Below are 57,671 nucleotides of genomic sequence, written 5' to 3' on the forward strand. Positions count from 1 at the left end.
TGATTGAGTGATAGCGGCAGTTTGATGATTTTGTTGTTTGACCGGCCGCCATCGCTGGCAAGCCAGCTCCCACAGGATGTGTGGTGTACACAAAATATGTGAACGACCGAGTCACTGTGGGAGCTGGCTTGCCAGCGATTGGCGCGCAGCGCCGGCCATGCTCAGGTATTGGCTGGCGGCTTGCGCAACAGGCTGAACGCCATCGCCCCGAGAAACACCACACTGAGCAGCAACACCGCCCACAGCCCGAACTTCTTCCAATTGGTCCCGGCCACCGCAGCCGTCGTCGCCGTTGAGGTTTGCGTGGCCACTGCTTCGTCCTGCACCGTCGCCTTGCCCAGGCTCGCCAGCTTTTCTGGCTTGAAGTCCGGAATCAACGTTGCCAGTGGCAGGTTCGCCGTTTTCACCGTGGCATTGCCCAAGGCCAGGCTGTACGGCCCTTCGCCCCGGGCGAGGAAGATCACTTGCGTGGCGCGCACCGCATATTTCAGGTCCGGCGCCTGCTCCCCCAGGCCGCCGCCGCGCTCATCCACGGTCAGCTTGAGTTGCTGCACGGTCTGCCCGGACAGCGGGATTTCGTTCTGCACCACGTCCTGATTGCTCTGGCTCAGGCGATAGAGCAAACCGCTGCTCAGTGTCTGCCACGGCAAGTTGCTCTCACGCCGACCGGCCAACGTCACCGGCGCCAGACTGTTCGGCTGTTTCAGCTCAACCTGCACCCGCTCGACATTCAGCCCCATCGGCAATTGCCAGGTGTACTCCCCGGACTTGGTGCTGCTGCCGGCCACGCTGGGCGACCACACCAAAGGCAGCGGCAGGTTGCGCGGGTCGCTGCTTTTCAGTTGCGCCGAGGTCAGGATCGGCGCCGAACCCGGCGACTCCCACAGCAGGCGCACGTAACGCGCGGTCTGCCCCGGCAGGCTCACTTGGTGCTGTTCGATGCGCTCATCGGAAAAGGTCAGCCGTGCCACTTGGCCCTCGCCCCATGACTGCCAGTGCTGCAGATCGTCGCTGGCCTCGATGCTGAAACGCTGGAAACCGTCGCGCTCGCTGGTCCAGTCGAGGATCAACTGCTGCAACGGTGCCTTGATTGCACTGGCATCGAGCAGCCAGCCGCGCAGCACTTCTTCGCCCGCCTCCAGTTGCGAGGACGGTTGCACTTCGACCAGCGTGCCGTTGATGGTCGACTGCACGCGCACGTTCGGCGCACGTTCGCTGGCGTCAGCGGCGTTGTACAGCGGGAACCACTTGACCTCGTGCAGCTTGCCGTCGTCACGGGTCTGCGCCGATTCGCGAGCCAAGGCGTAGGCCTGCGCTTCGCCGGCGGCGTTGAACACACGCAGATCGCTGAGATCGGTCTGGCGCGCCTGCAATTGCGCGCTCAGCGGCAGGTCGAGGCGATACCACGGGCCATTGCCACTCACCGACAACGGCACCTGCGTGGCGAAGTCCGCCGGTTTTTCCTGAGCACCGGCCACCATCACCACGCCCAGCGCCAACCACCCCAGATTCAGCATGCGACTCAAGATGCAACTCCTTCGGTTTCCGGCGCGGGTTTGTCCGCCGCCGGTTCAGCCTCGACGCGTTTGGGTGGCAGCGGCGCGAAGTAGCCGACCACCAGCAGCAACACGCCAACGCCGATAAACGAGACGATCCGGGCGAGGCCGCCACGGTTGCTCAGTTCGACAAAAATCAGTTTGGCCACCACCAGCGCAATCAGCGCCGCGCCGATCAGCCACACTTCGCGGCGGTGGCGCAGATGACCGCCGATCATCAGTCCCAGCGCCATCAACGTCCAGACGATCGACAGGCCGGCCTGCACCAGCATCGACGCGAGCAGTTGATCGAGCTCGAACGGGATGCCGGCCCAGTGATGCGCAGCGCGGGTGACCAGCGCGGTGCAGAACGCGAACAGTGAAACCCCGGCGATCAGTTGCGTGGCCTGGTCGGCGTAGTCCTGGCGGATCGACAACTGCGCAACGGCGCTGCGCGACCAGATGTAAACGCCGAACAGCGCAAACAGCAGACCCAACTCCAGCGGATTAAGCAGCGGCACGTAAGGCAAGGGTTCGGCATTGCCATTGCTGACGCCATTGGCCAGCCAGAACCACGCCAGCATCAGCACCGCCAGCGGTGCCGCTGCGTACAAGCGGTACTCGCGAGCAAAAGCGGCGACCGGCCACGGCCAGTTGCGAGGTGCCGCCATCAGCAGCAGATACAGGCTCGGCAGAATCGCCCAGCCCAGCCAGCGCCAGGCGTTGTATTGCTCGGACAACAACAGCAGGCCGTAACGCAACTCCAGCGCCAGCACGCCAATCAGCAGCCAGCAACCGAGCACATGGGCGGCGCTCAACGCGCGCGCCGGCAACATCGACGCCAAGCGGCGCAAGCTGAAGAAATGCACCGCGAACAGCGCCGGCCACGCCAGCCAGCCGAAGTCGGCGGCCGGGTGGTAGCGCGAATGCCAAGCGCCGAGCAAAACCAGCGCCGCCGCCGGAATCAGCAAGGTGCAGAGCAACCCCAGCGCCGGCCACTTCAGACGCAGCGACAAAATCGTCCACAGCGCCACACTGATTGCAGCGACGAACAGCAACAACGCGCCCTGCAGATCCGGCGGAGCAAACCGCAGCACTTCGCTGACCCACGCCAGCATCCACCAGGCAGCACCCCAGACCAGCAGCACCTGCGATAAGCGCTGCAAACTCCAGGCATCAAAAGCCGTGGCATGGTTGCCCAATTGCAAGCGCCACGCACCGATCAGCGCGGCCAGCCCCAGCACCAGCGGTGTCCAGAAGCCGCCATGGGCCAATGGTTGCAATCCTTCGCTAGACAATGGCCCGAGCCATTCGGGGCCGGCGAGCAGAAACGCCGCGCCGCCGACCACCTGCAACAGCAGCCCGAAAACGAAACTCAGACGCTGTTGCAGATACAGGCTCAGCCAGATGATCAGCAAACCGCTGGCCGCCCACACTGCACTCGCGGTTTGCCACGGCAGCACGAACAGCACCGCCAGATTGATCAGCACCAAGCCGGCCAGCAGCACCACCGACAAGCCGCGCAGCAGGCGCACATCGCCGCGCACCATCTCGGCCCGCGCCGCCAGCAGCATGCCGCCAATCAAGGCCAGACCGATCAAGGACGCACTGAGCAAACCGCTCCAGCCAGCGCTGAACACCGCCGTCGAATCTTCGCCGGCCGTTTGCAGGCGCAGCAGGAACAACGCGCCGCCCAGCAACTGCACGGCGAACGCGGTGAACAGGAATGTGCGTGATTGAATCCGCAAGCCGACAAACAACGTTGCCAAACCGGCCAAGGCCCAACTGATCGCCGTGCCCTGGATGAACAGGAACAACGGCGCCAGCAGATACAGGAACGTCAGGCCCAGACACGCCAGCACTGGCAGGCCTTGCCTTTCCCACGGCAATGTTTGCTCGGGCGTAGCCTTGCGCAGTTGGAAGAAACTGAACAGCAGCGCGGCGCCAAGCATCAGCGCGCCCAGCGGTGCGCCGTCGAGCAGGCTGCTCTCGCCGGGCTGCAACTGGCTGAGAAACGCCAGTGCCGAACCCAGTTGCAGCAGTAAGGCAAAGGCCCGGGCAAACGGTCGATGCTGACGCAACCCGAGCCAGAAAATTCCCGCGCCTTCCACGGCCCACGCCGCAGAAGTCCAGCGCGCATCGAGCCCCAGCGGAATCGCCAGGCTGGCGAAAATCACTCCCAGCGCCAGGCAGGTTTCGCCCAGCAGCATCGCGCGCCCGCCCATCAAAACTTTGGCCAGCGCCATATAGATCATGCCCAGCGCCAATGCACTGAACGCCGCCGCAAATTCGAGGTGCTGGACCAACGCAAACTGCAAACCGAAGCCAATGATCGGCGGGCCGAACAGCATGGTGCCGTCGACATAATCACCCTTGCGTGCAGACCATTGCAGCAGCGCCTCGCGATCAGCCTCCGCCGGAGCATCCTGCAGGTCGCGCAATTTGCGCCGGGCGAACAGCAGGCCGATGGCGAGGTACATGAGGAAAAACAAAATCAGGAACGGCTCGGTGCTCCACAGCAATTCCGGCGTGTAGGAACGCAGGCCCCAGGCGAATCCGATACCGAAGGTGCCGACGAAACCGATCAGGTTGAGCAGGCGCCAGGCCTTGAACCAGGCGATAGCAAGAATGCCCGCGTTGAGCAGAGCGAAATAGCTGAACAGTGCGACGTGATTGCCTTCGCCTGTAGAGGTGAGAATCGGCGCGGCGAAACCGCCCAAAGCTGCCGCTGCGGCCAACCCCAGCGCGTCCTGGGTAATTGCCAGAATGGCCGAGAACACCGTCACCGCGACCAGCAAACCGAGTGCAGCGGACGGATCAAGCAACGGATGCAGACGCATCGCCGCAAACACCGTCAGGTACAACACCGCGATCCCGGTGCCTTGCAGCATCAATGCATAGTTGCTGTTGCGTCGGCGCAGCCACCAGCCCAGCGCAAGCAGAGCCAAAGCCGCTGCCGCGACGCCGGCGTACCGCAACTCGATCGGCACCACCATGCCTTCGGTGGCGTAACGCAGTAAAAATGCCAGACCGAAAAACAGCAGCACCACACCGACGCGCAGCACTGTATTGCCGCCAAACAGCCAGTTGCGCGCAGCGCTGATGCCGCGTTCGATCAGGTTCGGGCCACGGGGTTCGGCGGTTTTTTGCTGTGGTGCAACGGGAGCCGGTTCGGCGCGCCAGACATCGGCCGGCAACGGCTGGCTGGTTTCGCGGGCGACGGCGGAAATCGGTTCAAGTTCGGGGGGCAGTTCCCAGATCAGCTCAGTGGTCGGGGCAGCCTGCTCAGCCACGTCGACGGGTGCGGCGACTGGCTCGGCTTCAGGTGACGGCACGGGCGCATGCGAGGGCGAACCCTCCAGCACAAACAGCCGCTGAGCCACGCCTTGCAAGGCTTCGCGCACCTGCTCGAGTTGACGCTGTTGTTCCGCCGCCTGCGAGCCAAGGCGCGCAATGCGCAGCGCCTGGCCGATGACCAGCCCCAGCAGCGCACCCAATAGCGCGCCACTGAACGACTCGTCGAGCAGTCCACCGAGCACCAGCCCGATCAACATGAACATCCATTGCATGGTCGATATCCCTAAGCAGCCCCGGGGCGGGGCGAGTCCGGCGATGGCTTCAGTCTAGGCACAAACCGTGTGGGAGCGAGCCTGCTCGCGAAGGCGGATTGTCAGCCAACATTTCTGTTTAAGTCGACGATCGCTTCGCGAGCAGGCTCGCTCCCACAGGGTACGGCGGTGATTGATGCCTTTTAACCGGCGCTCAGTATATCGATCCGGCCCAACAAACGTTGGGCCTTGCGCAGATTTGTCGGGGAAAGTTACTCCAGCGCTTTCCAGATATCCGTGGCGTACTCGCGAATCGTCCGGTCGGAAGAGAACCAGCCCATCCGCGAGGTGTTGAGCACCGCCGAACGCCACCAGTTCTGCGAGTCATGCCAGTGCGCATCGACACGCTTCTGCGCCTCCCAATAGGAGTCGAAGTCGGCGCAGACCAGAAAGCGGTCATAGTCGATCAACGAATCGATCAGGCCGGTATAACGCGAAGTGTCGTCCGGCGAGAACACACCGCTGCGAATCGCTTGCAGCACATCGTTCAAACGATGGGAGGCGGCGATGTCGGGTACGGCGCTGAACTCGTGGTTCTGCTTGCGCGCTTCAACCTGTTGCGCACTGAGACCGAAGATGAACATGTGCTCGGCACCGATGCGCTCGCACATTTCCACGTTGGCACCGTCGAGGGTGCCGATGGTCAGCGCGCCGTTGAGGCCGAACTTCATGTTACTGGTGCCCGACGCCTCGAAACCGGCGGTGGAAATCTGCTCGGACAAGTCCGCCGCCGGGATGATGCTCTCGGCCAGGCTGACGTTGTAGTTGGGCAGGAACACCACTTTCAGCAGGCCACGCACGGTCGGGTCGTTGTTCACTACGCGTGCGATGTCATTGGTCAGCTTGATGATCAGCTTGGCCTGGTGATAACTCGCCGCCGCTTTACCGGCGAAGATCTTCACCCGTGGCACCCAGTCGACTTCCGGTTCGGCACGAATCGCCTGGTACAACGCTACGGTGTGCATCAGGTTGAGCAACTGACGCTTGTATTCGTGAATACGTTTGACCTGCACGTCGAACATCGCCGCCGGGTTGACCGCGATCCCGAGGCGCTCGTGAATCAGATAGGCCAGCGCCTTCTTGCTGTGCAAACGCTGCTCGGCGAAGGCTTTGCGGAACGCGGTTTTCTCGGCGAACGGTTCGAGTTCGAGCAGGCGCTCTTCGGGATGATCAAGCACGTCCGGGCCGAGAGCGTCGGTCAGCATTGAGGTCAGTTCCGGGTTGGCCTGATACAACCAGCGGCGGAAGGTGATGCCGTTGGTTTTGTTGTTGATCCGCTCCGGATAGAGCTTGTGCAGTTCGGCGAATACGGTTTTGCGCATCAGCTGCGTATGCAGACCGGACACGCCGTTGACGCTGTGCGAACCGAGGAACGCGAGGTTGCCCATGCGCACCCGGCGGCCGTTGTCTTCTTCGATCAGCGACACCGCGCGCAACACGTCGAAGTCATGAATGCCCTTGGCCCGCAACGAATCGATGTGCTGTGCGTTGATCAGGTAAATGATCTGCATGTGCCGTGGCAGCATGCGTTCCATCAGCCCGACCGGCCAGGTTTCCAGCGCTTCCGGCAGCAGCGTGTGATTGGTGTACGACAGCGTGTCGACGGTGACTTGCCATGCTGCGTCCCACGCGACGTCGTAGACGTCGACCAGTTGGCGCATCAGCTCGGCCACTGCAATCGAGGGGTGAGTGTCGTTGAGCTGGATCGCCGCGTGGTCACCGAGGGTCAGAACCGAGGTGTGCATGTTGCGGTGACGGCGCAGCAGATCCTGCAGCGAAGCGGCGACGAAGAAGTATTCCTGACGAAGGCGCAGTTCTTGCCCGGCTTCGGTGCTGTCGGCCGGATAAAGGACGCGGGAGATACTTTCGGCGCGGGCCACTTCCGCCACCGCGCCCAGGTGGTCACCGGCGTTGAAGCGCTCCAGGTGCAGGTCTTCCATGGCGCGGGCACGCCACAGGCGCAGGGTGTTGACGCTCGCTCCGCGCCAGCCGACCACCGGCGTGTCATAAGCAATGGCGCGCACGGTTTCCGCCGGCGACCAGACCTGACGAGTCTTGCCGGAGGCATCGGTGACGGTTTCGACGCTGCCGCCGAAGCCGATCGGGTACGCCACTTCCGGCCGTTCGAATTCCCAAGGGTTGCCGAAATCCAGCCAGTGTTCGGTCTGCTCCTGTTGCCAGCCATCGACAATCGCCTGACGGAACAAGCCATGCTCATAACGAATGCCATAGCCATGGCCGGCGATGCCAAGGGTCGACATGCTTTCCATGAAGCACGCCGCGAGACGACCGAGGCCGCCATTGCCCAGCGCTGCATCGGGCTCCAGCAGGCGGATGCGCTCCAGATCGACGCCCAGTTCGGTCAGCGCTTCACGGGCGACGTCGAGCAGGCCGAGGTTGCTCAGGCTGTCGTAGAGCAAACGGCCGATGAGAAATTCCAGCGAGAGGTAATAAACCCGCTTCTGGCCTTTGCGATAGATCTGTCGGGTGTGGTCCATCCAGTGTTCGACCATGTGATCACGCGCAGCCAGGGCGATGGCTTCGAACCAGTCATGGTCGAAGGCGTGATCGGGGTCTTTGCCCACGGCGTAGGTGAGTTTGGTCAGGACGGCGTCGCGGAATGCGGCCACCTCTGCTTCGCGAACTAGTGGTTCTTGAGTCATCAACAGGACCTCGAGCGAGCGGGAATTTTCTGAGCCTAGACGGTCTGACCGGCGGTAACGGCTCTGGTTCGGCAGTATTTGCGCGGACTGTGCGCCAGTGCGACATAACCCTGGCGGATGAGCCAATGAATGCAGGGGCCGTGCCGTCCTGTCGGGCAAAATGCGGCCGCTGTGAAAATATCCGGCGAAAGGTTGTTCAAAATTCCACCGCTCCCGGTATGATCGCGCGCCCTGATGCATACACGCCTGGTAACTCCCGATGATGAAGCCCAACCTGATCGCCGCCGCCGAGATTGATCGTCTCGATACGTGGGCCAAATATTCGGCGCCGATGTGCGGCTCGTGCATGTCCAGCTGCTGCACGTTGCCGGTCGAAGTGAAGATCAAGGATCTGGTGCGCATCGGTGTGGTCGACGAGTTCGAACTGGGCGATCCGCCAAAGAACATCGCCAAGCGTCTGCAAAAGGAAGGTCTGGTTGAGCGCTTCAATCAGAAGTCGGGAATCTTCACCCTCCAGCGCATGAGCAATAACGACTGCTATTACCTGGATCGTAAAACCCGCCTGTGCACCATTTATGACAAGCGCCCGGACACCTGCCGCAACCACCCGAAGATCGGCCCGCGGCCGGGGTATTGCGCTTATAAGCCGAAAGAAGTCGAGCGGGTGCAGAATTTCCGATCAATTGAGCGCTTCTGAGCGACGCTGAGCTCTTGGGTAGCCGTTAAACCCCAGCCCCTCACCCCAGCCCTCTCCCGAGGGAGAGGGAGCCGATCTCTGTCGGCTTCCAAACCTGAGTTCGACTCGATTACTCAGGTCGATGCAAAATCAAAGAACAACTCGGTCAGTCCCCTCTCCCTCCGGGAGAGGGCTAGGGTGAGGGACTTTTGAGCCCGGACAAACAAAAACGCCCCCGGTCTCGCGACCGGGGGCGTTTTCTATTCCAGGGCTGGATTACGCCTTGGCTTTCTTGGCAGCGCGGGTACGCTCGCTTTCGTCGAGGATCTTCTTGCGAAGACGGATCGACTTAGGCGTAACTTCGCACAGCTCGTCTTCCTGGATGTATTCCAGAGCCTGTTCCAGGGTGAAGCGAACAGGTGGGACCAGAGCGATGGTTTCGTCTTTACCCGAAGCACGCATGTTGTCGAGCTTCTTGCCTTTGGTTGGGTTGACACCCAGGTCGTTGTCGCGGCTGTTCTGACCAACGATCTGACCGTTGTAGATCTCCTGGCCGTGTTCTACGAACAGCTTGCCACGAGCCTGCAGGGTTTCCAGCGAGTAGGTCAGAGCCTTGCCGGTTTCAACCGAAACCAGAACGCCGTTCTGACGGCCGGACATGTGGCCCGACTTCACTGGAGCGTAACGGTCGAAGATCGAGGTCAGGATGCCAGCACCGTTGGTCAGGGTCAGGAACTGGTTACGGAAACCGATCAGACCGCGAGCAGGGATGTTGTATTCCAGACGAACACGGCCCTTGCCATCCGGCACCATGTTGCTCAGATCGCCCTTACGCAGACCCATCTCTTCCATGACCTTGCCCTGGGATTCTTCAGGGATATCGATGGTGACGTTTTCGAACGGTTCCTGCTTCACGCCGTCCACTTCACGGATGATCACTTCAGGACGGCCCAGGGCCAGCTCGAAGCCTTCGCGACGCATGGTTTCGATCAGTACCGAGAGGTGCAGCTCACCACGGCCGGAAACCTTGAACTTGTCAGCCGAGTCGCCTTCTTCAACGCGCAGTGCAACGTTGTACAGCAGCTCTTTGTCCAGACGATCCTTGATGTTACGGGAGGTCACGAACTTGCCTTCTTTACCGCAGAATGGCGAGTCGTTTACCTGGAAGGTCATGGAAACGGTTGGCTCGTCAACGGTCAGCGGCTTCATCGCCTCGACGGTGTTGATATCGCACAGAGTGTCGGAGATGAACAGCTCGTCGAAGCCGCTGATGCAGACGATGTCGCCGGCAGCTGCTTCGTCAACGTCGATGCGGTGCAGACCGTGGTGACCCATCAGCTTCAGGATACGACCGTTGCGGCGCTTGCCGTCGGCGCTGATAGCGACAACCGGGGTGTTCGGCTTGACGCGACCGCGAGCGATACGGCCAACACCGATAACACCCAGGAAGCTGTTGTAGTCCAGCGCGGAGATCTGCATCTGGAACGGACCGTCACGGTCAACGGCCGGAGGCGGAACGTGGTCGACTACTGCCTGGTACAGCGGAGTCATGTCTTCCGCCATGGCGGTGTGGTCCAGACCGGCAATACCGTTCAGGGCCGAAGCGTAAACAACCTGGAAGTCCAGTTGTTCTTCGGTAGCACCGAGGTTGTCGAACAGGTCGAAGATCTGGTCCAGAACCCAGTCCGGACGTGCGCCTGGACGGTCAACCTTGTTGATCACCACGATTGGACGCAGGCCGGCTTCGAAAGCCTTCTTGGTCACGAAACGGGTTTGCGGCATAGGGCCGTCTTGAGCGTCAACCAGCAGCAGAACGGAGTCGACCATCGACATTACGCGTTCAACTTCGCCGCCGAAGTCGGCGTGGCCCGGGGTGTCCACGATGTTGATGTGGTAGCCGTTCCAGTTGATGGCGGTGTTCTTCGCCAGAATGGTAATACCGCGTTCTTTTTCCTGGTCGTTGGAGTCCATCACGCGCTCATCGTTGAGCTCGTTGCGCTCCAGGGTGCCGGATTGACGCAGGAGTTTGTCTACCAGGGTGGTTTTACCGTGGTCAACGTGGGCAATGATGGCGATGTTGCGTAGATTTTCGATCACTTGTGTATCTCGATCAGAGGATTCGGTTTGCTGACAAGTCATGGCAGCGATTAGCAGTAGTGTCCGGCATGGCCGTTACAGCTTGACGGCGGTGTCGGGGGGCCGGTGACGCAGGCCACAGGCAAACAGCCCCGGGCACTTAGCTCGGTCGATAAACGCGCACATTGGCATGCCCCTCACTGAGCAAATGGTGGGCATGCAGGCGACTCATCACGCCTTTGTCGCAATACAGCAGGTACTGGCGAGTAGGGTCCAGTTCCTTGAAACGTGCGTTCACTGCATAGAACGGCATCGTCTGTACCTCTATGCCGGCGAGCTCCAGCGGGTCATCCTCGGCGGCATCCGGGTGGCGGATGTCGATGACGATCTGACCGGCCAGCGCTTCGCTGACTTCTTCAATTTGCAAATCCTGGCCCAACTCGTCGATTACCCGATCGATCGGCACCAGTTTGGCGTTGGCGAGCGCACGCTCGAGTACCGCCATGTCGAATTCTTTCTCTTCGTGCTCAACCCGGCCCCGCTTGGCGGCAGTCTTGGGGTTGACCGAAATCACGCCGCAATATTCCGGCATGTGCCGGGCGAAATCGGCGGTGCCGATCTCGTTGGCCGTGTCGATGATGTCCTGCTTGTGCGCGACGATCAGCGGCCGCAGCACCAGCTTGTCGGTCACGCAGTCGATCACCGACAGGTTCGGCAGCGTCTGGCTCGACACCTGGGAGATCGCTTCACCGGTCACCAGTGCATCGATGTGCAGGCGTTCGGCGATCTCGGACGAGGCGCGCAACATCATACGCTTCAAAACCACGCCCATATGACTGTTATCGACTTTGCCGAGAATTTCGCCCAGCACTTCCTCGAATGGCACACTGACAAATAGCACGCGTTGCGAGCTGCCGTACTTCTTCCAGATGAAGTGCGCGACTTCCATCACGCCCAATTCGTGGGCACGCCCGCCGAGATTGAAGAAGCAGAAGTGCGCCATCAGGCCGCGACGCATGATCTGGTAAGCCGCCACGGTCGAATCGAAGCCGCCGGACATCAACACCAGCGTCTGCTCCAGCGCACCCAGCGGGTAGCCGCCGATGCCGTTGTGCTGGCTGTGAATCACGAACAACCGTTTGTCGCGAACTTCGATACGGACTTCGATTTGCGGCGCTTTAAGGTCGATTCCGGCTGCACCGCACTCGCGACGCAGCTTGCTGCCGACGTATTTTTCCACGTCCATCGAGCTGAACGCATGCTTGCCTGCGCGCTTGCAGCGTACCGAGAAAATCTTCCCGGCCAGCGCATCGCCGTAGTGCTGTTTGCACTTTTCGGTAATGTCGTCGAAGTCGCCCAGCGGGTACTCGTCGATCTGCAGAAAGTGCGCGATACCCGGCATGCAGGTCAGGCGCTCGCCCATCTCCTTCAAGGCTTTGGGGTCGGTAACGCGGGTTTCCAGCTCGAGATTGTCCCACACGCCGTTCACCACCACGGCCGGGTCCAGGTCACGGAGCACGGTGCGGATGTTCTTGGCCAACTGGCGGATGAATTTCGTCCGGACAGGTCGGCTTTTGATGGTGATCTCGGGGAAGACTTTTACGATAAGTTTCATGAAAACAGCGCGCGAACGGCCAGCCGAAAAAGGGGGGCGCGGATTATAGCGGAAATTGCTCAAGGTTTAACCAGTTAATGTGCAGAAGGTTTTGCTTGCACCAAAACAGGTCATTTCTGAATTTAAACGCAACATTAAGGGGCGGGATTTGTCGATTCAGTACCTCGCACGCCTTAATAAGCGTGAATTTGGGGCAAAAAACCCATGCTGGGGCACTGGCATGCAATTTGCTCCCTTGTGAGGCAGGTTGCCTTGGCAGAGTATTCGCGCCGGCATCACCATTATTAAGGGCATCCACTACCCGCCCTAATTCACCCGGAGGACACTATGTCGAAGTCGGTTCAACTCATCAAAGATCATGACGTCAAGTGGATTGATCTGCGCTTCACGGACACCAAAGGCACTCAGCACCACGTGACCATGCCGGCTCGCGATGCGCTGGATGACGACTTCTTCGAAGTCGGCAAGATGTTCGACGGCTCCTCCATCTCCGGCTGGAAAGGCATCGAAGCCTCCGACATGATCCTGATGCCGGTCGATGAAACTGCCGTACTCGATCCGTTCACCGAAGACCCAACCCTGATTCTGGTGTGCGACATCATCGAGCCTTCGAGCATGCAGGGCTACGATCGCGACCCACGTGCGATCGCCAAGCGCGCCGAAGAGCACCTGAAAGCCACCGGTATCGGTGACACCGTATTCGCCGGTCCGGAGCCTGAGTTCTTCATTTTTGACTCGGTGAAATTCAAGTCGGACATCTCCGGCTCGATGTTCAAGATCTACTCCGAGCAAGGGTCGTGGATGTCCGACCAGGACATCGAAGGCGGCAACAAGGGTCACCGTCCAGGCGTGAAAGGCGGCTACTTCCCGGTTCCACCGTTCGACCACGACCACGAAATCCGTACCGCCATGTGCAACGCACTGGAAGAAATGGGTCAGTCGGTTGAAGTTCACCACCACGAAGTGGCGACTGCCGGCCAGAACGAAATCGGCGTCAAGTTCAACACCCTGGTGAAGAAAGCTGACGAAGTTCAGACCCTGAAATACGTTGTGCACAACGTTGCCGACGCTTACGGCCGCACCGCGACCTTCATGCCGAAGCCACTGTACGGCGACAACGGTTCGGGCATGCACGTACACATGTCGATCTGGAAAGACGGCAAGAACACCTTCGCAGGTGAAGGCTATGCCGGCCTGTCCGATACCGCTCTGTACTTCATCGGCGGCATCATCAAGCACGGTAAGGCCCTGAACGGCTTCACCAACCCGGCGACCAACTCCTACAAGCGTCTGGTGCCAGGCTTCGAAGCGCCAGTAATGCTGGCCTACTCGGCGCGCAACCGTTCCGCTTCGATCCGTATTCCTTACGTGTCGAGCCCGAAAGCCCGCCGTATCGAAGCACGCTTCCCGGATCCGGCTGCCAACCCGTACCTGGCCTTCGCAGCACTGCTGATGGCCGGTCTGGACGGTATCCAGAACAAGATCCACCCAGGCGATGCTGCCGACAAAAACCTGTACGACCTGCCGCCTGAAGAGGCGAAAGAGATTCCACAGGTTTGCGGCAGCCTGAAAGAAGCCCTGGAAGAGCTGGACAAGGGCCGCGCCTTCCTGACCAAGGGCGGCGTGTTCTCCGACGACTTCATCGACGCTTACATCGCGCTGAAATCGGAAGAAGAAATCAAGGTTCGCACCTTCGTACACCCACTGGAATATGAGCTGTACTACAGCTGCTGATCCGGTAGCGCTGCGTAAAGCGGCGTGACAAAAGAGGCCTCCTTCGGGAGGCCTTTTTTATTGCCCGGCGCAGCGCATTTTCAGTGTGGGAGCGAGCCTGCTCGCGAAAGCGGTGTGTCATTGATCGTTCCCACGCTTCGCGTGGGAACGATCCGTGTTTTGGCTACCAGTCTTTTCAATTCCAGTTATTAACGGTTTTGGCCAACCGCCCCACCTGTCCTATGCTGCTACCCATCGCTCCCAACCCCGGTCGATTTCATGGGTCGCACGTTTCTCTACATCCTGCTGCTGATCGCCCTGCCCGCCGCCGCGCAGATCTACAAGTACACCGACGCCAACGGCAACACGGCGTACAGCAATCAGCCGCCGGACGGCGTACAGGCGCAACCGGTCGAGTTGCCACCCCTCAACCGGGTCGAGCCGCAAGCACCGAGTGCGCCGCAGGCACCCACCGCAGAACAACCGCAACCAGCGCGCAACGCCTATGAAATCCTCGAACTCGCCGGTCTGCCCACTGACGAGGCCCTGCGCGCCAATAACGGCACCTTTACGGTCAATGTCCTGATCAAACCGCGCCTGCAACCGCCGCATCAATTAAGGCTGCTACTCGACGACCAGCCCTATGGCCAGCCGAGCAACGTGCCGGTCCTGCAATTGATCAACATCGATCGCGGCGAGCATCGCCTGGCCGTGCAAGTGATCGACGGCCAGACTGTCATCCAGCAGAGCCCACCCGCGGTCTTCACCGTGCAACGGGTGCATACGCCGTGATTCGCGCGGGGCTGGCACTCATCCTGGTGTTGATGTCGACGTCCGCCTCGGCGGAGGTCTTTACCTACATCGACGCACAGGGCAACCGCGTCTACACCGACCAGCCGCGCGCCAACGCCAAGCGAGTGCCGATCGCGACGAGCAATCGCATGGGTGTCCCTGCCAACACCGCAGCGCCGATCACCACAGCGAAAAAATCCGCCGAACCAGCGCCCTTTCACTACGACATGCTGCGCATTCTGATCCCGGAGCCCGATGCTACTTTGCGCAGCAGCGCCGGCGAGCTGATCGTCAGCGTCACCAGCGAGCCCGGCCTGCAAAGCGGCCATCGTTATCGCTTGCTGCTGGATGGCAAGGCCACTGGCGAGCCCGGCGTCAGCCCGGTATTTGCGCTGAGCAATATCGATCGCGGCAGCCACAGCCTTTCGATCGAAATCCTCGACGCCGCCGGGCGTACCGTGGAACGCACCGCCAATCAGCCGTTCCACATGCTGCGCATTTCCCTGGCGCAGAAACGTCAGGTCAAACCCTGTGTCGCCGACGACTATGGTGTGCGCCCGGAATGCCCGCTCAAGGACAAACCTGACGAACCGAAAAACCCATTCCTGCGCTTCTTTTAACGTCTGCCGGGCATGCGCACCCTATTGGTGCACTAAACTGCATCTCGCCCACAACCCAACCCATTTTGGTTCGAAACTTCCCGTTTGCGCTGGCTTCGTGCCATACAAACGCGCGTCAAACGCCTGTTTCAGGGGATAAACGCTTCTTTTCGGAGCCTTGGTTTGGTTTTTGCATTTTCCCGATATCAGCGCTTTGTTCTCGCGCACGCCTTGCTCCAAAAGGGGTCCAGATGACCATAAGCGACGCTATTCACCGTTTGCTGCTCGACAACCTGACCACGGCGACCATCCTGCTCGACGCCGAGCTGCGCCTGGAGTACATGAACCCGGCGGCGGAAATGCTGTTGGCCGTCAGCGGTCAGCGCAGCCACGGCCAGTTCATCAGCGAGCTGTTCACCGAATCCCCCGAGGCGCTCAATTCCCTGCGTCAGGCGGTGGAGCAGGCGCACCCGTTCACCAAGCGTGAAGCGATGCTCACCGCCCTCACCGGCCAGACGCTTACCGTGGATTACGCTGTCACGCCGATTCTCAGTAACGGCGAGACTTTGCTTTTGCTCGAAGTGCACCCGCGTGACCGCCTGCTGCGGATCACCAAGGAAGAGGCGCAGTTGTCCAAGCAGGAAACCAGCAAGATGCTGGTGCGCGGCCTCGCCCACGAGATCAAGAACCCCCTCGGCGGCATCCGTGGTGCGGCGCAATTGCTCGCCCGCGAGCTTCCGGAAGAGAGCCTGCGCGATTACACCAATGTGATCATCGAAGAGGCCGACCGCCTGCGCAATCTGGTCGATCGCATGCTCGGCTCGAATAAGTTGCCGTCGCTGGCCATGTGCAACGTCCACGAAGTGCTCGAACGCGTCTGCCATCTGGTCGAGGCCGAAAGCCAGGGCTGCATCACCCTGGTGCGTGATTACGACCCGAGCATTCCCGACGTATTGATCGACCGCGAGCAAATGATTCAGGCGGTGTTGAACATCGTGCGCAACGCGATGCAGGCGATCAGCAGCCAGAACGAGCTGCGTCTGGGCCGCATCAGCCTGCGCACCCGCGCCATGCGCCAATTCACCATCGGCCACATCCGCCATCGTCTGGTGACCAAGATCGAGATCATCGACAACGGTCCCGGCATTCCGGCGGAACTGCAGGAAACCATTTTCTTTCCCATGGTCAGCGGCCGCCCGGACGGTACCGGGCTGGGCTTGGCCATTACCCAGAACATCATCAGTCAGCACCAGGGCCTGATCGAGTGTGAGAGCCATCCAGGCCACACCACCTTCTCGATCTTCCTGCCACTGGAACAAGGAGCCACATCGACATGAGCCGTAGTGAAACCGTGTGGATCGTCGATGACGACCGTTCTATCCGTTGGGTCCTGGAAAAGGCCTTGCAGCAGGAAGGCATGACCACCCAGAGCTTCGACAGCGCCGATGGCGTGATGAGTCGTCTGGCCCGGCAGCAGCCGGACGTGATCATTTCCGATATCCGCATGCCGGGCGCCAGTGGCCTGGATCTGCTGGCGCGGATTCGCGAACAGCACCCACGGCTGCCGGTCATCATCATGACCGCTCACTCCGACCTGGACAGCGCTGTCGCCTCCTATCAGGGCGGTGCTTTCGAGTACCTGCCCAAGCCTTTCGACGTCGATGAGGCGGTATCGCTGGTCAAACGCGCCAACCAGCATGCCCAGGAACAGCAAGGCCTGGAAGTGGTGCCTGCGCTGACGCGCACCCCGGAAATCATCGGCGAAGCGCCGGCGATGCAGGAAGTGTTTCGTGCCATCGGGCGCCTGAGCCACTCCAACATCACCGTGCTGATCAACGGCGAATCCGGTACCGGTAAAGAACTGGTCGCCCACGCCCTGCACCGCCACAGCCCACGCGCGGCTTCGCCGTTCATTGCCCTGAACATGGCGGCGATTCCCAAGGATCTGATGGAATCGGAACTGTTCGGCCACGAGAAAGGCGCGTTCACCGGCGCGGCAAACCTGCGTCGCGGTCGCTTTGAACAAGCGGACGGCGGCACGCTGTTCCTTGATGAAATCGGCGACATGCCGGCGGACACCCAGACTCGCCTGCTGCGCGTGCTGGCCGATGGCGAGTTCTACCGCGTCGGCGGCCATGTGCCGGTGAAGGTCGATGTACGCATCATCGCCGCGACCCACCAGAATCTGGAAACGCTCGTCCACGCCGGCAAATTCCGTGAGGACTTGTTCCACCGCCTCAACGTGATCCGCATCCACATCCCGCGCCTGTCGGATCGTCGCGAAGACATCCCGACCCTGGCCCGGCACTTCCTCAGCCGCGCCGCGCAGGAACTGGCGGTCGAGCCGAAGCTGCTGAAAAGCGAAACCGAGGAATACCTGAAAAACCTGCCGTGGCCGGGCAACGTGCGCCAGCTGGAGAACACCTGCCGCTGGATCACCGTCATGGCTTCCGGCCGTGAAGTGCACATCAGTGACTTGCCACCGGAACTGCTCAACCTGCCGCAGGATTCGGCGCCAGTGACCAACTGGGAACAGGCCCTGCGCCAGTGGGCCGATCAGGCCCTGGCCCGTGGCCAGTCGAGCCTGCTCGACAGCGCAGTGCCGGCGTTCGAGCGGATCATGATCGAGACTGCTTTGAAGCACACCGCAGGACGTCGGCGTGATGCGGCGGTGCTGCTGGGTTGGGGGCGCAATACCCTGACGCGCAAGATCAAGGAACTGGGGATGAAGGTTGATGGTGGGGATGATGATGAGGGGGAAGAGGGTTAACGCTTAAGGGTTGTCGTGTACTCAGGATCGATCCCCCTCACCCCAGCCCTCTCCCCCAAGGGGGAGAGGGGGAAGGGAGCAATCTCGGGTGGTTTCGAGGCCTGAGTTCGGCTCGGTATCTCAGGTCGGCGTAACTTGACCGGGCACCTCGGTCAGTCCCCTCTCCCTCTGGGAGAGGGTCAGGGTGAGGGCCACCGTGCACCGCATCAATGCACAATGACCCGCGATCGCGCACAGCCGTATCGCCACAATTACTCCTGAAAAACCTGAAAAACCCTTTATTCAAAAACGCGAAAGCCCCGAGTCCCGGGGCTTTCGCGTTCCCAAAGCGTTATTTGTTTCAGCAAATTAAAACCTGGCACGCACCCTGCAATACCTATCTCAGGTGATTCGTTTCACCACCCGTTTCGGGGACCTTGGTACAGGCAGGCCGGGGATTCCCCTCTTTACATCGGGCTCAGACCGCAACGGATGAGTCCACCCTTTTGGGATCCTTGGTACAGGCAGGCCGGGGGTTCCCTCTTTACACCGGGCCGACGCTGAACGCGACGCCCATGCTTTTGGGAACCCTGATACAGGCAGGTCAGGGATTCCCGCTTTTACACCGCAATGCGTTCTGCGCCTATTCGAACTTGGGACGCTTGGGCAGAGGGTGCAGCGGTTGATTCTGTCGCCCTGCGTCATAGCTGCGGATTTCATTCTCCAGCCGGTCCAGCATCCTCCCGGGACTCGTTTCCGTATGAAGAATGGCGTCGAGCCTGGCCCGCTCGGTGACGTCGGCCCGGTCATACATTTCCAGAAACCACCACACGCGCCGCTGCAGCAGCGGGCGTTCGACGTGAAACTCGGGCGTTCGGCTCAGCCGACGAAGAATGCCGGTCACTGCCAGTGGCATTGCGGCGTTATGCCTGCCCCACAGCGCTTGTTTTTCCGCTATCTGGTCCTGTGGCACATTGCGTAGCCAGAGATCGGCTGACCCATCGCTGCTTTCCTGCCCAAGCCAGATATCGGTGCCTGTCTCGGCACGTGCTCGTATCAACCGCCGTAGCGAGGCCGGGTCCGTGATCGGATTGCCGATGAGATTGAACCCCGCTCTGAGCTCCACGGATTCGGGAATCGACCTGATGTGATTGTCCGCAAGATTCAGTTCTCTTGCGGGAATCCTGTCGGTAACGCCCTCGGGAAATCGTTGCAATCGTGTGTTGGAAAGATCCAGCTCCTGCAGTGCGGTCATGTTTTCGAGTGAAAGGCTGTCCGCAAGCGGATTGCCCCCCAGTCTCAACACTTCAAGCTTCGACGCCACGTCGATGGCCTCAAGACCGGAAGGCAGCAGGTGTATTCCGGTGCGGCTCAGATCCAGCACTCGCAGTTCAGTCATCCCTCTGAGGTCAGCTGCCACTTGCAAAAAGGTGACTTGCTCCTGATGCCGCAATTGCATGTCGAGGCTATTCACCGGGGCCTCGAATGTATTGCAAAGCCATAGCTCATGTAGCCTGGCAAGGCCTCGTACGGAAAAGTCAGACGTCAATTCACAGTCCTGCAAGTGCAGCCTTTGCAGACGCGGGAATCTTTTCAATTGCTCGGCAAAGCGCGAATCCAGACTGAATTTTGAATGCACCCAATTAATCACGTCCCATCCTTGAAACCGGCCTTGCACTCCGATTTCCTGACTGGTAATCGTCAGGCTTTCAAGGTTGGGAAATTGTGCGCAAAACACGTCCGGATCCAGCCGGCCACGGCCTCTTAAAGTCAGAGAAACCACTGAGCCGAACTTCAAGGAAAGCGGCTTTGCAACTGGCCAAATCGTCAGATCGATTTCCAGCTTGAAGCCCACGAGCCGCCCATCACGGTAGACGCGCTGCTCGGGCTGGCCCTGCCATCGGTACAACTGGCGAAACGTCGCCCACATATTTCGCGCCTCATGAAACTCGTTGTCCGATGAAATGGAACCTCGACTGATCGGCAGGTCAAAATCCGTCGAGTCCAATAGCGCAAGCCCAAGCTGGATATGCTTGAGCTCAAGCTCTGCCACGTCCTTGTCATCAAACCGGGCGATGAAGGCATCCGCGTCCTCGTCGGTCGCGTCGGGAAGGTAGGTGCGGATCTGTTCCCGGGTAGTTGGCTCCGCGACTTCACGCGCATACCAGAGTCCGCTGTCCACATCGCGCAGCATCACCGGGCCGGAAGGGAGCAACTCGCTTGGACGCCGGGCTCGGTACAAACCCGTCGCAGGATCCACGGCGACAGGCACCAGGTCACCGTTGGCCAGGTCTGCGTAGGTTCGCCGACTGATCACCCGCAAACCTTCGCTGTTGACCTGTGGAAGTATCGCTCGGGCGTTGGTGACGTAATTGTCCAGCGAAGGCTGAGTGGCGGGAGGGCCAATACCCTCCGCGATTGCGCGAACTACAACGGCCGCGGCGGGGGGCACGGCATCCAGGGTGGCGTCGGTGGATGATCCGGCGCGCGGCAGCAAATGGTGCTGAGCAATATCCACATCGACGCCTGTGCGACCCAAGTGGCCGGGAAGCGAAGTGTCCACGTCCGCAGCCCGATGCGGGCTGCCCGAGGCGTCCAAGTGGGTACCGCCACCGCGAGGGGGTTTGACTGGCATATTTTCATCCTTGAAAAAGACGCCCCCTGCATTCCTGCAAGGGGACGACGGGTTTCGGCATCCTGCCGTTTGTAGGGGCGAACGATAGCGTGCACGAGCACGTGCTGGAGATGGGAAAGGAAGACGGTCGCAGTGGGAAACGACCTCAAAAAGTGTGGGAGCGCGCCCCAGTGATGAAGAAGTGCCGCTAGGGCTCGCTCAAACGGATCTCCAGTCGCCAGCGATCATCGACCTCGCTGCCGACCCAGTCGCCCCGCAACGGACGCGTTGCCAGCACCGTCAGCAACAATCCGCCATCACTCTTGCGCATGCGCCAGTTGACGTCCTTGCCGTTGAGCCTGAGCTGGCCTTTCTGCGGTCGACCTTCGGCCTGAAACAGCAGCGCGACGGTGCCGTCGATGATCTCGCCGTGCAGCTTCGGCTCATTGTTGAACCACACCACCAAGCCGCCATCGGTAACCTCGACCTGCTCCAGCACGCTCGGATCCGGCGTGGTCAGCCGGCCGATCATCAAGCCGATCATCAAGCCGACAATCGCCAGCGAGCCGATGACTCGCGGGAATAGTTTCGAACGGTTGTCCACAGGCGGCGTAGAATGCCGCTCATCTTTACCTTCGGAGCCGTGCATGTTTCACGTCATCCTTTTTCAACCAGAAATTCCGCCGAACACCGGCAACGTTATCAGGCTGTGCGCCAACAGCGGCTGCCACCTGCATTTGATCGAACCACTGGGTTTCGAGATGGACGACAAGCGCCTGCGCCGTGCCGGTCTCGACTACCACGAATATGCCACGTTGCAGCGTCACGCTGATCTGGCCAGTTGTCTGGAAAGTCTGGGCAACCCGCGCGTGTTCGCCTTCACCACCAAAGGTTCGCGGCCGTTCCATGATGCCGCGTTCGTGCCCGGCGACGCGTTTCTGTTCGGCCCGGAAAGCCGTGGCCTGCCAGCGGACGTGCTCGACGCCCTGCCCGCCGAACAGCGCCTGCGCCTGCCGATGCGCGAAGGCTGCCGCAGCCTGAACCTGTCCAACACCGTGGCGGTCGCCGTGTACGAAGCGTGGCGGCAGAACGACTTCAAGTAACGCCGCAAAACAAATGTGGGAGCGAGCCTGCTCGCGATTACGGAGTGTCAGTCAACATTGATGTGTCTGACAGACCGCTTTCGCGAGCAGGCTCGCTCCCACATGGGTGAGGCTGAATCGTTATTGAACGGTCGGGGTCTCGCCGCTTTCCTGCATGCGCTGCAGCTCCTGCGCGTACAGGGCATCGAAGTTCACCGGGGCCAGCATCAGCGCCGGGAACGAGCCGCGGGTAACCAGGCTGTCCAGGGTTTCGCGGGCGTACGGGAACAGGATGTTCGGGCAGAACGCACCCAAGGTGTGGCTCATCGAAGCCGCGTCCAGATTCTTGATCAGGAAGATACCGGCCTGTTGCACTTCAGCGATGAAGGCCACTTCTTCACCGTTTTTCACGGTAACGGACAGGGTCAGCACCACTTCGTAGAAATCGCCTTCCAGCGCTTTCTGGCGAGTGTTCAGATCCAGACCGACCGCCGGATCCCACTGCTGGCGGAAGATCGCCGGGCTTTTCGGGGCTTCGAAGGACAGGTCGCGTACGTAGATGCGCTGCAAGGAAAATTGCGGTGCGGTTTCTTCTTCGCTGGCTGCAGTGTTCTGTTGGTCAGTCATCTCAGATCCTTATCGATCTTGGGTCTTTTAGGGAGTGCTGTACGTGGGTGCAGCCGTTCAGCCCTTGAGCAGCGCGTCGAGTTTGCCGGCGCGTTCCAGGGCGTATAAATCATCGCAACCGCCGATGTGCTTTGCGCCGATCCAGATCTGCGGCACGGACGTGCGCCCGGCCTTTTTGGTCATTTCGGCACGCAGCTGCGGCTTGCCATCGACCTTGATCTCTTCGAAGGCCACGCCTTTGCTGGCGAGCAGATGCTTGGCGCGCGAGCAGTAAGGGCAGTAATCGCTGGAGTAGACGATGACTTCGCTCATGTCATTTCACCAGCGGCAGGTTGTCGCCTTTCCAGCTGGAAATCCCGCCGGACAGCTTGGCGGCGGTGAAGCCGGACTTCATCAGCTCGCGGGCGTGAGTACCGGCGGTCTGACCGAGGGCGTCGACCAGAATGATGGTCTTGGCCTTGTGTTTTTCCAGCTCGCCGACGCGGGCGGCCAGTTTGTCTTGCGGGATGTTCACCGCGCCGACGATGTGGCCAGCGGCATAATCCTTGGCCGGACGGATGTCCACCACCACGCCTGCGTCTTTATTGACCAGTGCGGTCAGCTCGCCGGTGCTCAGGCTCTTGCCGCCGCCCTGCATCGTGTGCGCCAGCAACAGAGCCAGAAGTACGACGAAGATACCGACAAGAATGTAGTGGTTAGTGGCAAATTCAATCAGGTGAGCAACCATCGAAGGAGGTTCCAGGGCGTTAAAATGTCGGCCAGTATACACAGCCACTATGGTCGGCCAAACCCCGTCCGGCGGTGACGCGGTCGGAACTTCGCTTTAAACTCCAACTCCGTTTTCCATCGCCCTCTTCTTTATCAGCCACGAGTGGATTCCATGACGACTACGCCCAAACCTTTGGTCCTGATGATTCTCGACGGCTTCGGTCACAGCGACAGCCCCGAATCCAATGCCGTGTTCGCGGCGAAGAAACCTGTGCTGGATCGTCTGTGGGCCACGGTGCCGAACGGCTTGATTTCGGGCAGCGGCATGGACGTCGGCCTGCCGGACGGCCAGATGGGCAACTCCGAAGTCGGCCATATGAACCTCGGCGCCGGGCGCGTGGTGTATCAGGACTTCACCCGCGTGACCAAAGCGATCCGCGACGGCGAATTCTTCGAAAACCCGACCATCTGCGCCGCTGTCGATAAAGCCGTGGCCGCCGGCAAAGCCGTGCACTTCATGGGCCTGCTGTCCGATGGCGGCGTGCACAGCCACCAGGATCACCTGATCGCCATGGCCGAACTGGCCTTCAAGCGCGGCGCCGAAAAAATCTACCTGCACGCCTTTCTCGATGGCCGCGACACGCCGCCGAAAAGCGCCGCTTCGTCGATCGAACTGCTCGACGCGACTTTCCAGGCCCTCGGCAAAGGCCGGATCGCCAGCATCATCGGCCGCTATTTCGCCATGGACCGTGACAACCGTTGGGATCGCGTCGCCCAGGCCTATAACCTGATCGTCGACGGCAATGGCGAATTCAACGCCGCCACCGCTCAGGAAGGTCTCGAAGCCGCCTACGCCCGTGGCGAAAGCGACGAATTCGTCAAAGCCACTTCCATCGGTGAGCCGGTGAAAGTTGAAGACGGCGACGCCGTGGTGTTCATGAACTTCCGTGCCGACCGCGCCCGCGAGCTGACCCGCGTGTTCGTCGAAGACGATTTCAAGGAATTCGCGCGCGCCCGCCAGCCAAAACTGGCCGGTTTCGTCATGCTTACCCAGTACGCCGCAAGCATTCCGGCACCGTCGGCCTTCGCCGCCGGCAGCCTGGAAAACGTTCTCGGTGATTACCTGGCGAAAAACGGCAAGACCCAGCTGCGCATCGCTGAAACCGAAAAATACGCCCACGTGACCTTCTTCTTTTCCGGCGGTCGTGAAGAACCGTTCCCGGGCGAAGAGCGCATCCTGATCCCGTCGCCAAAAGTCGCGACTTATGACTTGCAGCCGGAAATGAGCGCCCCGGAAGTCACTGACCGTATCGTCGACGCCATCGAAAACCAGCGCTACGACGTGATCGTGGTCAACTACGCCAACGGCGACATGGTTGGCCACAGCGGCGTGTTCGACGCGGCGGTCAAAGCGGTCGAGTGCCTGGACACCTGCGTCGGTCGCATCGTTGAAGCACTGGAAAAGGTCGGCGGCGAAGCACTGATCACGGCTGACCACGGCAACGTCGAGCAAATGGCCGATGAATCCACCGGTCAGGCGCACACCGCGCACACCACCGAGCCGGTGCCGTTCATCTACGTCGGCAAACGCGACCTGAAAGTGCGCGAAGGCGGCGTGCTGGCGGACGTGGCACCGACCATGCTGATGCTGCTGGGTCTGGAAAAACCGGCGGAGATGACCGGGACTTCGATCCTGGTCTGAGCCGAATCCGGAAAACACCGCAAAAACCCTGTGGGAGCTGGCTTGCCAGCGATAGCAATCTGACAGCCAGCATTTATGTTGAATGTGCAGCCGCCATCGCTGGCAAGCCAGCTCCCACAGTGGTTTGTGCTGGGTTCGAAGATTATTTTCAGCTGTATCTTCAGCCAGTTATCACACAGCCCCAATTGGGCGTTTTTTTTGCAGCCTCGGGCGGGCATACTAGGCCGTCCTCTACCCTGGTGCCGCCCGCCCCTATGCTTCGCGTCCTGATCGCCCTTGCTCTGACCTGTCTGCTCCAGCCGGCCTTCGCCGACGAGCGCGCGCAAACCCAACAGCAGTTGGACGCCACGCGTCAGGATATCGCCGAGCTGAAAAAACTCTTGGGCAAGCTGCAGGAAGAAAAGTCCGGCGTGCAGAAAGAGCTCAAGGGCACTGAAACCGAGATGGGCAAGCTGCAGAAGCAGGTCGACGCGCTGCAGAAAGAACTGCAGAAAAGCGAATCCGAGCTACAGCGGCTCGATGCAGAGAAAAAAAAACTCCAGAGCGCGCGCACTGAACAGCAGCGACTGATCGCCATTCAGGCGCGAGCGGCGTACCAGAACGGCCGCCAGGAATACCTCAAGCTGCTGCTCAATCAGCAGAACCCCGAGAAGTTCGCCCGCACCCTCACGTATTACGACTACCTGAGCCAGGCACGCCTGGAGCAGTTGAAGAACTTCAACGAAACCCTGCGCCAGCTGGCCAATGTCGAAAAAGACATCGGCCTGCAGCAAGCGCAGTTGCTGGTGCAGAAAAGCGACCTCGACACGCAGCGCGAAGCACTCGAGAAAGTCCGCAAGGAACGCCAGCAGGTCCTTGCCAAACTCAATGACGACGTCAAGGCCCGCGACCAGAAACTCGCCGCCCGCGAGCAGGATCAGGCAGACCTGTCTAAAGTCCTTAAAACCATTGAAGAAACCCTGGCCCGTCAGGCTCGTGAGGCAGAAGAAGCGCGGCAGAAAGCGCTGATCGCCCAGCAGGAAGCGGAAAAAAAGCGTTTGCGTGAGGCGCAGGCTGATAACAGCGACGCCCCACGAAAACCCGCCAGATCAAGCCCCGGCGCGCTGGTATCGAGCAGCGGCGAAACCTTTGGCGGGCCATTTGCTGCGACCCGGGGAAAACTTCCGTGGCCGGTTGATGGTCGATTACTCGCACGCTTCGGTGAAAGCCGTGGCGACGACGCCCGCACCAAGTGGGATGGCGTGATGATCAGCGCTTCCGCCGGCAGCCAGGTGCACGCCGTACACGGCGGGCGCGTGGTGTTCGCCGATTGGCTGCGCGGTGCCGGTTTGCTGGTGATTCTCGATCACGGCAACGGTTTTCTGAGTCTTTACGGCCACAACCAGACGCTGCTCAAGTCGGCGGGTGATGTGGTCAAGGCTGGCGAGTCGATTTCCACTGTCGGTAACAGTGGCGGTCAGGACACGCCAGCGCTGTATTTCGCAATTCGTCAGCAGGGTCACCCGAGTGATCCGGCGCAATGGTGTCGTGCGCAAGGATAAGCGCACCATCTAATTCAGGAGTTCGTTCGACATGCTGCATTTGTCCCGCCTTACCTCGCTGGCCCTGACGATCGCCCTGGTGATCGGCGCGCCTCTGGCGTTCGCCGCGCAACCGGCCCCGACCGTCGCTCCGGCAGGCACTGCCGCGACCGCCAAGGCGCCGTTGCCGCTGGAAGAGCTGCGCACCTTCGCCGAGGTCATGGACCGGATCAAAGCCGCGTACGTCGAGCCTGTGGACGACAAGACTCTGCTGGAAAACGCGATCAAGGGCATGCTCAGCAACCTCGATCCGCATTCGGCCTACCTTGGCCCGGAAGATTTCACCGAGCTGCAGGAAAGCACCAGCGGTGAATTCGGCGGCCTGGGCATCGAAGTCGGCGCCGAGGACGGCTTCATCAAGGTTGTCTCGCCGATCGACGACACCCCGGCGTCGAAGGCCGGCATTCAGGCTGGCGACTTCATCGTCAAGATCAACGGCCAGCCAACCCGCGGCCAGACCATGACCGAAGCCGTCGACAAGATGCGCGGCAAGATCGGCCAGAAAATCACCCTGACCCTGGTTCGCGATGGCGGCACGCCGTTCGATGTGACCCTGGCCCGTGCAGTGATTCAGGTGAAAAGCGTCAAGGCGCAACTGCTGGAATCGGGCTACGGCTACATCCGCATCACCCAGTTCCAGGTCAAGACCGGCGAAGAAGTCTCCAAGGCTCTGGCCAAACTGCGCAAGGACAACGGCAAGAAGCTCAACGGCATCATTCTCGACCTGCGCAACAACCCGGGCGGCGTACTGCAATCGGCAGTGGAAGTGGTCGACCACTTCATCACCAAAGGCCTGATCGTCTACACCAAGGGCCGCATCGCCAACTCCGAATTGCGCTTCTCCGCCACCGGCAAGGACGAAAGCGAAGCGGTACCGATGGTCGTGCTGATCAACGGTGGCAGTGCCTCGGCTTCGGAAATCGTCGCCGGCGCCCTGCAGGACCAGAAGCGTGCCGTGGTCATGGGCACCACCAGTTTCGGCAAGGGCTCGGTGCAGACCGTGCTGCCGCTGAACAACGACCGCGCGCTGAAGATCACCACCGCGCTGTACTTCACGCCGAACGGCCGCTCGATCCAGGCTCAGGGCATCGTGCCGGACATCGAAGTGCGCCGCGCGAAGATCACCAACGAAGCCGACAGCGAATACTTCAAGGAAGCCGATCTGCAAGGTCATTTGGGCAACGGCAACGGCGGCGCCGACAAACCGAGCGGTTCCGGCGGCAAGGCCAAAGCGATGCCGCAGGATGACGATTACCAGCTGGCCCAGGCCCTGAGCCTGCTCAAAGGCCTGAGCATCACCTCCGGCCGCTGAGGATGTTGCTCCGCGCACTCTGCGTCCTGTTGTGCTGTCTGGCGGGCTTTGCCCAAGCAGAGTCCGCCATCTCTTCCCCGCACAAGGCCTACCTGACATTGATCATCGATGACCTGGGGCAGAACCTGCCCCGGGATCGTCGCGTGCTCGCCCTGCCCGGCCCGGTCACGGCGGCGATCATGCCCGACACCCCCCACGCCAGCGAATTTGCCCGCGAAGCCCATCGCGCCGGCAAGATCGTCATCCTGCACATGCCCATGGATCCGGCCACCGGGCCGTACGCCTGGCACCCCGAACTGCCCATCGAAGAGCTGCAGAAACGCCTGAATGCCGCGTTTGAAAAAGTCCCGTTCACCGCCGGCATCAACAATCACATGGGCAGCCGCATGACCGCGCAGCCTGCGGCGATGGCGTGGTTGATGGGCGAATTGCAGCGTCGGCACAAGTTCTTCGTCGACAGCCGCACCAGCGCTCAAACGGTCGCTGCGCAGCAGGCGCAGAAAATCGATCTGGCCAGCGTTTCCAGAGACGTGTTTCTCGATGATGAGCGCACCGAAGCGGCCATTGCCAATCAGTTGCAGACCGCAATCGCCCTGGCGCACAAACAGGGCTCAGCGGTGATGATCGGCCATCCGTATCCGCAGACCCTGGCGGTGCTGGAGCGCGAATTACCCAAGCTCAAAGCGCAAGGCATCGACTGGATCGATATCCGGCAGATGATCAGCGTGCGCAGCAATCGGGCCATGGCTGGGCATGGCAAGGACGGCGTTTACCGGTAAAACCCTGTGACGCTGGCACATACATAGTTACCACCCGATAACCGTCCCCGTTTCCGATAGTGCGACCTGCAACAGGTCGCGACGCCCTCGCGTCGCTTTCAACTATCAGGAATCATCATGATTATCGAAGACAATATTGCAGCGCTGCCACGGCAAATGGAACCGATCATCCAGGACAACCTGCTGATCAACTTCACCACGGAATTCAATCGGGTCTGGAGCAGCAACGGCTCGAAAGCGAAACCCGCCACCTTCTGGCGCCCTGCCCCCGCTCCGGATGCACTGCCGGGCTATTTCCAGCTGGGCGATATGCTGATCCCCGGCGATGCCAATATCAACGGCGAAGTAGTCGCGGCCGTGGTCTGCGAGAGGGATTTGAAAGGAGTCGAAAACGCCAGAGGCAAGGCACTGGCGCGTCCTGTCGATTTTGAACTGGCCTGGAAAGAAACCGGGGCGCCCAATGTTGCGCGCCTGTCGATCTGGCGCCCTTTGGCACCTGTCGGTTACGTCGCCTTGGGCCAAGTCTGCACCACCGATCATTGCAAACCTTCGCTCAACTCAGTGCGTTGCGTCAGGGTCGACCTCGTCGTCGCGGCGAACCTCGGCGAGTTGATCTGGAATGACAAAGGTAGCGGCGCCAAAATGAGTTTCAGTGCCTACGCCATCGAACCGCCGACTGCGGCAGCAGGCGAAATCCTGTTTGCAGCGGGCACATTCGCCGGCATTCAGGGCTACAGCAAGCCTGCGGCACCTTCATCGGCGTACGCGTTGCGCATGCAGATCCCTGTGCAACTGAGCGAACCACCGCAGGTTCCGGTTCTCGGTGGCTATGCCAAGCCAGCCGAAAGCGAACCCGCCACAGTCACACATGTTGCCCGCCTGCCCTGGTTCGCGGTGCGAGACCATGCGCATCCCGGTGAGCAGTTTCGCAACTCACCTTACTATGCACTCAAGAGGACCGACCAATACGTGCTCATCGGTTATGAGCGCAATGAGGCAGACACATACCGCGCGAGAAAATGGACTGCGCCGCGCGCGCAGAGCGCCGTGACGATGCGGATGTTCCATAGCTTCACCGCGATGGAAATTGTAAAAGCCTGGCCATCCGCGCCTCTGAGCGACATCCGCATGACCAGATTCTCGGCTTGCCTGCCGAAGGCCCTGACCCACACTGAAGCGTCTTCCAACGGCTGGCACGAGCTGCGACCGCAGATCGTGATTGCCATGGTGCCAAAACAATCAGCCGTAGCGGTCTATCAGATGCAAAGCCATTACGAACTGGTGAGGGAAGACGGTACTCAAGTGGCGGTCGATTTCGGCTATACCGACGACTCCAGCGTTCTGCTGACGCAATACCCGCCGCAATCCATCGAGTCAGTCAGTTCGTGCCCATCGCTGACGTCGGATATCCCCGCTGAGACAGGCATCGACAGCACCAGCGTAGAAGCGCTGCCATCGCCTGATCTGGATGTGGTCACAGATAGCGCGCCATGATTTCATCGACCACGCCTTCCTTGCGCAACTGATCCAGCGCGGTCTGCAACCTGGCGACGACGTCATCGGAAACATCCTTGTTCAGCGCCAGGTACAACTCGGCGCTGTTGAAGCGCAGCACGGTCTTCAGACCGGTCACGCCATCCTGCCGTGCCAGATAACGGCCGGCAGGATCACCCGTGGCCCACAGATCGATCTGGCCATTGAGCAGCTTTTTAGCGTTGTCCTGATCGCGCAGCACCACCACTGGTTTGAGGCCTTGCTTGGTGAGTGTCTCGGCAATCGCATCCCCCTTGTAGGCGCCGATCTTGTATTTGCGCGCGTCGTTGAGGGTGTCGAGGGTGATCTTGCTGTCAGCCTTGGCCAGCAGAATCCAGTCATCCGGGCCGATCGGGCCGACCCATTTGAACAGTCTTTCGCGATCGGGCAGGCGCGCCATAACGAAGGCCCCGTAACCGGGATTTTCCAGGGCGAGCTTGTAGACACGTTCCCAGGGGAAACGCAGGGTCAGGCTGTAGGTGAGGCCGGCGCGCTGGAACATCTCGCGAACGATGTCCGTGGCAATGCCGTTGATGTTGTCGCCCTGGGCGAAATTCTTGCCATTCTTCGCCATGTTGTACGGCGGGAAATTTTCGGTGAGCAGCACCAGATCGGTGTCGGGACTGGTTTCGGCCCGGGCATTGCTGATGAACAACAACGAGGCGCTGGCGAGAACAACAAGCAGGCGTTTGATCATGTCGGGCTACCGGAATCCATGGCGTGCCCAAGAGTGCCTTGGGCGCGCCATGCTGTCCACTGGCCTGTACGCTTTAGCGCATGACGATGCCGCGATGCGACATGTAGGCTTTGGCTTCCTGCACGGTGTATTCGCCGAAGTGGAAAATACTTGCCGCCAGCACCGCACTGGCATGGCCTTCGAGAATGCCGTCGGCCAGATGCTGCAAATTGCCGACGCCACCGGAAGCGATCACCGGAATGCCCAGCGCGTCGCTGATGGCGCGGGTCACGCCGAGGTCGAAGCCGTTTTTCATGCCGTCCTGATCCATGCTGGTCAGGAGGATTTCGCCAGCACCGAGGCCTTCCATTTTCTTCGCCCACTCGACCGCGTCGAGGCCGGTCGGCTTGCGCCCGCCGTGGGTGAAGATTTCCCAGCGCGGGGTTTCGCCGGGGCCGGAGACTTTCTTGGCGTCGATGGCGACGACGATGCACTGCGAGCCGAAATGCTGCGCGGCTTCGCCAACGAACTCCGGATTGAACACGGCGGCGGTGTTGATCGACACCTTGTCCGCGCCTGCATTGAGCAGGTTGCGGATGTCCTGCACGGTACGCACGCCACCGCCGACGGTCAGCGGAATGAACACCTGGCTGGCCATGCGCTCGACGGTATGCAGCGTAGTGTCACGACCATCGACGCTGGCGGTGATGTCGAGAAAGGTAATCTCGTCGGCGCCCTGCTCGTCGTAGCGACGGGCGATTTCCACCGGGTCACCGGCGTCGCGGATGTTCTCGAACTTCACACCTTTGACGACCCGGCCGTTGTCCACGTCCAGGCAAGGGATGATGCGTTTGGCCAGCGCCATGGTCAGTCCTCAGCCTTGGTACGAATCGCAGAAAGCTTGCGCTTCGGCGACGTCGAGAGTGCCTTCGTAGATCGCCCGGCCGGTAATCGCGCCGATGATGCCCGGTGCCTTGGCGTCGAGCAGCGACTTGATGTCACCCAGGTTATGGATGCCGCCGGAAGCGATCACCGGAATCCTGGTGGCAGCGGCCAGCGCAGCGGTGAACGGTACGTTGCAGCCCTGCATCATGCCGTCTTTGGCAATGTCGGTATAAACGATCGAGGACACGCCGTCGGCTTCGAACTGCTTGGCCAGGTCAATGACCTGCACGGTGCTGATCTCAGCCCAGCCGTCGGTGGCGACGAAACCGTCTTTCGCATCCAGACCGACAATGATCTTGCCCGGAAACGCACGGCAGGCTTCAGCAACGAACGCCGGATCTTTCACGGCTTTGGTGCCGATGATCACGTAGCTCACGCCAGCCTTGACGTAATGCTCGATGGTTTCCAGCGAACGGATACCGCCGCCAATCTGGATCGGCAGGGTCGGGTAACGCTTGGCGATTGCGGTAACCACTTCGCCGTTGACCGGCTGACCTTCGAACGCGCCGTTCAGGTCGACCAGATGCAGACGACGGCAACCGCCCTCCACCCACTTGGCAGCCATGCTCACCGGGTCATCGGAGAACACCGTGGAATCTTCCATGCGGCCCTGGCGCAGACGTACGCAGGCACCGTCTTTGAGATCGATAGCGGGAATAATCAGCATCTGGCAAACCTTAAAATTGGAATGTTCAGCTTGGCTCGGGAATCAGTTTTTCTCGAGCGCCCACAGGTCGCTTTCGATGCTTTCAAACCGTTCCTTGAGGTGGGTCTGCACATCGAAAATCGCCCTGTTGTAATAGTGCGGAGCAATCTCGCGGGTAAACAGCTCAAGAATTTCCGCCGCCTCGAACGAACCCAGGTCCAATTCGAAACGATCTTCCATGAACCGCTGAATCTTGCGACTGGCCTCGCTCTCCTGCTCGGGAGTGAGGGTCAGAATCGGCGGTTTGGATTTCTTGACAGCCATCTACCAGCGACCGTCCCACGCAGCGAAGTTCTGCAGCAGTTGCAGGCCGTGGGTATGGCTTTTCTCCGGGTGGAACTGCACGGCGAAACGCGAACCGTCGGCCAGCGCTGCGGCGAAATCGACACCGTAATGACCGCTGCCTACCACCTGCCGCGCATTGGCGGCGGCGATGTAGTAGCTGTGCACGAAGTAGAAACGCGCCAGATCCGGGATGTCATGCCACAACGGGTGACTGATGTTCTGCTTCACCTCGTTCCAGCCCATGTGCGGGACCTTCAGGTGCTCGCCGTCTTCGTGCAGATCCTTGCCGAAGAATTTCACCGCGCCCGGAAACAGGCCGATGCAGTCGACGCCGGCGTTCTCTTCGCTGGTATCGAGCAGGGCTTGCATGCCGACACAGATGCCGAGGAACGGCCGATCCTGGCTGACCTCACGGACCAGCGAATCGAAGCCGAGGCGACGGATCTCCGCCATGCAATCGCGAATCGCGCCAACGCCCGGGAATACCACGCGGTCGGCTTCACGAATTACGTTCGCATCGCTGGTGATCAGCACCTTGCCGGCGCCGACGTGCTCAAGAGCCTTGGCCACCGAGTGCAGATTGCCCATGCCGTAGTCGATAACTGCAACCGTCTGCATTACAGAACGCCTTTGGTCGATGGCATTTGCCCGGCCATGCGCTCGTCCAGCTCTACGGCCATGCGCAGCGCGCGGCCGAAAGCCTTGAACACGGTTTCGATCTGGTGGTGAGTGTTGGTGCCGCGCAGGTTGTCGATGTGCACGCTGACCAGCGCGTGGTTGACGAAGCCCTGGAAGAATTCCTGGAACAGGTCAACGTCGAAACCGCCGACGGTAGCGCGGGTGTACGGCACGTGCATCTGCAGGCCCGGGCGACCGGAGAAATCGATTACCACGCGCGACAGCGCTTCATCGAGCGGCACGTAGGCATGGCCGTAGCGACGGATGCCTTTTTTGTCGCCGATGGCTTTGGCGAAGGCTTGGCCGAGGGTGATACCGACGTCTTCCACCGTATGGTGGTCGTCGATATGCAGATCGCCCTTGCATTCGATATCCAGGTCGATCAACCCGTGACGGGCGATCTGATCCAGCATGTGCTCAAGAAAAGGTACACCGATATCGAATCGGGCCTTTCCGGTGCCATCAAGGTTGATCGAGGCTTTGATCTGGGTTTCCAGAGTGTCGCGCTCGACAGACGCCTTACGTTCGGCCATCACCAGCTCCGCAAAATCATTGGGCGAAAAAGGCAGCCATTATAGGCACGCAGGAGGCAAACAGAAACACGAGAGGTGAGATGCCTGACGGATAGAACGCCCGGCTGTCGCGGGTAGACATGTCCATACAAGCCAGTACAGGCATGCCATAAACGAATGTGGGAGCGAGCCTGCTCGCGAATGCGGCACGCCAGCCAACATGGATGTCGACTGGTGCTCCGTCTTCGCGAGCAGGCTCGCTCCCACAGGTTCGGTGTTTATTCAGCTAACACCTTAGTGAAACAGTACCGCCGTCTTCTGCAGGGTCACCCACACACCCCACGCCAACGGAATACCCACCACCAGCCATGCCGCGATCGCCAGAGGCTTGGTGCCCGGCGCTGCTTTCCACTCCAGAACGGTGCTGGCATCGGCACCCTTGTCGTGGCCCAGCGCCTGTTCGGCGGCCAGTTCGGCGTCGGTCATGAAGTACTTGTCGGCCACCGGGCGCACCATCAGGTTGCACAGGAAGCCCAGCACCAGCAGGCCGGCGAGGATGTACAGGGTGATGTCGTAAGCGGCAGCGCGTTCCACGCCGATGCTCAACTGATATTCACGCAGGTAGTTGACCAGCACCGGACCGAGCACGCCGGCAGCGGCCCAGGCAGTCAGCAGACGACCGTGGATCGCACCGACCATCTGCGTACCGAACAGGTCGGCCAGATACGCCGGAACGGTGGCAAAACCACCGCCGTACATCGACAGGATGATGCAGAACGCCGCCACGAACAGCGCAACGTTGCCCAGATGGCCCATGTTCGGAATCAGCGCGTACAGGGCAAAACCCAGCGCGAAGAACACGAAGTAAGTGTTCTTGCGGCCCAGGTAGTCGGAGAACGAGGCCCAGAAGAACCGGCCACCGATGTTGAACAGGCTCAGCAGACCAGTGAAGCCCGCTGCGATCGCCGCGATCGAGGCCAGTTGGCCAGCGTCGAGTTGACCGAACGGCACATCGACGCCCAGCAGTTTGCCGCCGAACACTTCCTGCAACAGTGGCGAAGCCATGCCGAGGATACCGATACCCGCCGACACGTTCAGGCACAGCACCAGCCAGACCAGACGGAATTGCGGAGTTTTCCACGCTACGTTCACGTGGACGTGACGGTTGGTGATCATGGCATTGGAAGCTTTCTTCGCCGGAGCGGTCCAGCCTTCAGGTTTCCAGCCGGTTGGCGGCACGCGGTAGGACAGTGCGCCACCGATCATGAACACGAAGTAAATGGCCGCCATGGCCACGAAGCTCTGCCATACGCCCACGCCTTCTGGCGATGCGAAGTGGCTCATCAGTGCAGTCGCCAGTGGTGCGCCGACCATCGCGCCGCCACCGAAGCCCATGATCGCCATGCCGGTCGCCATGCCGCGCTTGTCCGGGAACCACTTGATCAGGGTCGACACCGGCGAGATATAGCCCAGGCCCAGACCGATACCGCCGATCACGCCGGAGCCGATCCACATCAGCCAGATCTGGTGGGTATAGATACCCAGCGCGGAAATCAGCAGACCGCCGCACCAGCACAAGGCCGAGACCACGCCCGCTTTACGAGGCCCGGCGTGTTCCAGCCAGCCACCCCAGATCGCTGCCGAGCAGCCGAGGAAGATGAAGAACAGCGTGTAGATCCAGCCGAGCATGGAGATCGGCCAGTCGCAGTTCGACGAAAATACCTGTGCGATGAAGCTCATGTCCGGCGCGCAAGCCACCGGCGCGGTAACGCCGAGTGCCTTGGACAGCGGCAGCCAGAACACCGAGAAGCCGTAGGCCATGCCGATGCACAGGTGAATGGCCAAAGCGGCCGGTGGAACCAGCCAGCGGTTGAAACCGGGCTTGGCGATGATGCGTTCCTTGGACAGGAACGCAGGCTGGTCGGCTTTGAGGCCGTCCGCCGTGATGCTCGTGCTCATTGTGTATCCCCCAATTGTTAGTATGGTTCGCCAGCCACTGCTCACCCTCGGCCTTATGCACGCAGGCATGACCGTTTTTTTAGGTGAAGCTCCTTGAAGGCGCGACGTTAAGTCGCAGACGGGCGGACGAACTGGCGAAGGTTACCATTCTCAGGTGACAGAAAAACCAAACTGATATCACCTTTTTTCAAGTCATCTGTTCTCGTACGACTGGGGAAGCCGCCAACCCCGCGTCTGCAAAGGCACCACGCCGTTTGCTACTTGTCCCATTTATGCGTGCGAAAAGTTACCCGTCGCCTGGGCGTGACTGAACGACTGGTGAACCAAGCGCAAAAAATGGCGTCGCAAGCGTGGGCCGGATTGCACCCTCTGGCGCCCGCCGGGCATCCTCAAGCGCAGGCCCTGTGGCGAAGTTGCAGGTGCCGCCGCCGACCCTCGGCAGATGACGCCACACCGAACCGGGTGCCGGCAGCGCTATACTCCCCGGCCATATGACCAATTCGACTAACTACAAGGACTCGCCCATGAAAGCGTTCGGCAAAATCCTGGGTCTGGTACTTCTCGGGCTGTTGCTGATCATTGTGGCGGCAGGCTTTGCCCTGACCCACCTCTTCGATCCCAACGACTATAAAGACGAGATCCGCCAGATTGCCCGCGACAAGGCCCACATCGAGCTGACGCTCAATGGCGATATCGGCTGGAGCCTGTTCCCGTGGCTCGGCCTGGAATTGCACGAAGCCAGCGTCGCCACCCTGGCCAAACCTGCCGAACCGTTTGCCGACTTGCAGATGCTCGGCCTGTCCGTGCGCGTGCTGCCGCTGTTGCGCCGCGAAGTGCAGATGAGTGACGTGCGCGTCGAAGGCCTCAACCTGCGCCTGAACCGTGACAAGAACGGCCACGGCAACTGGGAAGACATCGGCAAGGTGCCTGTGGCGCCGGGGGCGACTCCACCGGCCACAGCGGGCGCGACCGCCAGCGAGCCGACCCTCGCCGTGGAAAAACCGGCGCAACCGATCCGCCTCGACATCGACAGCCTGACCGTCAACAACGCCCGCGTTGAATACACCGATGAGCTGACCGGCAAGCAGTTCAGTGCCGAAAGCATTCAGTTGAGCACCGGCCCGGTACACGATTCGACCAATATCCCGGTGAAAGCCACCGCGTTCCTTGGCACCAACCAACCGGTACTGCGCGTGCGCACCGAGCTCAACGGCGAGCTGCGCTTCGAGCGCGCCTTGCAGCGTTACAAGTTCGAAGACCTGAAGCTGACCGGCGAGCTCGCTGGCGATCCGCTGCAAGGCAAAACCATGACCTTCTCTGCTCAGGGCCAGTTATTGCTGGACAAGGCAGCGAACGTCGCCGAATGGACCGGCATCAAGATTTCCGCCAACCAGTTGCGCGCATTGGGCGAGCTGAAAGCCAACGACCTCGACAAGACGCCACAGATCAGCGGCGGCATTTCCATTGCCCAGTTCGATCTGGCGAAATTCGTCGACAGCATCGGCCAGACACTGCCGGCGATGGGCGAAGGCAGCCTGAGCAAGGTCGAACTGGTCAGCCGCGTTGCTGCCACTCCGACCAGCCTGTCGTTCGACAACATCAACCTGAAACTCGATGACAGCAGCTTCAGCGGCCGCATCGCCATCGAGGACTTCGCCAAACAGTCGCTGCGCGCGATTCTCAAGGCCGACACGTTCAACGTCGACCGCTACCTGCCACCGAAATCGGCTCAGGCCAATAGCGCGACGCAGACGCGTCAGGCCGAAGTCGCCAGCACCGAGGCCGGCGCCGTCGCAGGCACCACGCCGCTGCCGGACAAACCGAGCAAAACCGCCTGGAGCACCGAGCGTCTGCTGCCGGTCGAACGCCTGGCCAAACTCGACGTGGACGCCGATCTGACTTTCGGCCAACTGACCCTCGACAAACTGCCGATCCAGAACGCCGCGCTCAAAGCCACCGGCCAGGGCGGCCTGCTGACGCTGACTAACCTGAGCGGTGATCTGTACAACGGCGGCTTCGTCGCCAACGGCACACTCGACGTGCGCCCAAGCGCGCCGGTACTGAACCTGCAGACCCGGCTCAATCGCGTCCCGGCGGAAAAAATTATCGAAAGCCAAGGCAAGAATCCGCCGGTCAAAGGTCTGGTAACGCTGACCAGCAGCCTCACCGGCAGCGGCAACAGCCAACAGGCGTTGATCGATACGCTGAACGGCAACGCCAGTTTCGTCATCAACAACGGCGTGCTGCTCAACGCCAACCTTGAACAGCAATTGTGCAAAGGCATCGCCACCCTCAATCGCAAATCCCTCAGCGGCGAGCCACGGGGCAAGGACACGCCGTTCGAAGAGCTCAAGGGCAACCTGACCGTGCGCAACGGCGTCGCCAGCAACCCCGACCTGAAAGTGCGCATCCCCGGCATGACGGTCAACGGTGACGGCGACATCGACCTGCGCGTGCTCGGCATGGATTACCGCGTCGGCATCATCGTCGAGGGCGACACCAGCGCCATGCCCGACCCGGCCTGTCAGGTCGGCGAGAAGTTCGTCGGCATCGAGTGGCCACTGCGCTGCCGTGGCCCGCTGGAACTGGGCGCCAAGGCCTGCCGCGTCGACAATGACCGTCTCGGTCAGGTCGCCAGCAAGATGGCTGGCAACAAGCTCAGCGAGAAAATCGACGAAAAACTGGGCGATAAAGTCAGCCCGGAATTGAAAGACGCGTTGAAGGGGCTGTTCAAGCGATGACAGCAGAGCAATTTTCCACGGCGGTGCTGGAGTGGTTCGACCGCCATGGCCGCCACGATTTGCCGTGGCAGCAGGACATCAATCCATATCGGGTCTGGGTGTCCGAGATCATGTTGCAGCAGACCCAGGTCAGCACCGTGCTCAATTACTTCGAACGCTTCATGGCGGCGCTGCCAACCGTCGATGCGCTGGCCGCAGCGCCGGAAGACGAGGTGCTGCACCTGTGGACCGGGCTGGGTTACTACACTCGCGCACGCAACCTGCAGAAGACCGCGAAGATCGTCGTCAGCCAGTACGCTGGCGAATTCCCGCGCGACGTGGAAAAACTCACCGAGCTGCCGGGCATCGGCCTGTCCACCGCCGGGGCGATCGCCAGCATCAGCATGGGCCTGCGCGCGCCGATCCTCGATGGCAACGTCAAACGCGTGCTGGCGCGCTTCACCGCGCAAGAGGGCTACCCCGGCGAACCGAAGGTGGCCAAACAACTCTGGGCCAACGCCGAGCGCTTCACCCCGCACGATCGGGTCAACGCCTACACCCAGGCGATGATGGATCTTGGCGCCACACTCTGCACGCGCAGCAAGCCGAGCTGTCTGCTGTGCCCGCTCAAGCGTGGCTGTGAAGCGCACATGCTTGGCCTGGAAACCCGTTATCCGATTCCCAAGCCGCGCAAGGCCATCCCGCAGAAACGCACGCTGATGCCAATGCTGGCCAACGGCGAAGGTGCGATTCTGCTTTATCGCCGCCCGTCGACGGGACTGTGGGGCGGTTTGTGGAGCCTGCCGGAACTGGACGACCTGGAAGATCTGCAACATCTGGCCGATCAGCACTCGCTGACCATGGGCCAGCAGCAGGCGCTGCCGAGCCTGGTTCACACCTTCAGCCATTTCCAGTTGTCCATCGAACCGTGGCTGGTTCAGGTACAGGAAGCCAGCCATCACGTGGCCGAGGCCGACTGGCTCTGGTATAACCTCGCCACCCCGCCGCGCCTGGGCCTTGCTGCCCCGGTCAAGACCTTGCTTGAGCGCGCGGCCGCCGTCTTGAATGCAGGAGAATCGACATGACCCGCACCGTAATGTGCCGCAAGTACAAAGAAGAACTGCCCGCGCTGGAACGCGCCCCTTTCCCGGGTGCCAAGGGCCAGGACATTTTCGACCACGTCTCGGCCAAGGCCTGGGCCGACTGGCAGAAACACCAGACCCTGCTGATCAACGAAAAGCGCCTGAACATGATGAACGCCGAAGATCGCAAATACCTGCAGGGCGAAATGGACAAGTACTTCTCCGGCGAGGAATACGCCAAGGCCGAAGGCTACGTGCCGCCAGCCGAATAACCGGTATATTTCGTAAGCGACGGAATTAATTTAAGAAATTTTCAAAAAGTCGTTGACGTAAATCCGAAAAACCCTTTTAATGCGCCCCGTTGCCCAGATAGCTCAGTCGGTAGAGCAGGGGATTGAAAATCCCCGTGTCGGCGGTTCGATTCCGTCTCTGGGCACCAAATACCGAAAACCCTGAATCGCAAGATTCAGGGTTTTTTTTATGCCTGCGATTTGATCCACCTCCCCTCTTCCCCCTTCGATACACCCCTGCATTCCAGCTGTACTGGAAAAAAACCGAAATCTGTATCTCTCCGCGCAGATGGCGTTTCGCCAATACTTTGCGCAAGCCTTGGCGAGCCAATGACTGGCTCTACTTTGCGCCCCGCAACACTCTGGACTCCTGTAGCCCTCAGAGCGCAAAACCTGATTTTTTGAATCGATCGGCGTCGCCCGCAAGGTCACTTCCTGTCCAGCGAAAAATCTGAACCCAACCCACAGGCGAACTGCAGTTAGTGCTTTTCAAACATTCCAGGATGAATGCTGGCGCCCCCGTGCGCCCGGCAAAAGAGCGAAACGGACGACGTATGATCAAGCAACTTATCAATGAAGACAGTTATGTGCAGATCGGCGATCTTTGCAGCGCAACGATCCAGCTGAAAATCGAAGGACTGAATCCTGCCGGCTCCATCAAGCTGAAGACCGCGCACGCGCTGATCACTGATCTTGAAGTCCGCGGACTGATCAACCACAAGACCCGCCTTATCGAATCCTCGTCGGGGAATCTGGGCGTTGCGCTGGCCATGGTCTGCGCCGCCAAGGGTTACCAGTTCGTTTGCGTAATCGACCCGAATATTTCCGCGCCGAACCGCAAGCTGATTCAAGCCCTGGGCGCGCAAATGCTCATGGTCGATCAACGCGACGAGAACGGCGGATATCTGAATTCGCGGATTCGTCTGATCGAGCAACTGGTCGCTGACAACGCCGACTACATCTGGCTCAACCAGTACAAGAATCCGACCAACCCCCTCGCCCACTATCAAGCGACTGCCAGGTCCATCGCGCGCAAGTTTCCCCAGGTGGATTACCTGTTCGTCGGCGCGGGTACCACCGGCACGCTGATGGGCTGCAAGAACTACTTCGCCGAACATCATCCGCAGACCAAAGTCATTGCCGTCGATACCGTCGGCTCGGTGACGTTCGGCCTGCCGGGCGGTACGCGCCATATTCCGGGGCTCGGCACCAGCCGCCTGCCGGAGATATTCGAGTCGTCGGGCATTCACGACTTCCTGTCGATTCCCGAGGAACAGACGATCAAGGTCTGCCGTTGGCTGGCGCAACGCTACGGCCTGCTCTTCGGCGGCTCCACCGGCACTGTGCTCGCCGGCATCCGCCAGTGGGCGCCGCATATCCGGCCCGACGATGTCGTGGTGGCGATCTCCCCCGACATGGGTGAGCGCTATCTCGAAACCATCTATTCCGACGACTGGGTCACCCAGCGGATCGGCGCAACCGCACTGCAGCCCCTCTTCCCTGAAATCGCTCTGGCACTCTCGGCGTAATTCTCATGACCACACAGAATCCGATCCAGCCGTTCCACGTCATCCCCGGCGCTGTCGTCAAAGACATCCTCAACGGGCTGCGGCATGCAACCATCGACATGGTGGCGCAGACCTACCTGACCCACGAGCGTGGCGAAACCGTTAACCCCGACAGTTATTTCCTGCGTTTCCCTGCGCAACCGGCGAACCGGATCATTGCGCTGCCGGCGGCCATCGTCGACAGCGAGGGCGATCAATCCGTCTCCGGAATCAAGTGGATTGCCAGTTATCCCGACAACATCAAGTCAGGCATTCCGCGCGCATCTGCCGTGCTGATTCTCAACGACCCGCAGACCGGTTATCCCTACGCCCTGCTCGAAGGTGCACTGATCAGCGCCGTGCGCACGGCGGCGTCGGCGGTATTGGGTGCCTGGTGGCTGAATGGCCAGAATCGCCACGCGGCGACACTGTCGATCATTGGTGGCGGGGTAATCTCAAGAAATATCCTCGAGACTTTCGTCGCCGACGACTGGTCCTTCGACAGCGTGGGCATTCACGATCTCAACGCGGAATCGGCGCAAGCCCTCGCGGAATTTGGTGAACAACTGGGCCTGCCGGATGTACGCCTGCTGTCGCTCGAAGAAGCACTGACTGCCGACATCGTGGTGTTCGCCACCAGCGCGGGCGAGCCGTACGTAAAAGGCCAGGGCACGTTCCGCCCGGGGCAGATTGTTCTGAACATCTCGCTGCGGGATATCGGCGCCGAAATCATCGAGGAAAGTTACAACTACTTCGACGACATCACCCATTGCCTGAAGGCCAATACCTCACCGCATCTGGCCGAGCAGCAATATGGCCATCGCGACTTTGTCACCGGCACAGTGGCGCAGCTGATTCGCGGTGACCTGCATGTCGCCCAGGACAAACCGCTGATCTATTCGCCATTCGGCATGGGCATTCTCGATCTCGCGATTGGCCGGATGATCCACGACATTGCGGTGGCGGCCGGTACGGCAATTGTCATCCCGTCATTTTTTGGCGAGGAGCGCAGATGGTGAAGGCCCCTGTACACATCGGCCTGGTCGGCTGCGGTTCGCGCGGATTGTCGATATTCGAGCGCCTGTTGAGCCGCGCCGAGGAACGCCCGCAACAACCGATGGTCATCGACATCTTCGAGCCCAACGTGCTCGGCAGCGGCGCGCACTGGCCCGATCAACCGGACTACCTGTTGCTCAACACCGTCGCCGGTCAGCTCGGGGTATTTCCCGACGCAGCAGCGTTCGGTGATCTGACCGACGCCCGGGAACGGCCAGGGCCGGACTTTCTCGCGTGGTGCCGAGCACAGCGCGTCAAGGTTGACCCCGACAGCGGCCTGCTCGCCGCCGACGGTCGCGACGTCGAGCCGGAGGATTTTCTGCCACGGCACCTGCTCGGCGCTTATCTGGCCGACGCCTTCACGCGGATCCTCACGACCGCCCCCGCCTGGGTAACGGTCAATCTGCATCGGCATCAGGTCACGGCGGTCGAGCGCAACGAGAATCAGCAATACCTTCTGCTAACCGCCGACGGCGCTGCGGTGACGGTGGATCGTCTGGTGCTGACCGTTGGCCACACCGGACGCCTGCGCCTGGCGGGGCAGAACCGGGTCGACAACGTTTACCCGCTGCCGGGCAGCCTCACCACCGTCGAGCCCGGCGAAACGGTGTTGATCGAAGGGTTGGGCCTGGGCGCCATGGACACCCTGGCAGCGCTGACGGCTGGCAGAGGCGGGATCTACAAACCCATGGCTGATGGCAGTCACACTTACCAGCCGTCGGGTCAGGAGCCGGTGATCTTCATTCAGTCGCGGGACGGGCTGCCTTTTCGCACGCGTCCCAACGGTTTGATCGGCTGCCCACGCCATAACGCCGTGTTGCTGACCAGCGAGCGCATCGAGTCGTTGCGGGTCAACGCGCACAACCGCCGGCTGGATTTCGAACGGGACATTCTGCCGCTGATGCTGCTGGAGATGCGTGCCGCTGCGGTCGCCGTTCTGCATAAACCCTCAGCGCCACAACAGCTGCTTGAGCAGCTCAGAACCGTCAGCGTTGCCGGCCCAGCAGGTGTTGTCGCCTGCGAAGCTTTGCTGCGCGAGTTCGAAGCGATTGCCGGGGCAATCAATCCGCTGGAGCTGATCTGCCACGCACTGCCCGACAGCGTGACGCCGTACAACTATCACGCGTGGATTTACGACACCCTCGAAGCCGACTTGCATGAAGCACGCCTGGGACGCGCCGCGTCGCCGATCAAAGCCGCCATCGAAGTCTGGCGCGACTTGCGTGACCGGCTGCGTGAGGCGGTGGATTTCGACGGGCTCACCGAAGATTCGCATCGGCAGTTCTATGGCCGTTGGCACAAAGCGATCAATCGTCTGGTCGCCGGCCCGCAGAAGGAGCGCCACGCCGATCTGCTCGCGCTGTGTGATGCCGGTTTGCTGACCTTCCTCAAGCCGGGCTCACGCCCGGCTATCGAACACTTCAAGCGCGTCGCCGGTTACGTCCAGAGCAGCGGCGTCACCCACAGCGACTGCGCGCCGGTGCGTGATCTCGCGCGCCTGGGCCTTGTGCGTCCGCGCACCGATGTGCCGGGCATCGACGGCATCGATGTCGACGCGGCGTGCAACCCGAGGTCGAACAGCGGTGAAGCGGTGCATGACATCTGGGTGCTGGGACCGCTCGCCGAAGGCTCTTGTTATTACAACCACTACGTCACCTCGGCGGGCGCACCTTCGCGGCTGTTCATGGACGCCCATCGAGTCGCCACCGCCATCCTTGAGACAGGAACTCGCGCATGAAACTCTACTATCAGACGCATTCGCCGTACGCCCGCAAGGTACTGGTGCTGGCTCACGAACTTGGCATCGCATCGAGCCTTGAGGTGATACATCACGAGACCAGCCCGACTTCACCGAACGCGACCATTTACCAGGCCAACCCCTTGGGTAAAGTGCCGGTGCTGATGCTGCCCGACGACAGTGCACTGTTCGATTCCATCGTAATTTGCGAATACCTCGATGACCTGAGCGGTGGTGGAAAATTCATCCCGGCCAGCGGCCCCGAGCGCTACAAGGCGCTACGCCTGCAGGCATTGGCGCAGGGCATGTGCGACGTCGGCATCAAGCTGCGCTGGGAAGTCGAGCGGCGTCCCGAGGCTTTGCGCTATCCGGCGTACGCGGACGGCCAGGCTTACAAACTCAAGGAGGCGTATCGCTTCATCGAAGAGCATGTCGACCTCACTGGCCCGATCACCGTCGGCCACATCGCCTTGGCGACGGCCCTGGACTGGATCGCTTTCCGTCAACTCTCGGACTTCTCGGCGCAGGCTCGCCTGAGCGAGTGGTATCAGACGTTCTGCCAGCGCGCGTCCATGCGGGCGACCGAGTACAGCGGACAGACGCACGATTAAGCCAAGGAAACCGCTATGAGCTCTCTCTTGCTGCAAATGTCACCGATCGCGCTGGTGATCGCGCTGATCCTGATCCTCCGGCGTCCGCCGGTACAAGCGGCGCTGGCCGGTGTCGTGCTGGTGCTGGTGCTGTGGGCGCTGGGCGCTGCCGGGCCGGTGTCGGCGGCGATCTCCTCGGCGATTTTTCAGGACACCACGATCCTGTTTCTCAGCACCGCGTGCGTCATCGTCCCGGGGCTGGCCTTCGTCATTCTGGTCGAGCGCGGCGGCGCGCCACAGGCCATCGGCGCGTGGGTCAAGGAACTCGGCTGGACACCCCCCGCGCAGGTGATTTTCATCGTGCTGGGCCTGGCACCGCTGCTGGAAGCGATGACCGGCTTCGGCGTTTCGCTGATCGCCACGGTGCCGCTGCTGATGGGGCTTTTCACTCGCCAGTCGGGGATGAAAATCGCCCTCGCCGGCATGGTCATCATGCCGTGGGGCACACTGGGTCTGGCAACGGTGATCGGTGCCTTGCTGGCGCATTTGCCGGCGCAAACCCTCGGTAGCCATTCGGCGCTGATCAGCGCGCCGGTGTTCCTCTGCCTGGCGTCGCTGGCCTTGTGGCAGGCCGGCATCCGCAAGATGACAGCGTGGCTGGGGTTGCTTGTCGTGACGGCCCTGTTCGTTGCCGTGCTGTTTGGCGTCAACCTGTGGCTCGGCCCGGAAGTCTCCGGTGTGCTGGCCGGGTTGGCCGTGGCTTGCGTTGGCCTGGGCATCTCCTGGGCGCAACGGAAAAAACTGGTGCGCTGGCCGAGCGCGGCATGGCCTTATCTGGCCTTGCTGGGAGTGATTGTGGCGTCGCGCGGACTGTTCGTGCTGTCGGGCTGGGATGGCCTGTGGGTTGTCAGGGGCGAACACGTTTCATGGAAGCCGCTGGCGTCTCCAGGGCTGGCGCTGCTGATCGTGACCGTGCTGATGGCGTTCAGGCAAACCGCGGGCGCGGGTTTCCCGTGGCAAGCGCTGTTCAACCGGGCGAAGTTTCCGGTCACGACAATCTTCCTGTTCCTGCTGCTCTCCCAGGTGATGGTCAACGCCGGATTCCTCGTCGAGGCGCAAAGCGCGTTGCAATCCATGTCGGGTATTTCGCTGGCGCCGACGATCGCCCTGCTGGCGGGGATTGCCGGTTATGTCACCGGCTCCAACGTCGGCGGCAACACGCTGGTGATGCCGTCCATTGCCGCGCTGAGCAGCGAACACGGGGCGTGGCTGGCGGCAATGGTCAACAGCGCCGCCGGCCATGGCGCACTTGGCTCGCTGTCGATCCTGTCATTGATCACCGGACTTGCCGGTGCCAACCGCCAGGAAGAAAACAGCCTGATCCGTTTCGCCTTCGGTCTGGTGGCGCTGAACATCGTCATAGTTGCTGCAACGGGGATCGTTTTGCTCTACTTTCTGTGAATTGTTTCGAATCATCACAGAGAACTTATGGACAGGTTTGATTTGCCGGACAAGCGCTGGCGGATAGTCAAGGACTGGATTATTCGCCAGATCGACAGCGGTGACCTGGCGGCCGAAGCGAAACTGCCGTCAATCCGCGTTCTGGCGCGGATGTTCGAGACCAGCATCACCACGGTGCAGCGGGCGCTGGCCGATCTCGAGGCCGACGCCTACGTGACGACGGTGCCGCGCGTCGGCTACTTCGTCTCGGCGTCAGGGCGGGCAAAACCGTCCGGCGCTTTCGATTTCTCCAGTGTCACCGTCAACGTCAATCATGCGGTGGTCGCGATGCTCTCCGAAGCAGCGTCGCGCACCACTGCATCGCTGAATTCGGCGGTTCTGCACAGCGATCTCACGCCCAACGTGTTGCTCAACAAATGCCTCTCGGTGCTGGCCGCCAGGACTGACAACGCGCTGAGCGGTCTGGTCGCGCCACCCGGCCTGCCAGCGCTGCGACGGCGCATCGCCGGGCTGATGCTGACCCGCGGTGTAGTCTGCGGGCCGGACGATATTCTGGTGACGTCGGGCGACACCATCGCTCTCGAACTGGCCCTGGAAGCCGTCGCGTCGAAAGGCGCTACAGTCGCCATCGAAACCCCGACCTATTACGGCATCCTGCAGACCATCGAACGCCTGGGCATGCGCGCCCTGCCGATCCGCACCGACGGCCGCACGGGGCTGGATGTCGATCATCTGGAAGAAGCGCTGAAACAGAAAAAAGTCGCAGTGATCTTTCTCAACCCGACGCTGCAGAATCCGCGTGGCTTCATCATGCCCGACGAAGCGCGCGCGAGACTTTCAAGGATCGCCCGGGAAGCGGATGTGCCGATCATCGAAGACGACATCTTCTTCGACCTAGTGCCCGAAGCTGATCGGCCGCGCGCCCTCAAGAGCTACGACAGCAGCGGCCAGACAATCTACTGCTCGTCGTTTTCGAAAACCATCGCGCCGGGTTATCGCGTCGGCTGGTGTCTGGCCGGCAAATACCGCAATGCCATCCTCGCGCAGATGTTTTCGCGCAACCTGGCCGTTTCCAGCCTGGCGCAAAATGTTCTCAATGAATTCATCGGCCGTGGCTACATGGACGAGCACTGCGCCAGATTGAGGTCGCAACTCTCTTCGCTGGCGAGTTTTGTCGAAGCGCTGGTGCGCACGGATTTCCCGACCGGCACTCTCTACGTCCCACCGCGCGGCGGCTTCATCCACTGGATCGAAATGCCGGCACACACCGACATGCCGACGCTGCAGCAATTGGCCACGGAGCGTGGTTGCCACGTGGCTGGCAGCGGCATCTTTTTCGCCGACGGCCAGGCTTCCACAGGCGTGCGCATCTGCCTCGGCACTGCGCTGACGCCGGCGGTGATCGGCATTCTCAAGGTGATCGCTGAATGCGCCCATCTTGCCGCACGCCCGACGAGCCTGCGGCAGATGCCGACTGAACAATTGCAAGAGCCGGCAGTTTCCTGACCGGCTCACGCGAGCCTCGCTTATGAATCAGAAAAGAACCCGTATTCGCTTGCCGCATCCCCCGCCGTATCGCCCGAGCCGCTGGACGTTCTGGCTTACCGTGCTCGCTGGGGTGCTGATTGCCTTAGCCGTGTGTCTTTCGATCTACATGCTTATCGAAAGCTGGATCAGCGGTTCCATCACCACCAACAATCGCGGACCGCGCAGCACCTACACCTTGGCACTGCAACCCCGGCGATATTGGTTCGAGTTCGTCTGGCAGAGCTTCTGGACCGCGTTCATGTTGGCCATCGGTGTGTTCGGGCTGTGGATTTATCGCAAAGGGCGGGTGCGTGAGCAGAGGCCGAAGGGCAAGCGCTCGCGATGATGCAACTGGGGCGTTTTTTGAAGCAGCCTCTTACCTGCCTGTTCTTTCATTCCAGCGCAACACCAGATCGCTCACCGCAGCGCCGCCAACTCTGCGGCGATTGACTGGGCAAAAGTACGAAATGGACTACGGACATTTACCCTGTTACGCGCCTTCCGGTGGCAAAGTCCTGCAACGCCTGTCCCACCCTTCCTTCCGAACTCGCAGGTTCGCCCGACATACCTGCGCCGCCTTCCCCGGCATGCTTGCGTCTCTGTTTCCAGAATGCGGAAGACCCGATGAGCCAGCTCAAACCTGCTGATACGCAAGACCATAAAATCGATTCACTGCTGGGCGAACTGGGCGAGCTGATTCGCCAGGCGCGGCAAAAAGTGCTACGCGCGGTCGATACGATTCAGGTGCAGACCTGTGGGCAAATCGGCCGGCATATCGTCGAGTTTGAACAACAGGGAGCCCAACGTGCGGGATATGGGAAAAAATTGATTGGCCTACTGGCTAAGGATCTGACCGGGCAATTCGGGAAAGGGTTTGATGAAACCAATTTGTGGAAGATGCGCCTGTTTTATCAAAAATTTCCAATTCGAGACGCACTGCGTCCCGAATTGAGCTGGACCCACTACCGCCGCCTGCTACGCGTCGAAAGCGAGAAAGCGCGCCTGTGGTACATGAACGAATGCGCCGACCTCAACTGGTCAAGCCGCGCCCTTGATCGTCAGATCCTGACGCTCTACTACGAGCGCCTGCTGATGAGTCAGGACAAAGCCGAGGTGGTCGAGGAAGCCACGACCAACATCGACGCGATGAAATGCAATCCGCGGGAATTCATTCGCGATCCGGTCATGCTCGAATTCCTCGGCCTGCCCTCGGCAGGCAAAGTCAGGGAAAGCGGACTCGAACAAGCACTCATCGACCACTTGCAAAGCTTTCTGCTTGAACTTGGCAAAGGCTTTTCCTTTGTCGCCCGCCAACAACGCATCAGCACTGACGGCGTCGACCTCTATATCGATCTGGTGTTCTACAACTACCTGCTCAAGTGCTTCGTGATCATCGACCTGAAACGCGGCAAGCTCAGCGCCCGCGATGTCGGGCAGATGGACATGTATGTGCGCATGTACGACGAGCTCAAGCGCAGCGAAGGTGACAAGCCAACCGTCGGTATCATTCTGAGCGCGGAAAGCAATGACTCGGTGGCGCGCTATTCCATGCTCAAAGGCAATGAGCAACTGTTCGCCAGCAGCTACAAGACGATACTGCCGAGCGAAGAAGAGTTACGTGCTGAACTCAACCGCGAACAGGCATTGATCGAAGAACGCATGCTCATTCAATCCAGTGAATGAACCGGCCGGATTGTTCTTGATCAGCGCGGCGACTATGGTTGGCACCTAACCGCCGAGGTCAAGCGCCATGGGCAGCAAGCCCCCATTCGAGTTGGAAGACGCAGAGTTGAGCCAACCAGTTTTGACTGCATCTGAAGGCACGTCCTTCAAGGAAACTGCCGACGACGGCTACGCACTCGGCGGCTTCACCTGGCGCCACAGTTCGCCCGATCCTCAGCGCCCGGTGGTCATCATCAACGCCGCCACCTCGGTGCGCTGTCGGCACTATTCACGGTTCGCGGCCTACCTGTTCAGCCATGGCTGCGATGTGATGACCTACGATTACCGGGGCATTGGCGAATCACGCAGCGAGTCGATCAAAGGGCTGCGCGCTTCGTGGACTGACTGGGGCGCGCTGGATTTCGAAGCGATGCTCAAACGCGCGCAGCAGGAGTTTCCCGGTCAGCCAATCGATGTGGTTGGCCACAGCTTCGGTGGTTGCGCGGCGGGCTTGGCGGAGTCGGGCAAAGTGATCCGACGGTTGGTAACCGTCGGTGCGCAGTTCGCTTATTGGCGCGATTACGCCCCTGAACAGCGCTGGCGGATGTTCGGCAAGTGGCATGTAGTCATGCCTTTGATGGCGCTGCTCTGCGGCTATTTCCCCGGCAAACGGCTAGGTTGGCTGGAGGACACGCCAACCGCCGTAGTCCGCGACTGGAGCACGCCCACCGCACGTTACGAGCAACGCCCAAGCGGTCGCGCACTGATGAAAAAGGCGGGCGCCCTGCCCTTCGATGGCGTCCGCGCGCAGACCCTCGCCATCAGCCTCAGCGATGATCCTTACGGAACGATCCCGGCGATCGAACGCCTGCTCGGCTACTTCAGCAACGCGGCAAAAACCCATCTGCGCATTGCGCCGCAGGACATCGGCGAACGACAAGTCGGACATTTCGGCTTTTTTCGCAGCGCATACCAAGCCACACTATGGCCCATTGCTCTGACCTGGCTGCAGACCGGCGCACTGGCCGCCGATACACCCGGCCGACAAGTGCCACGCAGCTGAGCCCCTCTCAACGCACGACGGAACACATCATGGCCTCCGCCAACAAGCAGCAAAAACGCGCCACCCGGGCCAAAGCCAAGGCCAAGCAGAACCGCACCAAGCGTGCCGAAGCGCCGGTCGAGCTGGACCCGAACGACGACCGCATCGATTTCGAATCGGTGGACCTGACCGAGCTGTTCAAGAAAATGATCGACGCCCAGAAGATCAGCCAACAGGCCATGTGCACCGCGTTCCTTGAAGATCCGCTGCTGGAACTGGTCTATGAGCAGGAAGGTGAAGAAGGCGCGATGGATTTCATCCTCGCCGCGCTGATCGAGTATCGCCAGTGGTCGCAGGAAACCGACGAGGCCGGCGCGCTGGCGTGGATCGAATCCCCGGCATTCCAGGCTGACTATGTAGCGGCATCCGACGCGATCGCTGCACAAACCCAACAGAAGAACTGAGCTCCCATGGCATCCCTGAACAAGCAACAGAAACGCGCCAAACGCGCCAAGGCCAAAGCCAAGCAGATCCGCATGGTCGGGCGCAAACCGCTGGATCAGGACGAAGATCTCGGCCACCTCGCCGAGCCGATCCCGGAATACACCCTGGCGATGTTCAGCAAAATGCGCGACGCCGAAGCCGTCAGCCGCAACGAAATGCTGCTGACCCTGCTGCGCGAACTGGCCTTCATCATCGTCGACCATCCTGAACTGCTCGACATGGAAAACGCCGACAACGAAGGCATGGCCGCCACCCACCTGGCCGCCGATATGCTCATCGACTACCGCATGTGGGCCGACGGCATGACCATCGAACAGGCCCAGGCCTGGCTGAGCGAGCCGCAGTTCATTACGGATTTCGGCGTGGCGCTGGATGCTTATGGCAAGTCGGTAGAGCCCCAGGAAGACAAGAGCGAATAAGCCCTTCTCAGAAACAAAAAACGGCCGCTAGTCATCCCTGACAGCGGCCGTTTTTGTTTGGATGACCTAGCTACTCTTTGTCCGGTGACGATGTATATCCCATTGACATATCCCCAGCACGATCTATCCTGAGCTAATCACAGGAACAGACCCGGGAGCTCGAATATGGAGCAGACCACAATTTTCATGAGCAACAGAAGTCAGGCAGTCCGACTGCCAAAGGCAGTTGCGATGCCCGGCGACGTTAAACGAGTGGAAGTCATCGCGATTGGCAGAACACGCGTCATTACGCCTGCTGGAGAAAGCTGGGATAGCTGGTTTGATGGCGACTGCGTCAGCCCTGATTTCATGGCTAACCGTGAGCAACCCACTGAACAGGAGCGCGAGTCGTTCTGATGATCAAGTACATGCTGGATACAAATATCTGCATCTTCACCATCAAGAACAAACCACAAATTGTCCGGGAAGCCTTCAATCGACATTCCGGGCAGTTGTGCATCAGCGCTATCACGCTTATGGAGCTTATTTACGGTGCTGAAAAGTCGGCGGCCCCGGAGAAAAATCTGGCAATTGTTGAAGGATTTGTCGCGCGACTGGATGTCTTGCCTTTCGATAACGACGCAGCCGCACAGGCCGGGATGGTTCGATCTGAACTCGCGAAGGCTGGAACGCCGATCGGGCCATACGACCAAATGATCGCTGGCCACGCACGCTCACTTGGACTCATTGTAGTGACGAACAACGTACGGGAGTTTCAACGCGTTTCCGGTTTGCGAATCGAGGACTGGGTTTAACCTGACTGGAAAGCTCAGAAACAAAAACGGCCGCTAGTCATCCCTGACAGCGGCCGTTTTTACATCACGCGTTACGACTCAGTTCAACACCACCGCACCACGCTTCTCCAGCTTGCGACGGCGCGACACCAGCAGACCAGCCGCTACCACCATAAGGCTCAGCAGACCGGTGGCGAGGATTTCCACGCGGTGGGCTTCCTGGAACAGCATGATGGTCAGCGCGGCGACAATGAAGATGATCACCGCCCAGGTCAGACCCGGGAACAGCCACATGCTGAAGACGATTTTTTCGCCGCGCGCCATGCGCTGTTTCCGCATGCGCAGTTGCGAGAAGGCGATCACCAGGTACACCAGCAGGGCGATGGCGCCGGAGCTGGCCAGGAGGAACTCAAACACCGCTGCCGGAGCCACATAGTTGGCGAAGGTGCAGAGGAACGCAGCGCCGGTGGACAGCATCACCGCCCAGTAAGGCGTGCCGCTCTTGTTGGTGCGGGTCGACATGGCCGGGGCATCGCCGCGCTTGCCGAGGGAGAACAGCATGCGCGACGAGGTGTACAGCGCCGAGTTCAGGCAACTGGTCACCGCCACCAGTACGACGATGTCGACGATCATCTTCGCGTTGGGAATGCCCATGCGCTCAAGTACGGTCTGATAGGAGCCGAGGTTGGCCAGGGTAGGATCGTTCCACGGCACCAGCGCCACCACGATGAAAATCGAAACCAGATAAAACAGGCCGATCCGCCAGATCACCGAGTTGGTCGCTTTGGAAATCTGCTTGCCAGGGTCTTTCGATTCCGCCGCTGCGATGGTGACGATTTCGGTACCCATGAACGAGAACATGGTGGTCAGGATCGCGCCCAGCACAGCACCCATGCCATTGGGCAGAAAGCCGCCGCTGTCGAACAGGTGCGAAACGCCACTGACCTGGCTGGTCGGCAGGAAGCCGAAAATCGCTGCAAGGCCGAGGCCGATGAAGCCGATGATCGCCAGCACCTTGATCAGGGCGAACCAGAACTCGAACTCACCGTAATTCTTCACGCTGAACAGGTTGGTCACGGTCAGCAGCATGGTGATGACCAGCGCGAAAGCCCAGATGTCCACGCCCGGGAACCACGCATGCAGGATGGTCGCGGCGGCGTTGGCTTCCAGCGGAATCACCAGCACCCAGAACCACCAGTACAGCCAGCCGATGGTGAAACCGGCCCAGTGACCGATCGCGCGGTCAGCGTAAGTCGAGAACGAACCGGTGTCCGGCGAAGCCACGGCCATCTCGCCGAGCATGCGCATCACCAACACCACCAACGTACCGGCGGCGGCGTAAGCCAGCAGCACGGCCGGGCCTGCGGCAGCAATGGCGTGGCCGGAGCCGACGAACAGACCGGCGCCGATCACACCGGCGATCGACAACATGGTCACATGACGCGGTTTGAGCCCCTGTTCGAGGCCAGTGGAGCTTGGGGTACTGCTCATAGAGACTACCTTTGCAAGGAAAGCGAGTGCATCCGGCGCGCCTGAAAATTCTTTCTCGTAAAAAGAATCCAACGGCCTGTTCCTTATTCTGCACGCAATATTTGCGCCAAAATGTTTCAAGTCCTTGAGGGCCGGGGGCTCCGGCATCCGATGCAAGTCCTTGAGTTTAATGGCTATTCGCCAGAACGTTACCTGGCGACTCACTTTCAAGACGAATCCGCGCACCAGAAACACACAGAAAAAGTGTGCGGCGCACAGAAAAAGGGCGAATAAGGAACGTTCGGCCGGATAGCGCTTCCAACACCCCGCCAAAGCTGGCAACATCGCGCCTTTTTTTACGCGGCACCCACGGGTTTGCACGATCAGACACCCGTTCGGTTGTTGATGGGGCGACAGTCTGCTGCGCCGATGCGACAACCCGCCACATGCCACCCGTTTACCGCTCGTAGCGCTGTTGGCTGCCATTGAAACGCTATGCTAGCTTGGCCGCCTCGCCAGGAAGGCCCGCCAACAGCAGGAGCGCAACATATATGAGGAACGCACATGGCTGAGGCCACGCCCGCGCTGGAAATCCGCAACTTGCACAAACGCTACGGACAGCTGGAGGTGCTCAAAGGCATCTCGCTGACCGCCCGCGACGGCGACGTGATCTCGATCCTCGGCTCTTCCGGTTCCGGCAAGTCCACGTTCCTGCGTTGCATCAACCTGCTGGAAAACCCGCACCAGGGCCAGATCCTGGTGGCCGGTGAAGAACTCAAGCTCAAGGCCGCGAAGAACGGCGAACTGGTCGCCGCCGACGGCAAGCAGATCAATCGCCTGCGCTCGGAGATTGGTTTTGTATTTCAAAACTTTAATCTGTGGCCGCACATGAGCGTGCTCGACAACGTTATCGAGGCCCCGCGCCGCGTGCTCGGCCAGAGCAAGGCCGAGGCCATCGAAGTCGCCGAAGCGTTGCTCGCCAAGGTCGGCATCGCTGACAAGCGCCACGCCTACCCGGCGCAATTGTCCGGTGGTCAGCAACAACGCGCCGCCATCGCCCGCACGCTGGCAATGCAGCCGAAAGTGATCCTGTTCGACGAACCGACCTCCGCGCTTGACCCGGAAATGGTTCAGGAAGTACTTAGTGTCATCCGCGCATTGGCCGAAGAAGGCCGCACCATGCTGCTCGTGACCCACGAAATGGGCTTCGCCCGCCAGGTCTCCAGCGAAGTGGTGTTCCTTCATCAGGGCCTTATAGAAGAGCAAGGATCGCCACAGCAGGTGTTCGACAACCCGCTTTCGGCGCGCTGCAAACAATTCATGTCCAGCAACCGCTAACGGAGCAACATGCATGCAGAATTTCAAAAAGGTCTTCCTGGCCGCCGCCGTCACCCTCGCATTCAGCGCCGGTGCCATGGCTGAAACCCTGAAGATGGGCATCGAAGCGGCCTACCCGCCGTTCAACAATAAAGACGCCAGCGGCCAGGTGGTCGGCTTCGACAAGGAAATCGGCGACGCCCTGTGCGCGAAGATGAAAGCCGAATGCTCCGTCGTCACCTCTGACTGGGACGGCATCATTCCGGCGCTGAACGCGAAGAAGTTCGACTTCCTGATTTCCTCGCTGTCGATCACCGAAGAGCGCAAAGCCGCGGTGGACTTTACCGACCCGTACTACTCGAACAAATTGCAGTTCATCGCGCCGAAAGACGTCGACTTCAAAACCGACAAGGACTCACTCAAGGGCAAGACCATCGGTACCCAGCGCGCAACGCTGGCCGGCACCTGGCTGGAAGACACCTACGGCGACGACATCAAGGTCAGCCTCTACGACACCCAGGAAAACGCCTACCTCGACCTGACCTCCGGCCGTGTCGACGCGATCCTCGCCGACAAGTACGCCAACTATGACTGGCTGAAAACCGACGCCGGCAAGAACTACGAGTTCAAGGGCGACCCGGTAGTGGAAAGCGACAAGATCGGTATCGCCGTGCGCAAGGGTGACAACGAACTGCGCAACAAGCTGAACGCCGCGCTGAAGGAAATCGTCGCTGACGGTACCTACAAGAAAATCAACGACAAGTACTTCCCGTTCAGCATCTATTGATCTGACCTGTGGGACCGGCGCCGTGATCAAGCGGCACCGGCTCCCGACTTTGCCTGCCGCAATTTGAACAGAAACCCATGATTATCGACCTCTACGGATTCGGCCCGGCGCTCGCCGCTGGCGCGCTGATGACCGTCCAACTGGCCCTCACCGCCCTGTGTCTGGGCCTGGTGCTCGGCCTGCTCGGCGCCTTGGCCAAGACTTCCCCGTACAAGCCGCTGCAATGGCTTGGCGGCACTTATTCGACGCTGGTACGCGGCGTCCCGGAATTGCTCTGGGTGCTGTTGATCTACTTCGGTACGGTCAACCTGATGCGCGCCCTCGGTGAGTACTTCGGCAACCCCGACCTGCAACTCAACGCCTTTGCCGCCGGTGTGATCGCACTGGGTCTGTGCTTCGGCGCCTACGCCACGGAAGTGTTTCGTGGCGCCCTGCTGGCCATTCCCAAGGGCCACCGTGAAGCCGGCCAGGCCCTGGGCCTGTCGAAGTGGCGGATTTTCACCCGGTTGATCATGCCGCAGATGTGGCGCATCGCCCTGCCAGGCCTGGGCAACCTGTTCATGATCCTGATGAAAGACACCGCGCTGGTTTCAGTGATCGGTCTCGAGGAAATCATGCGTCACGCCCAGATTGGTGTGACCGTGTCGAAACAACCGTTCACCTTCTATATGGTCGCGGCAATCATGTACCTCGGCCTGACGGTGCTGGCGATGACCGGCATGCACTTCCTGGAAAAACGCGCCGCTCGCGGCTTTGCGAGGAGCGCGCAATGAACTGGGAGGTCATCATCAAGTGGCTGCCGAAACTGGCACAGGGCGCGACCCTGACGCTGGAACTGGTCGCCATCGCGGTCATCGCCGGCCTGCTGCTCGCCATTCCGCTGGGCATCGCGCGCTCTTCGAAGCGTTGGTACGTGCGTTCGCTGCCCTACGCCTACATCTTCTTTTTCCGCGGCACGCCGTTGCTGGTGCAGCTGTTTCTGGTCTATTACGGTCTGGCGCAGTTCGACGCCGTGCGTGAAAGCGCTTTGTGGCCGTACCTGCGCGATCCGTTCTGGTGTGCAACGGTGACCATGACGCTGCATACGGCGGCGTACATCGCCGAAATCCTGCGTGGAGCCATTCAGGCAATTCCACCCGGTGAAATCGAAGCCGCGCGGGCCTTGGGCATGTCCCGGCCCAAAGCGATGTTCTACATCATCCTGCCCCGTGCCGCGCGCATCGGCCTGCCGGCCTACAGTAACGAAGTGATCCTGATGCTTAAGGCCAGCGCTCTGGCCAGCACCGTGACCCTGCTGGAACTGACCGGAATGGCCCGCACAATCATCGCCCGCACTTATCTGCCGGTTGAGATCTTCTTCGCCGCCGGTGTGTTCTATCTGGTCATGGCTTACGTGCTGGTACGCGGCTTCAAGCTGCTGGAACGCTGGCTACGCGTCGATGCCTGCCAAGGCCGCTGATACTTCCCACGTGCTGACGGGCGAGGCCCTATTCGCCCGCTTCACCGCGCTGGATGCTTTTTTGATTAAGCATCAGGCGCTGTGGAAACCTCGGCCGTTCACTCACCTACAACTTCCATGGGAAGCATCCTACCCGGAGTTGTCTGCGTGGCTACGCGAGCGGTCGCTGGAAGATGCAGAACGCACGCATAACCATCCTGCTGATCTTGTCGATGCGCCAGAGCCGTTCGCTTCATTGGCGAAGTTGTCGGCAGAGTTGAGTGCGGTCGGTGAGTTGCCGGGGCATGCGTTTAAGGCTGCCGGGCATCGCTTGAATGTCGATGTGCCTGGGCGCAAGTGGCAGCAGATCGAGGCGTTTGCCGGTCGCCTATCCTTTGCCTCGCAGCCGACGCATTGGCTGGACTGGTGCTCCGGCAAAGGGCATCTGGGACGGCGCCTGTTGGGTGCCGGGCAACAATTGACTTGCGTTGAATACGATCCGGTGCTGGTCGCCAGCGGTCAGG

Annotated in this window: 51 protein-coding genes, 1 tRNA gene and 1 pseudogene (1 of these 53 running past the window's edge); 35 read left to right on the top strand and 18 right to left on the bottom strand. The window is 60.6% G+C overall.

Annotated features, from left to right (window positions below):
• Positions 1–161: 161 nt before the first annotated feature.
• The 3 genes from D8U61_RS22380 to D8U61_RS22395 all read right to left on the bottom strand — a co-directional run bounded on the left by D8U61_RS22380 (position 162) and on the right by D8U61_RS22395 (position 7,806).
• Positions 162–1,526 (bottom strand): DUF3999 domain-containing protein, encoded by a 1,365-nt coding sequence (locus tag D8U61_RS22380; protein ID WP_130927684.1) that lies wholly within the window; start codon positions 1,524–1,526, stop codon positions 162–164.
• Entirely contained in the window at positions 1,523–5,104 is a 3,582-nt protein-coding gene (locus D8U61_RS22385; protein WP_130927685.1) for a DUF2339 domain-containing protein, read from the bottom strand. Before D8U61_RS22385 ends, D8U61_RS22380 begins: the two co-directional genes overlap by 4 nt.
• A 251-nt stretch (positions 5,105–5,355) precedes the next feature.
• On the bottom strand, positions 5,356–7,806 hold the full coding sequence (locus tag D8U61_RS22395; protein ID WP_130902931.1) for a glycogen/starch/alpha-glucan phosphorylase: 2,451 nt from the start codon (positions 7,804–7,806) through the stop codon (positions 5,356–5,358).
• Between the two features lie 259 nt (positions 7,807–8,065).
• Here D8U61_RS22395 and D8U61_RS22400 point away from each other — a divergent pair, with 259 nt between their 5' ends.
• On the top strand, positions 8,066–8,503 hold the full coding sequence (locus tag D8U61_RS22400) for a YkgJ family cysteine cluster protein (RefSeq protein WP_130887632.1): 438 nt from the start codon (positions 8,066–8,068) through the stop codon (positions 8,501–8,503).
• Between the two features lie 255 nt (positions 8,504–8,758).
• Here D8U61_RS22400 and typA read toward each other — a convergent pair whose 3' ends face one another.
• On the bottom strand, positions 8,759–10,579 hold the full coding sequence (typA, locus tag D8U61_RS22405; protein ID WP_016772102.1) for a translational GTPase TypA: 1,821 nt from the start codon (positions 10,577–10,579) through the stop codon (positions 8,759–8,761).
• Between the two features lie 139 nt (positions 10,580–10,718).
• Complete coding sequence (gene thiI / locus D8U61_RS22410) at positions 10,719–12,173, bottom strand: tRNA uracil 4-sulfurtransferase ThiI (protein ID WP_024011233.1); 1,455 nt, start codon at positions 12,171–12,173, stop codon at positions 10,719–10,721.
• 327 nt (positions 12,174–12,500) lie between these two features.
• Here thiI and glnA point away from each other — a divergent pair, with 327 nt between their 5' ends.
• The 5 genes from glnA (at position 12,501) to ntrC (ending at position 18,047) form a co-directional block, all read left to right on the top strand.
• A complete protein-coding gene (gene glnA / locus D8U61_RS22420) occupies positions 12,501–13,907 on the top strand; it encodes a type I glutamate--ammonia ligase (RefSeq protein WP_016772104.1) in 1,407 nt (468 codons plus the stop codon).
• 258 nt (positions 13,908–14,165) lie between these two features.
• A complete protein-coding gene (locus D8U61_RS22425) occupies positions 14,166–14,678 on the top strand; it encodes a DUF4124 domain-containing protein (RefSeq protein WP_110602139.1) in 513 nt (170 codons plus the stop codon).
• 32 nt (positions 14,679–14,710) lie between these two features.
• The gene (locus tag D8U61_RS22430; RefSeq protein WP_177421643.1) at positions 14,711–15,298 is read left to right on the top strand and encodes a DUF4124 domain-containing protein; all 588 of its coding nucleotides are present in this window, start codon (positions 14,711–14,713) and stop codon (positions 15,296–15,298) included.
• Between the two features lie 230 nt (positions 15,299–15,528).
• Positions 15,529–16,614 (top strand): nitrogen regulation protein NR(II), encoded by a 1,086-nt coding sequence (gene glnL, locus D8U61_RS22435; protein ID WP_024011230.1) that lies wholly within the window; start codon positions 15,529–15,531, stop codon positions 16,612–16,614.
• On the top strand, positions 16,611–18,047 hold the full coding sequence (gene ntrC / locus D8U61_RS22440; RefSeq protein ID WP_016772108.1) for a nitrogen regulation protein NR(I): 1,437 nt from the start codon (positions 16,611–16,613) through the stop codon (positions 18,045–18,047). The genes glnL and ntrC overlap by 4 nt, the downstream gene beginning before the upstream one ends.
• A gap of 622 nt (positions 18,048–18,669) precedes the next feature.
• Here ntrC and D8U61_RS22445 read toward each other — a convergent pair.
• Both D8U61_RS22445 and D8U61_RS22450 read right to left on the bottom strand, forming a co-directional pair.
• Positions 18,670–20,544, bottom strand: a complete 1,875-nt coding sequence (locus D8U61_RS22445; protein WP_241663649.1) for a leucine-rich repeat domain-containing protein — start codon at positions 20,542–20,544, stop codon at positions 18,670–18,672.
• 304 nt (positions 20,545–20,848) lie between these two features.
• Complete coding sequence (locus D8U61_RS22450) at positions 20,849–21,289, bottom strand: hypothetical protein (RefSeq protein ID WP_130927686.1); 441 nt, start codon at positions 21,287–21,289, stop codon at positions 20,849–20,851.
• Between D8U61_RS22450 and D8U61_RS22455 the strand changes: the two genes are divergently transcribed.
• Positions 21,288–21,743, top strand: a complete 456-nt coding sequence (locus D8U61_RS22455; protein ID WP_016772113.1) for a tRNA (cytidine(34)-2'-O)-methyltransferase — start codon at positions 21,288–21,290, stop codon at positions 21,741–21,743. The genes D8U61_RS22450 and D8U61_RS22455 overlap by 2 nt on opposite strands.
• A gap of 120 nt (positions 21,744–21,863) precedes the next feature.
• Here D8U61_RS22455 and secB read toward each other — a convergent pair whose 3' ends face one another.
• From secB to D8U61_RS22470, 3 genes are read right to left on the bottom strand one after another with little or no spacing between them, the layout of a single operon-like run.
• Positions 21,864–22,349 carry a protein-export chaperone SecB gene (secB, locus tag D8U61_RS22460; RefSeq protein WP_016772114.1) on the bottom strand — a complete coding sequence of 162 codons (486 nt, stop codon included), beginning with the start codon at positions 22,347–22,349 and terminating at the stop codon, positions 21,864–21,866.
• 57 nt (positions 22,350–22,406) lie between these two features.
• Positions 22,407–22,661 carry a glutaredoxin 3 gene (gene grxC / locus D8U61_RS22465; RefSeq protein WP_016772115.1) on the bottom strand — a complete coding sequence of 85 codons (255 nt, stop codon included), beginning with the start codon at positions 22,659–22,661 and terminating at the stop codon, positions 22,407–22,409.
• 1 nt (position 22,662) lies between these two features.
• Positions 22,663–23,076 (bottom strand): rhodanese-like domain-containing protein, encoded by a 414-nt coding sequence (locus tag D8U61_RS22470; RefSeq protein WP_016772116.1) that lies wholly within the window; start codon positions 23,074–23,076, stop codon positions 22,663–22,665.
• A 153-nt stretch (positions 23,077–23,229) separates the two neighbouring features.
• On the opposite strand from D8U61_RS22470, the gene gpmI reads away from it, so the two are divergent.
• From gpmI to D8U61_RS22495, 5 genes are all read left to right on the top strand, one after another.
• Positions 23,230–24,759: a 2,3-bisphosphoglycerate-independent phosphoglycerate mutase gene (gene gpmI, locus D8U61_RS22475; protein WP_016772117.1), complete on the top strand. Its 1,530-nt coding sequence runs from the start codon at positions 23,230–23,232 to the stop codon at positions 24,757–24,759.
• A 254-nt stretch (positions 24,760–25,013) separates the two neighbouring features.
• Entirely contained in the window at positions 25,014–26,300 is a 1,287-nt protein-coding gene (locus D8U61_RS22480) for a murein hydrolase activator EnvC (protein ID WP_093105956.1), read from the top strand.
• Between the two features lie 31 nt (positions 26,301–26,331).
• Entirely contained in the window at positions 26,332–27,651 is a 1,320-nt protein-coding gene (locus D8U61_RS22485; protein WP_039756590.1) for a S41 family peptidase, read from the top strand.
• 2 nt (positions 27,652–27,653) lie between these two features.
• Positions 27,654–28,430, top strand: coding sequence for a divergent polysaccharide deacetylase family protein (locus D8U61_RS22490; RefSeq protein ID WP_125925789.1), 777 nt, complete (start codon positions 27,654–27,656; stop codon positions 28,428–28,430).
• 117 nt (positions 28,431–28,547) lie between these two features.
• Positions 28,548–29,924 (top strand): Vps62-related protein, encoded by a 1,377-nt coding sequence (locus D8U61_RS22495; RefSeq protein WP_130927687.1) that lies wholly within the window; start codon positions 28,548–28,550, stop codon positions 29,922–29,924.
• Here D8U61_RS22495 and D8U61_RS22500 read toward each other — a convergent pair.
• The 7 genes from D8U61_RS22500 to D8U61_RS22535 all read right to left on the bottom strand — a co-directional run bounded on the left by D8U61_RS22500 (position 29,905) and on the right by D8U61_RS22535 (position 35,724).
• Entirely contained in the window at positions 29,905–30,660 is a 756-nt protein-coding gene (locus D8U61_RS22500) for an ABC transporter substrate-binding protein (RefSeq protein ID WP_123444045.1), read from the bottom strand. The two genes, D8U61_RS22495 and D8U61_RS22500, sit on opposite strands and share 20 nt — an antisense overlap.
• A 73-nt stretch (positions 30,661–30,733) precedes the next feature.
• A complete protein-coding gene (hisF, locus tag D8U61_RS22505; protein ID WP_016772122.1) occupies positions 30,734–31,504 on the bottom strand; it encodes an imidazole glycerol phosphate synthase subunit HisF in 771 nt (256 codons plus the stop codon).
• A 9-nt stretch (positions 31,505–31,513) separates the two neighbouring features.
• Complete coding sequence (gene hisA, locus D8U61_RS22510; RefSeq protein ID WP_056787231.1) at positions 31,514–32,251, bottom strand: 1-(5-phosphoribosyl)-5-[(5-phosphoribosylamino)methylideneamino]imidazole-4-carboxamide isomerase; 738 nt, start codon at positions 32,249–32,251, stop codon at positions 31,514–31,516.
• A gap of 42 nt (positions 32,252–32,293) precedes the next feature.
• A complete protein-coding gene (locus tag D8U61_RS22515) occupies positions 32,294–32,554 on the bottom strand; it encodes a DUF2164 domain-containing protein (protein WP_016772123.1) in 261 nt (86 codons plus the stop codon).
• Positions 32,555–33,193 (bottom strand): imidazole glycerol phosphate synthase subunit HisH, encoded by a 639-nt coding sequence (gene hisH / locus D8U61_RS22520; RefSeq protein ID WP_016772124.1) that lies wholly within the window; start codon positions 33,191–33,193, stop codon positions 32,555–32,557. It abuts the gene before it with no gap.
• Positions 33,193–33,786 (bottom strand): imidazoleglycerol-phosphate dehydratase HisB, encoded by a 594-nt coding sequence (gene hisB / locus D8U61_RS22525; protein WP_016772125.1) that lies wholly within the window; start codon positions 33,784–33,786, stop codon positions 33,193–33,195. Before hisB ends, hisH begins: the two co-directional genes overlap by 1 nt.
• Positions 33,787–34,059: 273 nt before the next feature.
• On the bottom strand, positions 34,060–35,724 hold the full coding sequence (locus D8U61_RS22535; protein WP_016772126.1) for an OFA family MFS transporter: 1,665 nt from the start codon (positions 35,722–35,724) through the stop codon (positions 34,060–34,062).
• A 231-nt stretch (positions 35,725–35,955) separates the two neighbouring features.
• On the opposite strand from D8U61_RS22535, the pseudogene D8U61_RS22540 reads away from it, so the two are divergent.
• The 18 genes and pseudogenes from D8U61_RS22540 to vapC form a co-directional block, all read left to right on the top strand.
• Positions 35,956–36,170 (top strand): annotated as a pseudogene (locus tag D8U61_RS22540) (acetyl-CoA sensor PanZ family protein); the annotation flags it as partial.
• A gap of 78 nt (positions 36,171–36,248) precedes the next feature.
• Positions 36,249–38,465, top strand: a complete 2,217-nt coding sequence (locus tag D8U61_RS22545) for an AsmA family protein (protein ID WP_130927689.1) — start codon at positions 36,249–36,251, stop codon at positions 38,463–38,465.
• Positions 38,462–39,529, top strand: coding sequence for an A/G-specific adenine glycosylase (mutY, locus tag D8U61_RS22550; protein WP_130927690.1), 1,068 nt, complete (start codon positions 38,462–38,464; stop codon positions 39,527–39,529). The genes D8U61_RS22545 and mutY overlap by 4 nt, the downstream gene beginning before the upstream one ends.
• A complete protein-coding gene (locus tag D8U61_RS22555) occupies positions 39,526–39,798 on the top strand; it encodes an oxidative damage protection protein (RefSeq protein ID WP_016772129.1) in 273 nt (90 codons plus the stop codon). The genes mutY and D8U61_RS22555 overlap by 4 nt, the downstream gene beginning before the upstream one ends.
• 91 nt (positions 39,799–39,889) lie before the next feature.
• Positions 39,890–39,965: transfer RNA gene (locus D8U61_RS22560), tRNA-Phe, on the top strand.
• 405 nt (positions 39,966–40,370) lie between these two features.
• On the top strand, positions 40,371–41,345 hold the full coding sequence (gene sbnA, locus D8U61_RS28125; RefSeq protein ID WP_083387082.1) for a 2,3-diaminopropionate biosynthesis protein SbnA: 975 nt from the start codon (positions 40,371–40,373) through the stop codon (positions 41,343–41,345).
• Positions 41,346–41,350: 5 nt separating this feature from the next.
• Positions 41,351–42,382 (top strand): 2,3-diaminopropionate biosynthesis protein SbnB, encoded by a 1,032-nt coding sequence (sbnB, locus tag D8U61_RS28130; protein WP_241663650.1) that lies wholly within the window; start codon positions 41,351–41,353, stop codon positions 42,380–42,382.
• Positions 42,376–44,157 carry an FAD/NAD(P)-binding domain-containing protein gene (locus D8U61_RS22570; protein WP_130927691.1) on the top strand — a complete coding sequence of 594 codons (1,782 nt, stop codon included), beginning with the start codon at positions 42,376–42,378 and terminating at the stop codon, positions 44,155–44,157. The genes sbnB and D8U61_RS22570 overlap by 7 nt, the downstream gene beginning before the upstream one ends.
• Positions 44,154–44,768, top strand: coding sequence for a glutathione S-transferase (locus tag D8U61_RS22575; RefSeq protein WP_130927692.1), 615 nt, complete (start codon positions 44,154–44,156; stop codon positions 44,766–44,768). Before D8U61_RS22570 ends, D8U61_RS22575 begins: the two co-directional genes overlap by 4 nt.
• Positions 44,769–44,783: 15 nt before the next feature.
• Complete coding sequence (locus D8U61_RS22580) at positions 44,784–46,208, top strand: L-lactate permease (protein WP_130927693.1); 1,425 nt, start codon at positions 44,784–44,786, stop codon at positions 46,206–46,208.
• A 27-nt stretch (positions 46,209–46,235) separates the two neighbouring features.
• Positions 46,236–47,714: a PLP-dependent aminotransferase family protein gene (locus tag D8U61_RS22585; protein WP_130927694.1), complete on the top strand. Its 1,479-nt coding sequence runs from the start codon at positions 46,236–46,238 to the stop codon at positions 47,712–47,714.
• 22 nt (positions 47,715–47,736) lie between these two features.
• On the top strand, positions 47,737–48,081 hold the full coding sequence (locus tag D8U61_RS22590; protein WP_130927695.1) for a hypothetical protein: 345 nt from the start codon (positions 47,737–47,739) through the stop codon (positions 48,079–48,081).
• A 278-nt stretch (positions 48,082–48,359) separates the two neighbouring features.
• The gene (locus D8U61_RS22595; RefSeq protein ID WP_130927726.1) at positions 48,360–49,418 is read left to right on the top strand and encodes a PDDEXK nuclease domain-containing protein; all 1,059 of its coding nucleotides are present in this window, start codon (positions 48,360–48,362) and stop codon (positions 49,416–49,418) included.
• Positions 49,419–49,485: 67 nt separating this feature from the next.
• Positions 49,486–50,460 carry an alpha/beta fold hydrolase gene (locus D8U61_RS22600; RefSeq protein WP_125925798.1) on the top strand — a complete coding sequence of 325 codons (975 nt, stop codon included), beginning with the start codon at positions 49,486–49,488 and terminating at the stop codon, positions 50,458–50,460.
• A 29-nt stretch (positions 50,461–50,489) separates the two neighbouring features.
• Entirely contained in the window at positions 50,490–50,903 is a 414-nt protein-coding gene (locus D8U61_RS22605) for a hypothetical protein (RefSeq protein WP_125925799.1), read from the top strand.
• A 6-nt stretch (positions 50,904–50,909) separates the two neighbouring features.
• A complete protein-coding gene (locus tag D8U61_RS22610) occupies positions 50,910–51,362 on the top strand; it encodes a hypothetical protein (RefSeq protein WP_016772138.1) in 453 nt (150 codons plus the stop codon).
• Positions 51,363–51,527: 165 nt separating this feature from the next.
• Positions 51,528–51,758, top strand: coding sequence for a type II toxin-antitoxin system VapB family antitoxin (vapB, locus tag D8U61_RS22615; RefSeq protein ID WP_125925800.1), 231 nt, complete (start codon positions 51,528–51,530; stop codon positions 51,756–51,758).
• The gene (gene vapC, locus D8U61_RS22620) at positions 51,758–52,156 is read left to right on the top strand and encodes a tRNA(fMet)-specific endonuclease VapC (RefSeq protein WP_016772140.1); all 399 of its coding nucleotides are present in this window, start codon (positions 51,758–51,760) and stop codon (positions 52,154–52,156) included. The genes vapB and vapC overlap by 1 nt, the downstream gene beginning before the upstream one ends.
• A 78-nt stretch (positions 52,157–52,234) precedes the next feature.
• Here vapC and gabP read toward each other — a convergent pair whose 3' ends face one another.
• Positions 52,235–53,626 carry a GABA permease gene (gene gabP, locus D8U61_RS22625; RefSeq protein WP_016772141.1) on the bottom strand — a complete coding sequence of 464 codons (1,392 nt, stop codon included), beginning with the start codon at positions 53,624–53,626 and terminating at the stop codon, positions 52,235–52,237.
• A gap of 543 nt (positions 53,627–54,169) precedes the next feature.
• Here gabP and D8U61_RS22630 point away from each other — a divergent pair.
• The 5 genes from D8U61_RS22630 to D8U61_RS22650 all read left to right on the top strand — a co-directional run.
• Positions 54,170–54,943 carry an ABC transporter ATP-binding protein gene (locus D8U61_RS22630; RefSeq protein WP_024011209.1) on the top strand — a complete coding sequence of 258 codons (774 nt, stop codon included), beginning with the start codon at positions 54,170–54,172 and terminating at the stop codon, positions 54,941–54,943.
• Positions 54,944–54,956: 13 nt separating this feature from the next.
• The gene (locus D8U61_RS22635) at positions 54,957–55,709 is read left to right on the top strand and encodes an ABC transporter substrate-binding protein (protein WP_130887621.1); all 753 of its coding nucleotides are present in this window, start codon (positions 54,957–54,959) and stop codon (positions 55,707–55,709) included.
• A gap of 77 nt (positions 55,710–55,786) precedes the next feature.
• Positions 55,787–56,482, top strand: coding sequence for an ABC transporter permease (locus tag D8U61_RS22640; protein WP_041477511.1), 696 nt, complete (start codon positions 55,787–55,789; stop codon positions 56,480–56,482).
• Positions 56,479–57,168, top strand: a complete 690-nt coding sequence (locus D8U61_RS22645) for an ABC transporter permease (RefSeq protein ID WP_016772145.1) — start codon at positions 56,479–56,481, stop codon at positions 57,166–57,168. Before D8U61_RS22640 ends, D8U61_RS22645 begins: the two co-directional genes overlap by 4 nt.
• Positions 57,149–57,671 carry the 5' end (the start) of a methyltransferase gene (locus D8U61_RS22650; protein ID WP_130927696.1) on the top strand. It continues 734 nt past the right edge of the window, so 523 of the gene's 1,257 nt are visible here — the first part of the coding sequence; its start codon is at positions 57,149–57,151; its stop codon lies off the right edge, out of view. The genes D8U61_RS22645 and D8U61_RS22650 overlap by 20 nt, the downstream gene beginning before the upstream one ends.

This window comes from Pseudomonas sp. Sample_14, from assembly GCF_004307515.1.
GTDB lineage: Bacteria > Pseudomonadota > Gammaproteobacteria > Pseudomonadales > Pseudomonadaceae > Aquipseudomonas > Aquipseudomonas atacamensis.

Bases quoted from the DNA above. Each gene is read 5' to 3' on its own strand.
- D8U61_RS22385 (WP_130927685.1), bottom strand. From the start codon at position 5,104: ATGCAATGGATGTTCATGTTGATCGGGCTGGTGCTCGGTGGACTGCTC.
- D8U61_RS22395 (WP_130902931.1), bottom strand. From the start codon at position 7,806: ATGACTCAAGAACCACTAGTTCGCGAAGCAGAGGTGGCCGCATTCCGC.
- D8U61_RS22400 (WP_130887632.1), top strand. From the start codon at position 8,066: ATGATGAAGCCCAACCTGATCGCCGCCGCCGAGATTGATCGTCTCGAT.
- thiI (WP_024011233.1), bottom strand. From the start codon at position 12,173: ATGAAACTTATCGTAAAAGTCTTCCCCGAGATCACCATCAAAAGCCGA.
- glnA (WP_016772104.1), top strand. From the start codon at position 12,501: ATGTCGAAGTCGGTTCAACTCATCAAAGATCATGACGTCAAGTGGATT.
- D8U61_RS22425 (WP_110602139.1), top strand. From the start codon at position 14,166: ATGGGTCGCACGTTTCTCTACATCCTGCTGCTGATCGCCCTGCCCGCC.
- D8U61_RS22430 (WP_177421643.1), top strand. From the start codon at position 14,711: ATGTCGACGTCCGCCTCGGCGGAGGTCTTTACCTACATCGACGCACAG.
- glnL (WP_024011230.1), top strand. From the start codon at position 15,529: ATGACCATAAGCGACGCTATTCACCGTTTGCTGCTCGACAACCTGACC.
- ntrC (WP_016772108.1), top strand. From the start codon at position 16,611: ATGAGCCGTAGTGAAACCGTGTGGATCGTCGATGACGACCGTTCTATC.
- D8U61_RS22455 (WP_016772113.1), top strand. From the start codon at position 21,288: ATGTTTCACGTCATCCTTTTTCAACCAGAAATTCCGCCGAACACCGGC.
- D8U61_RS22450 (WP_130927686.1), bottom strand. From the start codon at position 21,289: ATGCACGGCTCCGAAGGTAAAGATGAGCGGCATTCTACGCCGCCTGTG.
- secB (WP_016772114.1), bottom strand. From the start codon at position 22,349: ATGACTGACCAACAGAACACTGCAGCCAGCGAAGAAGAAACCGCACCG.
- grxC (WP_016772115.1), bottom strand. From the start codon at position 22,661: ATGAGCGAAGTCATCGTCTACTCCAGCGATTACTGCCCTTACTGCTCG.
- D8U61_RS22470 (WP_016772116.1), bottom strand. From the start codon at position 23,076: ATGGTTGCTCACCTGATTGAATTTGCCACTAACCACTACATTCTTGTC.
- gpmI (WP_016772117.1), top strand. From the start codon at position 23,230: ATGACGACTACGCCCAAACCTTTGGTCCTGATGATTCTCGACGGCTTC.
- D8U61_RS22480 (WP_093105956.1), top strand. From the start codon at position 25,014: ATGCTTCGCGTCCTGATCGCCCTTGCTCTGACCTGTCTGCTCCAGCCG.
- D8U61_RS22485 (WP_039756590.1), top strand. From the start codon at position 26,332: ATGCTGCATTTGTCCCGCCTTACCTCGCTGGCCCTGACGATCGCCCTG.
- D8U61_RS22490 (WP_125925789.1), top strand. From the start codon at position 27,654: ATGTTGCTCCGCGCACTCTGCGTCCTGTTGTGCTGTCTGGCGGGCTTT.
- D8U61_RS22495 (WP_130927687.1), top strand. From the start codon at position 28,548: ATGATTATCGAAGACAATATTGCAGCGCTGCCACGGCAAATGGAACCG.
- D8U61_RS22500 (WP_123444045.1), bottom strand. From the start codon at position 30,660: ATGATCAAACGCCTGCTTGTTGTTCTCGCCAGCGCCTCGTTGTTGTTC.
- hisF (WP_016772122.1), bottom strand. From the start codon at position 31,504: ATGGCGCTGGCCAAACGCATCATCCCTTGCCTGGACGTGGACAACGGC.
- hisA (WP_056787231.1), bottom strand. From the start codon at position 32,251: ATGCTGATTATTCCCGCTATCGATCTCAAAGACGGTGCCTGCGTACGT.
- D8U61_RS22515 (WP_016772123.1), bottom strand. From the start codon at position 32,554: ATGGCTGTCAAGAAATCCAAACCGCCGATTCTGACCCTCACTCCCGAG.
- hisH (WP_016772124.1), bottom strand. From the start codon at position 33,193: ATGCAGACGGTTGCAGTTATCGACTACGGCATGGGCAATCTGCACTCG.
- hisB (WP_016772125.1), bottom strand. From the start codon at position 33,786: ATGGCCGAACGTAAGGCGTCTGTCGAGCGCGACACTCTGGAAACCCAG.
- D8U61_RS22535 (WP_016772126.1), bottom strand. From the start codon at position 35,724: ATGAGCACGAGCATCACGGCGGACGGCCTCAAAGCCGACCAGCCTGCG.
- D8U61_RS22545 (WP_130927689.1), top strand. From the start codon at position 36,249: ATGAAAGCGTTCGGCAAAATCCTGGGTCTGGTACTTCTCGGGCTGTTG.
- mutY (WP_130927690.1), top strand. From the start codon at position 38,462: ATGACAGCAGAGCAATTTTCCACGGCGGTGCTGGAGTGGTTCGACCGC.
- D8U61_RS22555 (WP_016772129.1), top strand. From the start codon at position 39,526: ATGACCCGCACCGTAATGTGCCGCAAGTACAAAGAAGAACTGCCCGCG.
- sbnA (WP_083387082.1), top strand. From the start codon at position 40,371: ATGATCAAGCAACTTATCAATGAAGACAGTTATGTGCAGATCGGCGAT.
- sbnB (WP_241663650.1), top strand. From the start codon at position 41,351: ATGACCACACAGAATCCGATCCAGCCGTTCCACGTCATCCCCGGCGCT.
- D8U61_RS22570 (WP_130927691.1), top strand. From the start codon at position 42,376: ATGGTGAAGGCCCCTGTACACATCGGCCTGGTCGGCTGCGGTTCGCGC.
- D8U61_RS22575 (WP_130927692.1), top strand. From the start codon at position 44,154: ATGAAACTCTACTATCAGACGCATTCGCCGTACGCCCGCAAGGTACTG.
- D8U61_RS22580 (WP_130927693.1), top strand. From the start codon at position 44,784: ATGAGCTCTCTCTTGCTGCAAATGTCACCGATCGCGCTGGTGATCGCG.
- D8U61_RS22585 (WP_130927694.1), top strand. From the start codon at position 46,236: ATGGACAGGTTTGATTTGCCGGACAAGCGCTGGCGGATAGTCAAGGAC.
- D8U61_RS22590 (WP_130927695.1), top strand. From the start codon at position 47,737: ATGAATCAGAAAAGAACCCGTATTCGCTTGCCGCATCCCCCGCCGTAT.
- D8U61_RS22595 (WP_130927726.1), top strand. From the start codon at position 48,360: ATGAGCCAGCTCAAACCTGCTGATACGCAAGACCATAAAATCGATTCA.
- D8U61_RS22600 (WP_125925798.1), top strand. From the start codon at position 49,486: ATGGGCAGCAAGCCCCCATTCGAGTTGGAAGACGCAGAGTTGAGCCAA.
- D8U61_RS22605 (WP_125925799.1), top strand. From the start codon at position 50,490: ATGGCCTCCGCCAACAAGCAGCAAAAACGCGCCACCCGGGCCAAAGCC.
- D8U61_RS22610 (WP_016772138.1), top strand. From the start codon at position 50,910: ATGGCATCCCTGAACAAGCAACAGAAACGCGCCAAACGCGCCAAGGCC.
- vapB (WP_125925800.1), top strand. From the start codon at position 51,528: ATGGAGCAGACCACAATTTTCATGAGCAACAGAAGTCAGGCAGTCCGA.
- vapC (WP_016772140.1), top strand. From the start codon at position 51,758: ATGATCAAGTACATGCTGGATACAAATATCTGCATCTTCACCATCAAG.
- gabP (WP_016772141.1), bottom strand. From the start codon at position 53,626: ATGAGCAGTACCCCAAGCTCCACTGGCCTCGAACAGGGGCTCAAACCG.
- D8U61_RS22630 (WP_024011209.1), top strand. From the start codon at position 54,170: ATGGCTGAGGCCACGCCCGCGCTGGAAATCCGCAACTTGCACAAACGC.
- D8U61_RS22635 (WP_130887621.1), top strand. From the start codon at position 54,957: ATGCAGAATTTCAAAAAGGTCTTCCTGGCCGCCGCCGTCACCCTCGCA.
- D8U61_RS22640 (WP_041477511.1), top strand. From the start codon at position 55,787: ATGATTATCGACCTCTACGGATTCGGCCCGGCGCTCGCCGCTGGCGCG.
- D8U61_RS22645 (WP_016772145.1), top strand. From the start codon at position 56,479: ATGAACTGGGAGGTCATCATCAAGTGGCTGCCGAAACTGGCACAGGGC.